We start from the raw sequence: 57,671 nt of genomic DNA on the forward strand, positions 1-57,671 counted from the left end.
TAGCCACCGATGCCGGCTCCTTGCCTGAACGGGATTGCGTCACCCAGCAGTTGCCCCCCGTCGATCACCACGGTCTCGCCGGTGATCCAGCTCGCGGCGTCCGAGACGAGGAAGGCGACCGCGGAGGCGATGTCGGCAGGCTCCCCGATGCGGCCCAGCGCCACCGCGGCGGACACCGCCTGCTCGTGCTCCTTCCAGAGAGCCTCGGCCAGCTTCGTGCGCACCACACCCGGTGCCACCGCGTTGACGCGGACCTTCGGCGAGAGCTCCAGGGCCAGTTGCCTGGTGAGATGGATCAATGCGGCCTTCGACGCGTTGTACAACCCGATGTTCGCCTCGGAGGCCATGCCTCCCACCGACGCGGTGTTGACGACCGCACCGCCGTGCTCCCCCATCCAGGCGCGGGTGGCCAGCCCCGTCCACAGGACGGGCGCCCACAGGTTCACGTCGAAGGTCTTCGCGAACCGACCGTGGTCCTGGTCGATGACCGGCCCGAAGGCCGGGTTGGTGCCCGCGTTGTTGACGAGGATGTCCAGGCTGCCGAAGCGCTCCAGCGTCAGATCCACACAGCGCTGGGCCGCCTCTTCGTCGACCGCGTGCGCACCGACGCCGAACGCTGTGCCCTTGACCTGGGCCGCGGCGGCGTCGGCCGCCTCCTGGGACCGCGACGTGAGGACGACGTTCGCGCCGGCCACGGCGAGGGCCTGGGCGATCGCCAGCCCGATACCGCGCGAGGCCCCGGTGACGACGGCGGTGCGACCGGTGAGATCGAGTCCCGCCATCTCAGCTCACCGCCGTCGTCGCCGCGTCGCGGTACTGCCGCAGTTCCTGCTTGGCGATGGCCCGCTTGTGGACCTCGTCGGGGCCGTCCGCCAGCCGCAACGTCCGCAGAGCCGCGTACATCATCGCCAAGGGGAAGTCATCGGTCACGCCCGCTCCCCCGTGGACCTGGATCGCGCGGTCGACGATCTTCAGCGCGATGTTGGGGGCGGCCACCTTGATGGCCGCGATCTCGGTGCGCGCTTGCTTGTTCCCGACCGTGTCCATGAGGTACGCGGCTTTGAGGGTGAGCAGGCGGATCATCTCTATGTCGATCCGCGCCTCCGCGATCCAGTCCTGGATGTTGGACCGTTCGGCAACCGGACTGCCGAAGGTCACCCGCGACTGCGCGCGCCGGCACATCAGCTCCAGCGCACGCTCGGCCGCGCCGATGGCCCTCATGCAGTGGTGGATACGACCGGGCCCGAGCCGGGCCTGGCTGATCGCGAAACCCTCGCCCTCGCCCTTGAGCAGGTCCTTGGCCGGCACCCGGACGTTCTCGAAGATGATCTCCGCGTGGCCCTCGCGATCCGCGTACCCGAACACCGGGAGGTTGCGGACCACGGTGACCCCGGGGGCGTCGATCGGGACGACCATCATCGACTGCTGGCGATGTGGGGCCGCCGTGGGGTCGGTCTTGCCCATCACGATGAGCACCTTGCAGTTCTTGTGCATCGCGTTGGAGGCGAACCACTTGCGGCCGTTGAGCACGTACGCGTCGCCGTCGCGCTCCATCCGCAGCTCGATGTTGGTGGCGTCGGAGCTGGCGACACGCGGCTCGGTCATCGCGAAGGCCGAGGCCATCGTTCCGTCGAGGAGGGGCTTGAGGTACTTCTCCTTGTGCTCGTCGCTGCCGAACAGCGTGAGCACTTCCATGTTGCCGGTGTCGGGCGCGTTGCAGTTGCACGCCTCGGATGCGATGTGGCTGCGGCCCATGATCTCCGCCAGCGGCGCGTACTCGAGATTCGTCAGGCCCGGGCCCCACTCCGGGTGCGGGTGGAACAGGTTCCACAGTCCACGCCTGCGCGCCTCCGCCTTGAGTTCCTCGAGAACCGGCGGGTGGAAGTGCGGGTCACCCGACGCGTGCATCTGCTCGTGGTACAGCGCCTCGGCGGGGTAGACGTGCGCATCCATGAACTCGAGCAGATCCGCACGGTATTTCTCGGCGCGGTCCGACATCTCAAACAGGGACATCCGAACTCCTGACGGGTAGAGAGGGAAAGGCGGGCGGGCGCTTGTCCAGGTGGCTGGCCACGCCTTCGACGACGTCCGACCCGCGGAAGGCCTGGAGCATGAGGTCTTCCGCCCGGGTCACGGAATCGGCGTAGGTGCCGTCCGCGTCGTTGTTCAGTTGGCTCTTGATGGTGGCCATGGATGCCGGGGAGCAGCGCCTGGCCAGATCGGCGGCGTAGTCGACAGCGGCATCCACCACACTGCCGGTGGGGACCAGGTGGTCGAGGAGTCCGACACGGAATGCCTCTTCGGCGTCCACCATGCGGCTCGACAGCAACAGGTCCGCTGCCCGGCTGTGCCCCACCAGCCGGGGCAACAGCCAGGAGATCCCGTACTCGGCGATCAGCCCGCGTTGCGCGAATGCCGTGGTGAACCGGGCCGAGGGCGAGCCGAGGCGAACGTCGCAGTAGAGCGCCTCGACCATGCCCAGGCCGGCGGCCACCCCGTTGATCGCTCCGATCAGGGGTTTGCGCAGGGTTCGCGGAACGTCCCGCGGACGGCGCAGGGCTCGGTCCGCGTCGGCGACCTCGCCGACCGCCCGCAGCCGTTGCAGGTCGGCTCCGGCGCAGAACCCGCGTCCCGCGCCGGTGACGACGACGGCGCGTACGTCCGGGTCGCCCTCGGCGGCGTCGAGCAGTGCGACGTAGCGGTCCTCGAGTTCGTCCGTCCAGGCGTTCAGCTTGGCGGGCCGGTTGAACGTGAGCACCAGCACCGGCCCCCGGTGTTCGGCGAGGACGAGCTCGCCCGGCGCGCCGGTCATGCCTGAGCCGTCAGGGAACCCTGGTACCGGCGCATTCCGCGCAGCCACCGGTCGTAGTCCGAGCCCTTGTGCCGGTACATCTCAAGAACGTCTTCGTGGGGCAGGACAAGGAAGCGCTCGTCCTCGATCGCGGTCAGGACGACGTCGGCGACTTCGGCCGGCTCCAGGACGTCACCGGCGGAGGTGACGGCCCGCGTCGCCGCTCTTCCCAGCGCGTCCCCGGAGTTTTCCCCGGAGAACAGCAGCTTGGTGTTCACCCCCATAGGGCACAGGCAGCTGACGCGCACCCCGCGATCGCCGTAGGTGACACTCAGCCATTCGGCGAAGGCGACGGCCGCGTGCTTGGTGACGGCGTACGTGGCGGAGCCGATCTGGGTGAGGAGTCCGGCCGCGGAGGCCGTGCTGACGAAGTAGCCCTCACCGCGCTCGAGCCAGCGCGGTACCAGCAGCCTTGCCGCACGGATGTGGGCTCGCAGATTGACGTCGATCGAGCGGTCCCAGTCCTGCTCGCTCGCGTCGAGGCCGGGCGCCCCGACGATGCCCGCGTTCGCGAAGTAGAGATCGACCGGTCCGAAGGTGCTTTCCGCCAGGTCGACCAGTTGCTGGATCTGCTCGGTGTCCGACACGTCCGCGCCGGCGCTGACGGTGCTCCCCGGATGGTCGGCGTTGACTCTCTCCGACGCCGCCCGGGCGCTGTCCGCGTCGAGGTCCGCGACGACGACCCGGGCGCCCTCTTGCGCGAGCCGTGCGACCAGCGCGCTGCCGATGCCTGCGCCGCCCCCGGTGACGACGGCAACTCTTTGTGCAACGTTCACAGCGAACCCTCTCGGTGGTGGCGGGTGGGCGAGGCGGGGGCGTGGCCCCGAGATCGCGGAACCGTGTTCTGGCGATCTGTATAGTTGAATCCGACGTCAACTTCAATAGGTGGGTGTGTGGCACCCCGCCGAGGAACGGCCTCCGACCGGCCCTGCAAAGGAGGTGGGAAAAAGAAGAGCACCCGGCGGCACCGGGTGCTGTGGAGTGGGCGGTCCGGCCGCTGGGTCAGCGGGGGCCGGGGAAGCGGAGGGCGTTCGCCCAGAGCCGGGTGACCGTGGACACGAGCTCCTCGAAGTCCACCGGTACCTCGTCGTCTTGCCGTTCACCGAGCACGAAGGCGTTGTAGGCCATGACGCTGACCATGCCCGACAGCGCACGGGAAGCCATCATCGGATCGACCTCGCGGTCTGCGACCCCGCGCGCCTGCAGATCGGCGATGCCGCGGGCATTGCGGCGGATGAACGCGTCGGCGCGCCGGCGCCGGAACTCACGGAATTCCGGCTCCACTTGGGCGACCTGTTCGAGCAGTCCCATCAGCTTGGCGTTGCGTTTGTACGCCTCGAGATACGCGCGATTGCTCGCCTCGAGTACCGCATAGGGATCATCGGTGCCCTGCACCCGGCCCATGCCGGGATGCATCATGTCCTCCTGCGCCTCCAGGAGGACGGCGGCAAGCACCTCTTCCTTGTTGGCGAAGTAGGTGTAGAAGGATCCCGCCGCGCACTGAGCCTCTTTGGTGATGTCGGTCAGGCGGGTGTCGAGGTAGCCGTCCCGTTCGAACACCTTACGCGCGGCCTTCACCAGAGCGGCCCGGGTCCGAGCTCCGCGCTTCGTCGCGGGCGGCTCGCGAAGGTGCGAGAGGGGCGCCATGGGCGGTGCGTGCTCGCCGTCGATCTCCTCGGGCGCAGTTGTCTCCATCCTCGGGACCTTACTTGAATCCGACACCACAATCACAAACCGGTCCACGCGTGGGGCACGGACTCACTGGTGGCGGGCGGCAACGTCGGCGGGCGCCGTGCCGTCGGTCGCCCGTACGGTCGATGGCCCGCTTGAGGATCTTCCCGGTCGGCCCCTTGGGCAGCGCGTCGACGAACCGGACGATGCGCGGGGTTCTCGGCTCGCCGAGAACGTACTCGACTCGGCCCGGGTGGACATCGTGTTGACCGGCACCACGACACAGCCCGCGGCCTGGATCCCGAGGTAGGCCTCCAGGCCCGGCATCGGCACCAAGTCCGCCGGCGGTATGACCGGATGACCGGATAACCGACCTCACCGCGCCCGGTCGCTGGATCGTCGGGTGGTGAGCCCGAAGCGTTCGGCGAGTTGGCGGCGGGTGTCGGCGGCGCTGGTATGCAGTACGCCCCCGATTCCGATCCGTGCCGCTCCATCGAGGTTCTGCCGCAGATCGTCGATCATGACGGCTTCCTCGGGGGCGATACCGAGGCGTTCGCATGCGATCGCGTAGATCCGCCGGGAGGGCTTGCGGATCCCGACCTCACCGGAGATGACGACCACATCGGCGACAGCGGCGAGGTCGACGCCGTCATAGGTTCCGGTACCGAACGAATTGGACACCAGCGCCACGGGACGGCCGGCGGCTCGGAGATCACCGAGCAGCGCGAGCATCTCCTGGTCGATCGACATTCCGGCCTGCATCCGGGCCGTGAGCCCCTCGGCCGCCACGTCGGCACCATGGGCACGGAGCCGTTCGGCGAAGCCCCGCTCGAAGGCCTCGGCGTCGATACGGCCGCACTCGTGGTCGGCCAGGAGAGTGCGTGATACCTCGTCCCGGCCGAGGAGGTCCAGCGGCAGGCGCGGGTCGCCGCCGAGCGAGGCGCCGAAGTCGGTGAATGCCCGCAACACACTGGAGGTGATGACCCCGCCGAAGTCCACGAGGACCGCGGTTCGCGCCTTGTCCGTCACGCTCGGCACCTCAGGCGACCTCGAACAGTCCGGCCGCGCCCATTCCGCCGCCGACGCACATCGAGATCACGACATACCGCACGCCCCGGCGCTTGCCCTCGACAAGGGCATGCCCCACCAGCCGGGCACCGGTCATTCCGTACGGATGGCCGACCGAGATGGCGCCGCCGTTGACGTTGAACCGCTCCGGGTCGATACGCAGTTCGTCCCGGCAGTACAGCGCCTGGGAGGCGAACGCCTCGTTGAGTTCCCACAGGCCGATGTCGTCGAGGGTGAGGTTGTGCTGCTTCAGCAGCTTCGGAATGGCGAACACCGGGCCGATGCCCATCTCGTCCGGCCCGCAGCCGGCGACGGCCATCCCCCGGTAGACGCCCAGCGGTTCCAGTCCGCGGCGCTCGGCCTCCTTCGACTCCATCAGCACCGACGCCGAGGCCCCGTCCGACAACTGCGAGGAGTTGCCGGCCGTGACACTGGAATGCGCAGTCACCTGACCGTGCGGCAGCACCGGAGCCAATCCGGCCAGGCCTTCGAGCGTCGTCGACGCGCGGTTGCCCTCGTCCCGGGTCAGGGTCACGGCCTCGTCCCGTACCTCTCCGGACTGCTTGTCCAGGACCTTCTTGACGCTGTCGAGCGCGACGATCTCCTGGTCGAACCGGCCGGCCTGCTGCGCGGCCGCGGTGCGCTGCTGTGACAGCAGCGCGAACTCGTCCTGGCGTTCCCGGCTCACACCGTAGCGTTCGGCGACGATCTCCGCCGTGTGCAGCATGGGCATGTAGAGGCCCGGCGCATGCTCGACCAGCCAGGGATCCGTCATGCGATGGGTGTTCATGTGGTCGTTCTGCACCAGCGAGATCGATTCGACACCACCGCCGACGGCGACCTGCATGCCGTCCGCGACGATCTGCTTGGCGGCCGTCGCAATGGCCATCAGACCCGATGAGCACTGCCGGTCGATCGTCATCCCCGACACGATGTCCGGAAGTCCGGCACGCAGAGCGGCCTGACGGGCGACATTGAAACCCGAGGACCCCTGCTGCACGGCGCAGCCGAAGATCACGTCCTCGATCTCGCCCCCCTCGAGCCCGGCGCGCCGCACCGCGTGCGAGAGAGCATGGGCGGCGAGTTCCTGCGCCTGGGTGTCGTTGAACGCGCCGCGGTAGGCCTTCCCGATCGGCGTCCGCGCCGTCGAAACGATGACTGCTTCCCTCATGTCGCCTCGCTGCTTCCTGTGGTCCGGTAGGTCCGGGGCTTCAGGGCCTGTACCGATGACCTCTCTTGGTCGCAGCGGTGACAGGGGTCAGCCTCGCGACCGGTATATTTGAATTCGGCGTCAAGTTCAACCGACGGCAGGTCTTGACAGCCCGCCCCCTCCCCTGGAAGGTACCGACCAGTCGGTACAAGAAGGTGAGTCGTGACTCGGCTGAGCATCTCCACCGCTGCGGGTGTGTTCGACGCGATCGCGGCGGGTCCGCCCGAGGGCCGCCCGGTGCTGCTGCTGCACGGCTTCCCGCAGACGGGGCTGGTGTGGCAACGGCAGATCGAGGCGTTGGCCGCGGACGGCCACAGGGTGGTGGCACCCGACCAGCGGGGGTACTCCCCCGGCGCCCGCCCCCCACGGCCCGGGGACTATCGCATCAGCCATCTCGTCGACGACGTGGTGGCGATCGGCAAGGAACTGGGCTGGGCGGCGTTCGACCTCGTCGGTCATGACTGGGGAGGCGCGGTGGCCTGGTGGACCGCGCACGCCCACCCCGGCCTCGTGCGTACCCTGACGGTTGTCTCGACCCCGCACCCCGGAGCTCTGGCCACCGCCCTGCGCACCGACCAGGATCAACGCAAACGCTCCCACTACATGATCGACTGGCGCGAAACACCCGCTACCGAAGAACGCATGCTCGCCCGCGATGCCCAAGAGCTTCGCGATGTCTACGCCGGCAGGGTCCCGCAGGACAGTGCGGACGCCTACGTACGCCACCTGTCCCGGCCGGGCGCCCTCACCGCGGCACTGAACTGGTACCGGGCCGGACGCCCCGACGGCGCGATCGGGGTCATCGACGTGCCCACGCTGTACGTCTGGAGCACGGAGGACAGCGCGTTCGGCAGGGCAGCCGCGCAGGAGACCGAGCGATGGGTCAGCGGGCCGTACCGGTTCGAGACGCTCCGGGGCGTCAGCCACTGGATCCCCGAGGAGGCGCCCGAAACCCTGAGCAGCCTGCTGCTCGAACACCTGCGAGCGCACGGCGAGTACTGAACCCGCAGCGCACGTCCCGTTCGTCGACTCTCCGAAGAGGTGACCCGATGCAGACTGCACGCGCGGCCTGGCGCCGTCTCGAGCCCGTCCACGCCATGATCTACTTCGTGCCCGAGGCAAGGCGGCGGTACGCGGACCTCGGCCTGAGCCGTCGCGCCGGGTACTTCACCTCTCGGAGCGCCGCGTTCGGCCGGGCGTCCGCCGAACTGGTCATCTCGACCTTCTACAACTTCAACCCGGAGGTCGTACGGCAAGCGGTCGACGGGGCGTGGGACGCGACGACGCCGCAGCAGGTGTTGGACGCGCGGTACGCCGCGGCGGGCGAAGCCCTGCGGCGGGCGAGAATCCACGAGTTGCCCCACTTTGACGAGGTGCGGGCCCTGACCCACCGGGCCGCCGAGGCGGCCTGCGAACACGCGCAGGGCCGCCCGCTGTTCGCCGCCCATGCCGCGCTGCCTTGGCCGGAGGAGCCGGTACTGCACCTGTGGCATGCACAGACACTGCTCCGTGAGTTCCGTGGCGACGGCCATGTCGCGTGCCTGTTGAGCGAAGGCGTCGGGGGCTTGGAAGCCCTGGTTCTGCACGCCGCGACCGGTGAGGTTCCCGTCGACTTCCTCAAGGCGAGCCGCGCTTGGCCCGAGGAGGAGTGGACCGGCACCCAGGAGCGCCTGCGCGAGCGAGGTCTCCTCGACGGCGACTCCCTCAGCCCGGAAGGCGTACTCCTGCGCCGGCACATCGAGGACCGCACCGACCGCCTGGCCCTGCCCGCCTACGCGGCCCTGGGTGACGCCGACTGTGAACGTCTCGCCGAACTCGCGAGCCCCTTCGGCCGCGCCGTCCTGGAAGCCGGCCTTCTCAGTCTCGGCCGAACGGGTCCTCATCCCTTCGCCGCGCGGCCGTCGTCAGCCACCTCGCCTTCGACGGCAGCCTGATCCGGACCGGCATTGGCTCTTATCGCCCGGCCCTGACGGCGCGCCGCCGGGTTGAGCCTCCGAGGTTCACTGCTGGGGGAGGCCAGACCCGCTCGGCACCGGCCGTTCTCTGTCCGAGCGTGAGCATCGCCTCGGTGACCGCCGCATCGGGGATCGCGGTGGCTGCCTCATCGAGGACGAGCAGCCGTGCCCCGGGGATCTCGCGCGCGATCGCCTCGCCGTTGCCGACGGGGAAGAACCGGTCGCGGCGGCCGTGGACGACGAGCGTGGGGACGTCGATCTCGGGCAGGCGCTCGCGCCAGCGGGGTGTGCAGTCGAGCCTGGAAAACACCATGCCCATCTGGTTGGCCATCTGGACCGGGGGCGCGGTGCCGGGCGTGCGGTCCCAGATGCGCGCGGCGATTGCGCGCGCGGCGACGGGGTCGTCGCCGAGGATCTCCGCGCCGGCGGCGGCGAACGCCGCAACCGCCTCGCGGTCGGTCCAGTCGGGCATCGGACGCGTGAACAGCCGGCTCATCGTCGCCCGGTCGTGGTCGGGGAGGTCGTCGTCGGGCGGGCCAGGGGCGACCGCGCGGGTACCGACCAGGGTGAGCGCCGAGAACGCGTCCGGATGGTCGAGCACGGCCACCTGGGCGACCATCCCGCCGACGCCGATCCCCGCGAGGTGCGCAGGCCCCCCGCCGAGCGCGTCGACGAGGGCCGCCGCGTCGGCGGCGAGGTCGCGCAGGGTGTAGGCGGGCGCCTCCGGATCCGTCGTGGTCGACTCCCCGCTGTCGCGCAGGTCGTAGCGCACCACACGGCGCCCGCCGGCGGCGAGGCCCTCGCAGAGCGCGTCGGGCCAGGAGAGCATGGTCGTCCCGCCCGCGAGCAGGACGAGTGGCGCGTCGTCGTCACCGAACGACTCGATGCCCAGGGCGATCTCATGGGCGTTGGCGGTGGTCATCGGATCACCCCAAGGACGTCGTAGGTCAGGTGCGTCGCGGTCGATGTCGGGATCACGCTCCGCTGCACCAGCGTGCGCGGCGCTGTGCGGGTGAACAGTGGTGTCCCGGCGCCCAGCACGACGGGCGCGAGGTGCAGGGTCAGCGCGTCGACCAGCCCGGCCTCCAGTGCCGAGCGGATCGTGGCGGCGCCCCCCATGAGGACGACGTCGATGTCCTTGCCGCTGTCCGACGACGCCGTCTCGGCGCGTGCGCGCGCGGCGGTGACGGCGTCGGGCAGACCGGTGGTGACGAACGTCCAGTCGAGGTTGGTTGTCCGCACCGACTCCGGCGGCGAGCTGGTCACGACGACGAACGCGGGGTTGCCGACCTCGCCGGCGCCGTAGCCGACGTTGTCGTCCCAGCCGTTCGGCCCGTCGACCACGTCGAAGAGGTGCCGGCCGAGGACGACGGCGCCCGAGCGGGCGGTCCCCTCGCGCAGGACCCGGAGGTCGTCGGGGTCGTCGGAAAACGCCCACGTGTGCAGCGCCTCGCCGCCGGTGCCCAGACCGTTGTCCGGGCCGGGGTCGGGCCCGGTGACGAAGCCGTCGAGAGAGACCGAGATGTCAGCGATGATTCGAGTCATGTCAGGGCAGACCCGATCCGCCGCCCAGACTCATCGCTCAGGCATGAAACGTGTGGCAGGTGCGACCTCGAAGGCACGGCGCCGCGCGAGGCGCCACGCCGGCCGTACAGAGGACGATCACCCCCGAGCACCCAGGGCATACGCGCAGGTCAAGGGGTTTGGTCTCCTGGGTGCGTGCACGGGCCGGCTGAAGAGTTGAGCCGCGCGTCCGTGAGGGCGCTGGAGCCTGCTGGTCCTGGCAGCCGGCTTGTCGGAGAAGTACAGGTCAGGCGACGGTTTGGAGGTCACGGGCCGGTGCGGCTGGAGGCCGAAGGCTCGCCAGATCCGTGCCACCGACGACTGCGACGGCCCCTTCTCCTTCGTCATCGACCGAGTCGACCAGTGTGTTGTGCTCTTCGGTGTGGACTGGTCGTCGTAAGTGCCCGTTTTCCTCCGGGAGACCGCTGGCGGCCGGTCGCTGCAGGGGCGGACGCCTGTGCGAAGATCACGGCGTGAACGACCTACGCTTCCGTCTCGCTGAGGACGCCGACCTTGCCGCTGTCGTGGCCCTGCGCGATGACGCTGCCCGCTGGATGCTCGCCCAGGGCGTCACTGGTCAGTGGCGGCCCGGTGAGCTGGGCGGGGACCACTTCCGCCGGATCATGGAGAACGGGGAGGTATGGCTCGCGGAGGCTGCCGATCGTGTGGTCGGGGCCTGGGAGCTCTGGTGGGAGGACGAGGACGCCTGGGGGCTACAGCCGCCGACGGCCGGCTATGTGCACCGGCTGATGGTGGACCACAGCAGGGTCCCGCCCGGGACGGGGCGGCGGCTTCTGCGAGTCGCGGAGCGGCGCGTGGCCGGGACGGGCCGACCGTTGGTACGTCTGGACTGCCTGGCCGGCAACGCCCGCCTGAATGCGTACTACCTCAACGCCGGCTATCAGGTTGTCGGACGCAAGGAGGGCAAGCCGCAGCCGGGCGGTACATCCAAGTCGTTCACACTCTTCGAAAAGTCCATACGGAACGCAGGGGAATAGGAGTCGCCTGCCCTCGTCGTGGTCGGCGTCGTCCAGCAGTCCTTGGTCCTCGTGACGGTCCTGAGGGTCGGCGCCGTCGGCTGCGAGGCCGACGATCCGGCCGGGCTGTAGGGCCGAGAACAGCCTGGTGGCAGGTCGAACGACGGCGCGGAGTGAAGTCCGCGGCTGGCTGGCGGTGAAGGACGAGGCGCTGCTGGACGCCGTGTCGGCTCGCTGCCCGGCGGTCCTGGGTCAGGGCGGCTTCGGAGGTGTCGACGCCCTCGGCGTGCAGGTGCGGGCGCGTCGCCAGGGCGCCCAGCAACCATTCCGCTGTGCCGCATCCGAGGTCGAGCGCCCGCCCGTCGCATCGTGGAAGGCCGCGTTCGAGCAGCCGGCTGACCGAGTCGTCGTCGAGCGGAGACCTGAGGGGGTGGTCCGCGTGGGCGATCCTGGGCATCTTCGCGGTTCATCGGCGCTGCGTGCCCCCGTCGAGGAGCAGCTTCGCGGCCACCTTCGTCCCATCGGTACGGATCGTGTCGGCGACGGCCTTCGCCCGTGCTGCCGTCTCGGGGGTCAGGGTCGTTTCGAGCGCGGCTGACAGGGACTCGAAGGTCGGGTGGGGACCGTTGTGTGCCGCGCCGATGCCCAGCTCGGCCACGCGGGCGGCCCAGTGCGGCTGGTCCACGAACTGGGGTACCACCACCTGGGGCGCTCCGGCTCGGGCGGCCGTGGTCGTGGTGCCTGCGCCGCCGTGGTGGACGACGGCCGCGACGCGGCCGAACAGGGCCTGGTGGTTGACGTCGCCGACGGCGAAGCAGTCGTCCGAGTCGTCGATCAGTCCCAGGTCTGCCCAGCCGCGGGAGACGAGTACGCGGCGGCCCTGCGTGCGGACCGCTTCGACGGTGGTCCGGGCGACGTCCGTCGCCGTGCGCATGGGCATGCTGCCGAACCCCACGTACACCGGTGGTGTCCCGGCGTCCAGGAACGCCTCCAGATCGGCCGGCAGCGGGCGTTCGTCGGGCAGGATCCACGCGCCGGTCTGCAGGAGGTCGAGGTCCGTCAGGTCCTGCCACGGTGCGAGGACCGGGTCCGCCGCCAGCCACGGCCGGTCGGCGAAGACGTGGTCGCGGACGTTGTCCACCGGGGGCAGGCCGATGGCCGCCCGGTGGGCGTTGAGCGGCGTCAGGTACAGCGCGTTCACCTTGTGGATGTCCAGGTCCCACAGGGCACGATTGTCGGTCGGGTCGATCACGTCGGTCGACAGCAGCGGGCCCGGCCGCGGCGACGGAAGGTAGTGCGTGGACGGCATCTCGAACGGGTGGAAGCAGGCGTACACGTAGCGGATTCCCAGCTTCTCGGCCACCGACCGTGCGCCGGCGGGCATCAGGCCGCTGGCCACCAGCACGTCGCATCCCTCGGCCGCCTGGGCGACCGTGTCGAAGTGCTCTGCGACCAGCTCGGCCGCGAACTCGGTCGCGAAGCCGGGCGACGGCGGCGTCCCGGTCACCAGCGGGCGTACCGCCCGGCCGAACGGCACGTGCTGCACGCCGATGCCGGCCAGCATCTCCGCGAACTCTTCGTCCGGAGGTGCGCACACCCGTACGTCCGCGCCGAGCTCCCGCAGCTGTGCCGCGAGTGCGGCCGGGGGCATGATGTCGCCGCGTGACCCGTAGGCCATGATCAGCACACGCATCTGTCATTCTCGTTTCTGTGGATGCCGGCCTCGGCCGGCGATGGGTGCGGCAGGGCCGGGTCTTCCGAGTCCTGGCGCACGCCCCTTGGGGCGGGTCCGTGTATGGCGGTGTTGGTCAGCGGGCCCAGGGCAGTTCGCGGGTGTCGTGGGTGCCGGGAACGGAGGCGACTCCGTCGGAGTGCATCGAGACGTGGGCCTCTGCCCGCTCCGGGGCATGGATCCGGCGGACGAGACCTGACGGCAGGATCAAGGTCTGGCCGGCCACGACCTTCTCGGTACGGCCGTCACATGTCACCTCCAGGGAGCCCGCGGTGACCGTCCAGACCTGCTCACGGCTGACGGAATGCTCGGGGCCGGTCTTGCCGGCCTCCATCGCGACGGCCCAGGTGCTGAGTTCGGTGCTTCCGCGGCTGGGGGCCGCCAGGCCGGTCATGGTGGCGTTCGGGGAGACGGTGACGTGGTCGGGCGAGGGAGTGATCACGGATACGGGAGTGTTCTCACCCGCGGCCGTGGGCAGGTCGGCAGCGGCCCATTCGACGAGCTGGACGACGACGCCGTTGGGGTCGGTCATCTGGAACAGCCGCTCTCCCCACGGCTCTTCCCGGAGGGGCATCGTGATGGGGGCTCCCGCCGCGCGCAGGCGCGCCTCCTCCGCGGCGAGGTCGCGGGCCGTGAGCGCGACGATCAGCCCGCCCGCCTCCCGGTCCCGCTGCTCGGCCGGCAGGACGTCGGTCCCCTTGCGGAGCAGGACGATGTCGACGGCGGCGTCCTCTCGGGTCAGCGAGCAGAAGCCGTCGTCGGCCATGGCCACTTCGTAGCCGAGGTGAGTGCGGAAGAAGTCACGGGAGGCGTCGACGTCGGCGACGGTCAGGGAAACGGTGGAAGCGGACACGTGCATGGAAGCTCCTTGGAAGGTGCGCGCTGTCGTGAGTGGGTGCGGGGGCATCGGCAGGCTGCTCAGGTCTCGCCGTCCGTCGAGGGCAGCGCCTTCGAGAAGGTGGAGATGGTGAGGCCGGAGTCGAAGGTCCGCGTGGCGGTCAGGGCGAAGTTCATCGGGGTGAAGGGGCCGTCGAACAGCGGAATGCCGGATCCGATGACGATGGGGTTCCGCTTGATGATCAGTTCGTCGATCTCATCGCGCAGGACGGCCGCCAGCTTGCCGCCGCCGCACAGCCAGATCCCCATGCCGTCCTGGTTCTTGAGCTCGCGGACCAGCACGACGGGGTCCTCGACGACGGTCACCGCCGGGTCGGGGCTGGTGAGCGTGCGGGAGACGACGTACTGCGTGAGGTGGGCGTACAGGCTGGTCAGCCCGATCTTCAGGCCCGGCTCGTAGATCCCGCGGCCCATGATGACCGTGTCGAACCGCTGGGCGGCCCAGTCGGCGACGCCGAACGGCTCACGCGCCGGGGTGGGCCTGGTCTCGGGGAAGCCCGCCAGGATCGCGGTGGCTTCCTCACCCTCGAAGGGGAGGAAGTCGTATGCGCCGTTGGGCCCGGCGATATAACCGTCCGGCGTGGCGGCGACATAATAGGTCAGCTTACGCATGGGCCTCCCGCTTCTTCGGTACGGATATGAGTGCGGGTACGGGGGATCAGGTCGCGGGCACGTCGAGCTGGAACTCTCGCGTGCGCCGGTAGGAGCGGAACCCCAACCGGTGGTTGACGGCCAACATGTGGACGTTGTCCTCGGCGTTGTCCGTCTCGATCTCGACGACGCCGGGGTACTCGCCGCGCAGTCGCCGCACCATGGCGGCCTTGACCCACACCCCGAGGCCGTGGCCGCGGTGCGAGGGCACGACGGCCGTGTCGTACTGCTGGGCACGCGGCGCCGTCCCCTGGGGGAGCAGGATCTCGGTGTAGCCGGCCATGGTGCCGTCGTCGTGGACGGCGGCGACGGTCAGGAGGGTGTCTCCGCGATCGGCGATCACCTTGGCCATGGCGCGGACGCGATGGGCGTCCCACGCCACGTCGCCGTAGTCCAGGTCTCCGACGGGCATGTCGTTCATCGCGTTCTTGGCGACGGCGAAGGCGTCGGCGAGGTCGTCGGGAACCGTTCCGGTCCAGCCGGCCAGCCGGTAGCCGGGGTGCTCGGCATCGGCGATCCGAAGCAGGTCGGCCTCGTTCATCCGGTCGACTCGCAGCAGGAGGTGAACCAGCGTCAGTGCCCGACGGCAACCCTTCCGTTCGCTGAACGCTTCGCCCGGGCTGTCGGCGGCGGCTGCGCCGATCAGGCTGCGCCGGTTCTCTGCTCGGCAGGCCGACACGACCGCCGACAGCAGGAGGGAGCCGGTTCCCCGGCGCCGGTGCGCGGGATCGACGTGGAGTTCCAACTCGGACAGGTGCTCCTGGCCCGGGGAGGTGAACAACCGCAGGCCGGCCACCCCGACCGGGACGCCGTCCGCTCCAGCGGCCAGCCAGGTCAGCCGGTGGCTGCCCAGGGCGGGCTTGGTGAGCTGCGCGTGGATCTGCCGGGGTTCGGGCGGCGGTATGCCAGGCAGGTCGTGGGCCATCGAGGCGGCGACGACCTGATGCCAGGCGGCCGCCTCGGTGACCGAGACGTGCTGGAGCGGACTGACGTGGACGTGCTCGGACAAGGTGATGACTTTCGTGGTAGAGGTGGGGTCGTACTTCGGGATGCCGCGAAGGCGTGCTTTCGTCAGCCGAAGAGTCGTAATAGGGGCGGTCGTGAGGCTGCGTCAGGCCGTTGTGTCCGGACTCCAGCGGTTCGAGAGCGGCGTAGGCGCGGTTCGATCACCGCTGGGTTATCGATGGGGGCCGGGGGCCGGTGGAGCTGCGAGACATCGAGATCTTTCTGGTGCTGGCACTCCTCGGTAAAGCCCTGCGAGACGGGTCCCATTACACCGTGGTCCTCACGCACGCTCAGTCGATCCGCCTCCTCCGCAGTCTCGAGACCGGAATCGCATCGAACCTATAGCTGCATAAGGGTGTTGAGCCCCTCGTGGCCAACGCCGGGCTCGCTGAGAGCGAGCCAGCCACAGCCGCGCATTCGGGTGGAGTCACCGATCTCGCTGGGATCAACCGACAACTGACCACACGCCTCAGCTACACCCGCCATGCCCGCATTCGGCTCGGCGTCGTCCGACTTCGGATCGAAGACGTTGTCGTTGACCCGCAGTTCCTCCCATGGAAGCGGGTCGCCGATCCACTCAGGGCTGCTCTCCGCCGCGTAACGCCGACGGATCCGGCCCTTCTCGGCGACCACCCAGATGTCCGCGCCCCCCGCCGAATCCTCGTAGAACATCTGCGCGACCCCGCAGGAGGCGCTCAGCCGTTCCACCGCGCCCATCCAGTCGTCCCAGTCGATGCCTATCAGATCAACGAGGTTGCCGAAGATCAGGCGCCAGCCGTCCAGTTCGGGCGTGACGAAGGTGGGCAGCGCACCTCGACGCCACGGCAGCTCCTCCACTTCGGAGCCTTCTTCGAGTGAAACGGGGAACCGGTCATGCAGGCCGAGCGCGTCGAAGAGACCTTCGTACGTCTCGCCAGGGACCGCGTACCACCAGCCGCGAGGATCCAGCGGAAAGGGGTTCTCGTTACTGGACTTGATGCACGCTCGGCGCTCCAGCAGCATCCTGTCACGCGCGTCGAGGCGGTCTGTCAAACCCGTGGCGATCAAGTCGCCCAGCCTGCTGTAGGTCACGCCGGTGATTCTATGCAAGCAGGTGAACAAGCCAGTACCCCGAGCTGTGACGAGTACTCAAGCCTGACTTCGCGATCTTGCGCCCGGACCGCGCCGCGGCGGCCAAGCGTGGTTGCGACAGTCATGTGCGGCCGCGGAGTAGCGGCCTGATGGTCCGGACGAGCTCCTCCGGGTGGTCGAACTGCGGTGTGTGCGAGCCGGGTGTCCGTACCACGTCGAACCCCGCCCGCCCGGCGAGCCACGCGGCGACCTCGTGGAAGAAGCTTGGTGAACTGTCGCTGACCAGGGCATGGGCGGGTGTGGTGATGGCGGCGAGCGCCGCATCGTCAGGGTGGTAGGCCTCGAACGTGCCCAGCTCCATACCGACCAGCGTCTCGCCGTTCGATGTGATTCTGCCGCGCAGGTCCGTGGGCAGACGGTCCCAGACCGCATCGCCGACCGCCAGGCGGAAGAAGCGGTCGACACCTCCCGGAGGCCCGCCCTGTGCCATCCCCTCCTGAATGGCCGCGGCCACGCCTGCCTGAGCCGCCGGGTCGTCCACCACCGAGATCATTGGAAGCTCGTGCAACACCGCGGCGCGGACAACGTCAGGCCGGCGGATCAACAGGTCGAGGGCAAAGATCGCCCCGTAGCTGTTGCCGTACACGGCGGCGGGAGCGAGCCCGAGCCCAGAGAGAAGCGCCGCCGCGTCGTCGGCCTGCTCCGCGACCGACGTCGTCTCCCAGCCGTCGGGACGGGCACTTCGCGAGTTGCCTCGCCGGTCGTAGGTGAGCACGGTGAACTCATCGGCGAGCAGGTCCGCGACGCGTTCGAAATGTCCGGCATCACCGGCCGCGCCGGAGATGAACATCACCGATGGGCCGGTGCCCCGGAGCTCGTAGTAGATGTCTGCCCCATTGACGGCGATCGACGACACAGCGACCTCCTCCACTCGGTACTCGGCCCACCCGGCACCGCAGGATGCTGCCAGTTCCCCCGGTACGGCGGACGGGGCGCGGCGAACGGTGTCACCTGGCGGTGGGCGCGTCGAGCGGCCGAACGGCAGTGGTTTCTGCTCCGTCCGCCCGCGCTTTCGTACGCGTGCATCTGTGGGTGCTGCCTTCTGGCGGGCGATGTTCGACCAGCCATGGCGCGCGATCGCGGGCGGGTTCAGCGCCGGGCCGACGTAGTCCCGCGGCGGCGCGCACATGCCGGTAGAGCGTTGAGGGCTGACGGGGTACCAGCTGTGCCGTGGACGTTTGTCTCCCGTACCGTCGCGAGGTCGACGTCGGCCCACCCTGAGTAGTTGTCCTGCCAGCATGCGCAGTGCGACGCGGATCACTCTTGGATTGTTCGCGATCCAGGCCGTTTCCGCGCCGCCTCTGCTTGGCTGGGAGCTCTGATGATCACAGGAGGTCGATACGCATGGCGCTCACGCACTGGGGATTCATCTACACGGCGGACGGCAGCGCGGCAGGTGGCGATGTCAGCGTCGTGGACACGGGTACATGCCGCAGTGTGTTCGTCGGTGTGGAGAAGCCCGAGGAGGGCATCGAGGTCGCGCGCCGCCTGGTGGGCGAGGGCGTACAACTGATCGAACTGTGCGGTGGGTTCGGTCCGGTATGGGCCGGGCGTGTCATCGAGGCGATCGACGGTGCGGTCCCGGTGGGCACGGTCGGCTATGGGCCCGAAGCGGTCGATCAGGTGCACGCGATCTTCTCGTGAGGTGTCGAGGAGGCGAAACCGCGGGCACAGGCGGCGGACGCCATGGAGCAGTCGCTGCCGCGAAGCCCCTGCCCCCTCCTGGACATCGCGTGCGGCACGGGCATCATGACCAGGACACTGCCGCGGGGGCTGCGCACGGGATTGGGCATCGACCGCTCGCCCGGGATGCCCGGCCCGGCCACCCAGCGGGTGCCGGGAGGTGCGATACGCGGCGATGCCGCGCGGCTTCCTGCCGTGTCAGGAGTGGGACGCCGTTGTGATCGTCCGGCTGCTGCATCTGCTGCCCTCCCGCGCTGAGGTACGGGCGGCGGCGGCCAGGGCGCCGCGGCCCGGCGGTGTGCTGATCACTACCGTCGACAAGGAAGACGCGCACTTCGCCGGGGACAGCGGCATTGCCCCGTCACTGAGCTGCGACGTCGGCACGCGCCTCGTGTGCCTCTTCGCTCCTCTTCGGTGATCGACGGGGCGGCCGAGCACGGTCTGTGGCGCTCATCGGCGAGGCCGTGCTCCGAGGCACTGGCCACGGCCGCAACCCGCGCCCGTGGTGGGAGGCGACCGAGGCAGGCCGGCTCGCCCGCCGGAGCCCGTGCAAAGGGCTCCGGCTGCGGGCGGGGAGTACGGACCTCGGTGGAGTCGACCGCGACGCCCCAGTCGAGGTCGTCCTCGCGGTCGGCCTGGGCGAGCACGGCGGTGCAGACCGTTTCCCAGGGTCTGTCGACGGCCCGGTTGCGCAGCCGGTTGTGGATGCCCTTCCACGAGCCGAAGTGCTCGGGCAGGTCCGTCCACGGGATCTCAGTGCGGTGATCGACGCGATCGCGTCGATCACCGACGGTGATCCGGCCGCCCCGCATCGAAGCCCGGTCAGGCGGCGACGGCTCGGTTTCTCGCCCCGCTCGGTCGAACGACCGGAACGCCAGTCAGGAGGCTGAAACTTGAGTCTGGCCTTGTCAAGTTTGTTCCGTCGAGCTATATAGCTAGTGGTTGCAGCGCACCAGCCATCCCGAGGAAAGGAGTGGTGACGATGCTGATGCGTACCGACCCCTTCCGTGAGCTGGACCGTCTGACCCAGCAGCTTCTGGGGACTGCCGCTCCCCCGGCGGCCATGCCCATGGACGCCTTCCGTGACGGCGACATCTTCGTCGTGGAACTGGATCTCCCGGGCGTCGACCCCGAATCGATCGACGTCGATGTCGAGCACAATGTGCTGAACGTCCGGGCCGAGCGCCGCGCCGGCGCGGGCGAGGATGCGGAAGTGGTGGTCTCCGAGCGGCCGACCGGCTCCTTCAGTCGGCAGTTGTTCCTCGGGGAGACCCTGGACACCGAGCGCATCGACGCCTCCCACGGCGCGGGGGTACTGCGGCTGACCATCCCGGTTGCCGAGCGGGCCAAGCCGCGCAAGATTGCCATCAGCGGCGACGGCGGCCACAGGCAGCTCACCGGCTGACCGGCGGCAAGCGGACGGGCCCGAGCCCCGCCCTCGCCCTCGTCGGCGGGACCGGAGGATTGCCATGCGCATGAAGTGGAACGCCTTCCTGGAGGCCGTCCAGGAACGAGGCGACTACCCCACACAAGAGGAAACCGAGCGGGCGGCCCGTGTCGTCCTGGGGCTGCTGGGTGCACACCTGGTGGGAGACGTACGGGCCGAGATCGCCGGACGGCTGCCCGAGTCGTTCGCGTTGGTGCTGCTCAACCCGCTCCAGGCCCGCGAACCACTGTCACCGAAGCGGTTCATCAGGGCCACCTCGGCCTGGATCGAAGGGGCCACCGAGCAGACGGCGACCTGGGACGTCAGCGCCGTGCTGAGCGTCGTTGCCGACATCGCCGGCGAAGAGCTGACCAGCCAAATCCTGCTGCAGCTGCCGCCGGGCTACGACCTTCTCTTCGGTCATCCGAAGCCAGTCCCCTGAGGGACGTGCAGAGGCGCGGCTGCGTATACGACGACAGCCGCCGAACTCACCCTGCGGTGGTCGGGTCGGTGCTCGCGCCGACCCGACCACGGCCATACTTCCCGAGCGCGTGGAAGGCAGCTTCGGCGTCGGGCGGCAGGCCCGGGGTACGCGGCGTGGGTGCGGCCGCCGTCGAGAACCTCGACGACGAGAGGGAAGTTTCGCCGCGGTAGCGGTCGCCATCGGTGTCCGAGTGCGAACTCCGTGACGGCGGCCGGCTTGCCGTGTGCGGTCAGGGAACTCCACACGCTCTCCGGCACGCGTTCGCGGAATCACGTACAGAGACGATGGCCACTGGCGTCGGGTCGGGTGAAAGGGTGACCGATACCGAGTTCCGTGCGTCGAGTCAGCCGGTGGGCGGGAGCGGCAGGCCACTTCTACGAATCTCACGCGGAAACGCCGACGAGCAGCGGTCGCGCACCGGTCGGGCACCGGAGGATGGACACCTCCGGGCATCACGCATACCCCGTCCCCGGCGCTGAGAACAGCAGGCCATGCGGTAAGGGCGCACTTACTGGATGTGATCAAGTTCGCGGCGCGAGGATGGATGCATCCGCCCCTCGTACGTGCGGAAGGAGCCCATTCTCATGAAAGGCGATTCCGAGGTTCTCGAATTCCTCAATGAGCAGCTGACCGCCGAATTGACCGCGATCAACCAGTACTTCCTGCACGCCAAGATGCAGGAGAGCTTCGGCTGGACGAAGCTCGCTGCTCACACGCGGCACGAGTCGTTCGACGAGATGAACCACGCAGAGATACTGACCGACCGGATCCTGATGCTGGACGGCCTGCCGAACTACCAGCGACTGTTCCATGTCCGCGTCGGGCAGACCGCCGGGGAGATGCTGCGGGCGGATCGGGAGGTCGAGGCGGAGGCCGTGGATCGCCTCCGGCGCGGCATCGAGACCATGCGGGGTAAGGGCGACGTCACATCGGCCAACATCTTCGAGTCCATCCTCAAGGACGAGGAGAACCACATCGACTATCTCGACACACAGTTGACGCTGCTCGACAAGCTCGGCGAGGCGCTGTACATCGCCCAGCTGGTGGAACAGCCGGACAGCTGAATCCGCCGCCCTCTCGCCGTGTCGCGGTGCACACCAGACATATCCGGATTAGCCTACAAAAGATGAGGTTAGGCTGGCCTAAGCCTGGATAGCGAAACTGGGAGCGAAGGCGTGCACACAGCTCAAGGCAGAGGGCGGACGGATGTCGCGAGACGCGTCACGACCGCGGCCGGCGGCGGTCTCCTGGCGCTGAGCGTCGCCGCCTGCGGCGGAGGCGCACCCGCGGGGGAACAACCGGCCGGAGGCGCCCCCGACGGGAGGATCGTCGTGTACAGCGGCCGGAGCGAGTCCCTCGTCGCGCCCGTACTGGCAGACTTTCGCAAGGCGAGCGGCGTGACCGTGGAGGTGCGCTACGGCGACACAGCGGCGATGGCCGCACAGCTGCAGGAAGAGGGCGACCGCAGCCCGGCCGATGTGTTCCTGTCCCAAGATGCCGGCGCCCTGGGGGCCGTGGCCGAGAAGAATCTCTTCGCCACACTGCCCGACGAGGTACTGGACAAGGTGCCGGACGCATACCGGTCCGGGGACGGCGCGTGGGTCGGGGTGACCGGCCGCGTGCGCACCATGGTCTACAACACCGACGACGTCCCCGCAGCCGGTCTCCCGAAGTCGGTGTTCGAGCTGACCCGTCCCGAGTGGAAGGGCAGGGTCGGCATCGCGCCGACCAACGGCTCCTTCCAGGCATTCATCACCGCAATGCGGGTGGAGCACGGGGATGAGCGCACCCAGGATTTCCTCAACGGACTGAAGGCCAACGACGCACAGATCAGGGAGGGAAACGCACCCATCGTCGCCGATGTGAACAGCGGCAGGATCGACTCCGGCCTGGTCAACCACTACTACGTATACGAACTGGCCAAGGAGGAAGGCACCACGATCGACGCCCTCAAGGCCAAGAACCATTTCTTCCCCGGCGGGGACATCGGCTCTCTGGTCAATGTCTCCGGCGTCGGCGTGCTGGACAAGGCCGCCGACGATCCGGACGTCCGCGCGTTCGTCGACTACCTGCTGGGCACCGAGGCGCAGACCTATTTCGCCAGAGAGACATACGAGTATCCGCTGGTGACGGGTGTCAGGAGCGCGCCCGGCCTGCCCGAACTCTCCTCGCTGAACGCCCCGGACGTCGACCTCGACGACCTGGCCGACCTCCGGACCACGGTCCGAATGATCAAAAAATCGGGGCTGGCCTGACCAGGTTGCCCGCCCGCGCCCTCCGCCGGGGCCGGCGTACGGTGCCGCGACCCGCCCTGGCGGCCGGTGCCGCGCTCGGCGTCGGCGTTGCCCTGATCCCCCTTGCCTACCTGGGCGTACGGGTGGCCGACGCGGGCTGGGCCCGGATCGCGGAGGAGGTGTTCACGCCGCGGACCAGGACCCTCGCCGCCCGGAGCGTCGCGCTGGCAGCAGTGGTCACCGGGGCGTGCACGGTACTCGGAGTGGCCTCGGCGCTGCTCGTCACGCGCACCGATGTGCCCGCGCGGCGGACGTTTGGCGTGCTGGCCGCGCTGCCACTCGCCGTGCCCAGCTATGTCGCGGCCTTCGCCTGGGTCTCCACCGTGCCCGACTCGGTGCGATTCGAGGGCTTCTGGGCAGCGGCGCTCGTGCTCACACTGGTGTCGTACCCCTACGTCCACCTCCCCGTCGCGGCCGCACTGAGCCGTGCGGATCCGGCGCAGGAGGAAGTGGCACGATCGCTCGGGCGCGGCCCGTGGCGTACGTTCCTCGGCGTGACATTGCGTCAAGTGCGGCCTGCGGTCGCGGCGGGCGCTCTGCTCGTGGCACTGTATGTGCTCTCCGACTTCGGTGCCGTCTCCATCCTGCGCGTGGACGTCCTCACCCGGGCCGTCTTCACGGCGATCAATCTCGGCTTCGACCGCACCAGCGCGCTGGTGCTTGCGACTGTGCTCATCGTGCTCACCACGCTCGTCCTCCTGGCCGAGCAGCTCACCCGGCGTCGCGGGGCCCGGTACGCCCGGCTCGCCGGCGGGGCGGGCCGGCCGCCCGCGCGGCAGCGCCTGGGGGGCGTGCGGTGGGCGGCCGCGGTGTGGCTCGCCGGCGTGGCGGCGCTGTCCCTCGGAGTTCCGGCGGCCGCCCTGGTGCGGTGGTTCGGCGAGGGCGTCTCACGGCCGGGGTCGCCGGCCGAGATGGCTGCGGCGGTGGGCCATTCACTGCTCGTGTCGCTGGCCGGCACGGCACTCACCCTGCTCCTCGCGCTGCCTCTTGGGCTGCTGGCGGCCAGGTCTCCGGGCCCCCTGACCGTCGCCCTCGATCGCCTCGCCTATCTGTCGCACGCACTGCCCGGCCTGGTCATCGGGCTGTCTCTGGTCTTCTTCGGCATCCATGTGGTGTATCCGCTGTACCAGACCGTCTGGCTGCTCGCCCTGTCGTACGCCGCCCTGTTCCTGCCCCTCGCGGTCGCCGCCGTCAGCGCCGCCGCGGTGCAGGCTCCACCGGAACTCGAGGAGGTGGCCCGCTCCCTCGGGCGCCGGCGGCCGTACGTGGTGCGCACGGTGACCGTGCCACTGGCCGCGCCCGGCATCGGCGCCGGGGCCGCACTCGTCTGCCTCACCTGTATGAAGGAGCTGCCCGCGACGCTTCTGCTGCGCCCCACCGGGATGGACACCCTCGCCACAGAGCTGTGGACGCGGACGGCCGTTGCCGCGTACGCGGCCGCGGCGCCCTACGCGGCGCTGCTGCTGCTCATCGCCGCCGTACCGACCTGGTGGCTCTCCGCGCGCACCGTCGTCCCCGCCCGAGGAAGCGGCTGACATGGCCGAGCTGCGTGTCGCCGGACTGAGCAAGGCATTCGGCCCCGTGCGGGCCCTGGGTGGCGTGGACCTGGTCGTACGGTCGGGGTCGCTGACGGCGGTGCTCGGCCCCTCCGGTTGCGGCAAGACCACGCTGCTGCGCTGCGTCGCCGGGTTCGAAGCCGTGGACGCCGGTGAAATCCGGGTCGACGGCCGGAGGGTCGCCGCCCCAGGTGCAGCGGTGCCCCCCGAACGGCGACGGATCGCGGTGGTGCCCCAGGAGGGCGCGCTCTTCCCGCACCTGTCGGTGCGCGGGAACGTGGCCTACGGTCTCGACAGACCGGCGCGGCGGGCCGGACGCGTCGCCTCCGTCCTGAGGCTCGTTGGCCTGTCGGGGTTCGAGGACCGGATGCCGTACCACCTCTCCGGCGGCCAGCAGCAACGCGTCGCGGTCGCCCGGGCCCTCGCGCCCCATCCCCCGGTCGTCCTGCTCGACGAGCCGTTCAGCGCCCTGGACGCGGGCTTGCGCTCCGAAGTACGCCACGATGTACGGGAGGCGCTGCGCGCGGACGGCGCGACGGCCGTCCTCGTGACGCACGACCAGGCCGAAGCGCTGTCCATCGCGGATGAGGTCGCCGTCATGCGGGACGGCCGGATCGTCCAGAGCGGCCCACCGGACCTCGTCTACAGCGCACCCGCAGACCCATGGGTGGCCGGCTTCGTGGGCGAGGCGGTATGGCTCCTCGCCGATGTGGACCGTGGCCTCGCCCGCACCCCACTGGGCACGGTCCCGGTCGTCCACGGCGGCCACGAGAACCGCGTCGGAGCGGATTCGCCCGCGAGGACGCATGTGTTGCTGCGGCCCGAGCAGATCGAGGTGGCACCGGTCGGGGCATCGAGGACTGCCGCGGCCACCGTCGTACGGCGCGACTTCCAGGGCCACGACGCCCTGCTGGCGCTGCGTCTCATGGACGGGACGCAGGTGACCGCCCGCATCTTCGACCCGACCGCGCTTCCTTACGCCCTCGGCGACGAAGTGGGCCTGCGCGTACGGGGCAGCGCGCGCGTCTTCTGAATCCACTCGGCGAAGGTGACGCGGTCGGTGTGCGGCCGACGATCGCAGTCGCCGCCTTCGTTGGCGACCACCGCAGCAGACACTTGGCGCCGCTCTCCGCGCAGCGTGCGAGTGCACAGCTTCCGGGAGGAGCGAAACGGTGAACCCGCTCGCCAAAGCGCCGTCGAAGGCGGTACGAGAGCGGGTTCGGGGTGCCGCGGTCGGGGGCGGGTGGAACGTCTTCGAGAGCGCGTCCACTACTTCGTGCCACCGGAGCGTGCACGTCACCTGGGGGGCGGCTGGAGCCCCGGTGGGTGGTACGGGCCACCGGGGCGGCCAGGGGTGGACATGCGGAGGATCACGGCCCGTAGTGCAGGACGCCATTGCCGAGCCATCGGGGATGGCGTCCTGCCCACGCCGTCGGGAAGCGCGGCCTGCCCACCCGCTGCCGTCAGCGGTGATTTCACCGTCCGCTCGCGCTGATGGCCACCAGACCTTTCGCCGACATGCCGTAGACCCGGCCTCCCCCCGCCCAGAGCGTCGGCTGGGGGGTGAACGTCAGCGTGGGATTGAGCTCGTACGTCCACCGGGCTTTCCCGTCCCGTGCGTCGAGGCCCCACAGACGGCCGGCCGTTGAGAGGTAGACGGTGTCGTCCGCGCTCTGCAGCGCCGGCAGGCCGCTCTCCGACTCCTGGAGGAAGCCCGCCCAGCGAATGGTGCCGGTGCGGGCGTCGAGCGCGTAGACGACGAGGTCGAGGCCGGTACGTCCCGCGGCGTAGACCGTTCTCCCGTCCGGGCTCGCCACCACAGCCTTGAAGGGCACCTTGGGGGAGCGCCAGACGACCTGTCCGTTGGCCGGGTCGATGGCGTAGAGGAGGTCGGAGACATGAAGGAACCAGCCGCCGGCCGACGAGTGCGGTCCGTCCCGCCAGGGGCCGAAGGCGCCTTTCAGGTGCTGGTCGAGGAGGCTTCCCCCCGCGCCCGGGGCGGGCTGCTCCCAGGCCGCTTTTCCCCGGCCCCGGACGTCGATGCCCGCGATCATCGGGGCGCTGCCGTCGCTGTTGTTGCTCGCGTAGAACAGGCGCGTACCGGACGACGGTACGAACAGCGTCCCGCGGCTGTACTGGGTGTCCGGATCTGTGATGACCGATCCCCAGGCGTACGTGCGGGTGGCGGTGTCCACTGCCCAGACGAATGTGCCGCCCCGGGACCGCTGGGGCTTGGTGATGTCGAACGTCGATGCTTCCCCGGTGATGTAGACGTGGCCGTCGAGCATGCCGGGCACCGTCGGCTGTGCCGCGATCCGCCGCGGCAGGGACGCGGTCCAGGCGACGCGGCCGGTGTCGAGGCGGATGGCCCGCAGGCTCTGGTAGAGGCTGGGAGTGCCGCTGCGTACGAGGGCGTATGCCATGCCGTCGGCGACCACGGCACGGAGGCCCCCGATGGCCGCGCCCGCCGAGTCGGAGACATTGGCCAGCGGACCCCACCTACGGCGGCCCGAGCGGTCGTAGGCCCAGATGTTCTTGGCGCTGAACGCGACGACGGTGTCCCGGTCGGCCGCGATCTGCACCACGGGCTCGGCCACGGGAACCGTCCACAGCGGGGTGGCGGAGACTTTCGTTCCGAGGGGACGTTTCGGGTCGGTCAGGGCGGTGGCGGGCCGCTTCCCGGTGGCCGATGGCGTCGGGCGGGCGTCGCGTCCGAGCCACAGCCCGAGCGCCACGCCGCCGCCGGTCAGTGCCACGGCGCCCCCCGCCATCCCGAGCAGCAGGCCACGGCGGCCGTGCGCCCGGGCGGGTGGGGCCGCCTGGGGTGGGTGCGGGGGCGGGGGTGGCAGCAGGAGGGTGCCGTTCGCGGGGGGCGGCTGGGCGGTCGTGACGGTCGGCGGAGGCAGCACAGTGGTGGTGCCTGTCGGGGGTCCGCCGGACACCACTGGGCCGGCGGGAGGGGAAGGCGTCGGGGTCACCGAGGGCGCCATCACCGCCGCGGCCTCCTCTATCGCGGCGATCAGCGGGGGCGGGAGCCACGCCCCCGCCTGCCGTGGCGCGGCCCCGCGAGTGACGGACTCGACGACCTGGCGCGGCGTGGGGCGGTCGGCCGGGTTCTTCGCCAGACACGCGGCGACCAGCAGCCGCAGCCCGTCCGGAACCGCCGTGAGGTCCGGCTCCTCGCGGACCACCCGCTTGATGACATCCACGGGTCGCCCGCCGTCGAACGGTCCTTCTCCACGTGTGGCGAACACGAGTGTCGAGCCCAGTGAGAACACGTCGCCCGCGGGGCCGACGGGCAGGTCCGCGGCTTGTTCCGGCGACATGTACGAAGGGGTGCCGAGGACAGTGCCGGTGGTCGTCAGGGCCGTGCCGTCGACGGCACGGGCGATGCCGAAGTCGATGACGTGGGGCCCGTCGAGCGCCAGGAGGACGTTGCCGGGCTTGAGGTCCCGGTGCGTCACGCCCGCCGCATGGATCGCCTCCAGCGACTCCGCGATGCCGGCCGCCAGAGCGCGCAGCGCCGACTCGGGCAGCGGTCCGCCGAGGCGCACCGCACGTGAGAGCGAGACACCCGGCACGAACGCCGTCGCCATCCACGGCACCGGGCCGTCGGGTTCCGCGTCGACGACCGGTGCGGTGAAGGCGCCGGACACCGCGCGGGCCGCCGTCACCTCCGCGCGGAACCGCGCGCGGAACGCCGCGTCCTCGGCCAGTTCCCGGCGTACGAGCTTCACGGCGACCGTACGCCCGCCGGCCGATCGACCGAGGTACACCGCTCCCATGCCGCCGGTGCCCAGGCGGCCCAGCAGGAGGTAGGGGCCGATCCGGGACGGGTCAGAGGGCTGCAACGGCTCCATGCTCAGGCTCCGTTCGCTTGCAGGGCGGCGACCGTCGTCTGAGCGGGGTTCGAGACGCACAGCCGGTTGTCCCCGGCGCTCCAGGCGAGATTCACGGGATTGGTCCCCTTCCAGCCGGTGTGCTTCCAGCGGGGCTTGCCGTTCGACGCGTCGAAGGCCCACAGCACGCAGTCGGCTCCCATGCGGTACACGTTGCTGTCGGCGTACAGCAGTCGGGATCCGAAGTACGCGGAGTCCTTGGCGTCCGCCGGCACCGGCGTCCGCCATCGGATCTCGCCGGTCCCGCCGTCCAGGGCGGCGAGCGAGAAGCCGTCGTCCCGGTCGCGCACCAGGGCGTACAGCACGGTGCCCTTCTCGTCGCTCGCGATGCCACCGCCCCTGAGGGAGGCGCCCACGACGCCCGTCGCCTTCCACACCTGCTTGCCGGTGGCCGGTTCCAGGGCGGACAGGGTGCCCGTGGAGTCCACCACGAGGAAGTACCGCCCGGCGGCGGCGACCGTGTAGGGCGTGAACGCCTTCGACCAGGCGACGGCGCCCTTCGCGTCGAGCGCGACCAGCTCCTTGGAACTGGCGTACAGCAGACCGCCGCCGGTGTGCGGCAGGGCACAGAAGACGGGCGTCGCCTCTGCCTTCTGGAGCCAGGCGGTACGCCGGGAGGCGAGGTCCAGCGCCCACGCGCCGTAGCCGGTGACGGAGCCGAACCCCTGGCTCGTCAGGGAGAACAGGTGAGCACGGCCGTCGCGCACGCCGCAGAGAAGCTGCACCCCCAGGCTTTCCGACCTGTCGAGGGTGACCAGTGCCGGGGCCTTGCCGTCGGCCATGCGCATGCCGAGTACGACCGCTCTTCCGACGGTCTTGAAGCCCGTCGTGGTCGTGCCCGTCGTGGTGTGCCTCACGCCGCCCACGTACAGACGGCCGGCGTCCACCGCGGCGACAGTCCTCGGATTGGGGCCCGTCACGGCGAAGGCCATGTCATGGTCGGTGGCGTCCACCGTCCATTTCGTGGTGCCCCGACCGTCGATCCCCCAGATCCGCTGCAGGGACACACAGGCGACGATGCCTTCCGCCGGGAGCACCTGTGTACAGGGGGCGGACTGGCGCACCTGCCAGGCCAATTGGGCCTCGGGAACGGACTCGGCGGAAGGTCGGGGGATGTTCGGACTCCCGCTCTTCTTGGACGAGCCCCGGTTCAGGGTCCACGCGGCCCCGGTTCCTGCGACCGCGAGCGCCCCGCCGCCCAGGCCTAGAAGCAGTTTGCGGCGGCTCGGACCCGGCGGGCGGTCGGACACCCCACCGGCGTCCAGATGGGGCAGCGCCTCGGTGGGACCCGTCAGCGGCATCGTCGGGTCCGGTTCGGGCAGCGACGTCAGCACGGACCGCAGGGCGAGGACGTCCGCCGCGACCGACTCGGGCAGCCACCCCGCCGCGGACCGGGGACGATCGTCCCGCTCGACGAACGCGATCACCTCGCGCGGGGAGGGGCGGCCGGCCGGGTCCTTCGCGAGGCACCGATCGATCAGGGGCCGCAGACGCGGCGGCACCGCCGAGAGGTCCGGTTCCGTATGGACGACACGGAACATGACCGCCGCTCCGGCCCCGTCCCCGAACGGGCTCACGCCGCCCGCCGCGAAAGTGACCGTCGCCCCGAGCGAAAACACGTCGCTCGCCGGGGTCAGTGGACGGCCCATCGCCTGCTCCGGCGACATGTACGGCGCCGAGCCCATGATCGCCCCGGTCGACGTCACCGCCGTACCGTCGGCGGCCCGCGCGATGCCGAAGTCGATGACGTGCGGCCCGTCCAGGGCGAGCAGCACGTTGGCCGGTTTGAGGTCCCGGTGGATGACCCCGGCGGCGTGCACCCCGGTGAGCGCCTCCGCGAGACCGGCAGTCAGCATCCCTAACGCGTCCTCGGGCAGGGGACCTCTCCTGGTGACCGCCTGGTGCAGTGAGACCCCGATGACGAACGCGGTCGCCATCCACGGGACTTCGGCATCCGGATCGGCGTCCACGACCGGGGCGGTGAACGCGCCCGACACCCTGCGCGCCGCCGCGACCTCGCGCCGGAAGCGGTCGCGGAACCCGTCCTCGCTCGCCAGATCCGGCCGTACGACCTTCACCGCGACCGTACGGCCGCCGGCCGACCGCCCGAGATACACCGCCCCCATCCCGCCGGCACCGAGACGGCCCAGAAGCGCGTAGGGCCCGACGTGGCGCGGGTCGGCGGCATCGAGTCGCTTCATCAGTGGATTCCCCTTCCCCCAAACGGGCTCCACACGTTACTGGCGGCCCCTCCCCCGAGGGATCGGTTCCAGGTACGTGGAGGGGACGGTACATGCCGGGAGTGACAGTCGCGACGGGGCAACGTCAGCCGCACGGGCGAGGCGCCGGACATGGGCGGGCACCTCGGTCACGTCGGGCATGTAGAAGGGCGGCTCTGGCGCGCCGCTCCGGAGCCGTTACTGGTGCGGGTGCGGGTGCGGCGGGTAAACGCGGGCGGACCCGGGGGCGGATGCCCGGACGGTCCACCTGCGGAGCCCACGCAATCCAGGAGAAATCCAGGAGACATTCACGTGGAATTCGCAGGCATTTCCTGTAGGGTCGGGGCGGAGGTCGCCATATGCCCAACGAGGAAGACGCACTGTTCGGTGCGGTCGACGCGCTGCTTGAGCAGGTCGCTCAGGACCCGCTGCCGCCGCCCGCGGAGCGCAAACGACTGCGAGAGGCCGCAGGGCTCAGCCAGTCGCAGATCGCGAGCGCGCTGCAGGCTCGGCGCGAGTCGGTGGGGAACTGGGAAGCCGGCCGCAGTGAGCCGCGGCCTCCGAAGCGCGCCGCCTACGCCCGGCTTCTCGAGGGGCTCGCGGCACGCTTCCCGGCGCCGCAGGCCCCGGCCTCCGAGACGACGGGCGCGACCTCCGCCACCCCTGCTGCCTCAGCCACCGCCGCCACCTCCGCCGCCCCCGCTGCCTCCGCGAACATCAGCAGCAACGTGACGGCGCCGGCGCCTGAGGCGTTCTCCGGCGGTGCGGCTCCCGATGCGCGACCTCTGCCCCCTCTGCCCGAAGGTCTGCCGGCGGGCCTGCCCGCGGGTCCCTCCCCGGACACCGTGGCCATGACGACCGAGCAGGTCCCCTCCAGGGCATCCTCTTTCGGCGCCTCCCGTCCGGCGAACGCGGCGAGGACGGCGTCGACGCCGCGCCGCCCGGCCGTGAAGAAGGAGACAGCGAAGCCGACCGACGCGACGAGGGCGGCCGTCGACCCGCGCTTCGCCCACGGCCCCCTGGCCGTCATCGACTTCGCCGACGGCCAGGTGTCCGCGTACTGCCTGCACGGTCTGGTCCTGGACGTTCCCGCCAAGTCGCTCCCGGCCCTGGTGGAGTGGACCCTGGCCGAGGCGCGGCTCGGTGCGCCACGGCTGCACCGCTCCGGCCAGGACAGCGACCCCGTCCTCGTGCTCACCGACGCCGCGGCGGAGCGCTACGGACTCCCGGTGCGCCTCAACGATGAGGAGCGCCGGGAAGGCAGGCTGCCCGAGGGGCACAAGGTGCTGCGGCAGTTGGAGAAGGCGAACTGGCGGCTCACCCGGCGCGGCTTCGGACCGTGGGCTCGTATCTACCGCCCGGCCCAAGGCGGCAGGCGCTTCTGCGTCCAGCTGTGCATCCTCGGCTGGGACGCGCTCGACGCCCGCTCCTGGGGGCGGGCGGCGCAGCTGCCGCCTGCCGACCTCGCGAACCTGCTGGGTGCTTACGCGACCCGCGTTCTGACGCCGCGCGGCTCCACCGCAGTCACCGGGTTGGAGCTGATGACCGCCCTGCACCCGCCGACCCGCGCCGGCGCGCCGGACGGTCAGGGTCGACGTCGCAGTGAGCACAATCCCGGATCGCTCGGCAGCGATCCCGTCGAGTGCGCGCCGCCGGAGGCGCCCGACGGGCACCCGCTGCTCGCCCACCTGCCCCGCTTCCACGAGCGCACCCCGGACGAGGTTCTGGTGGAGGAGGCCTACGACTGGGCACGCCCGCTCACCGATGACGAGTGCGGCAAACGGTTCGTGGTCGGCATCGACGTGAACATGGCCTTCGCGGCGGCCGCCAACGGCACCACCGTCGGACTCGGTGCCCCGGTCCATGTGAAGCACCCGGCGTTCGACCCGAAGATGCCCGGCAGCTGGCTGGTCGACCTCTCCCGCGTCGACCTGGATCCGCGTCTGCCCAGTCCGTTCACGCCGACCGGCGAACGTCCCGAGGGACCGGCCTGGTACGCGACGCCGACGGTCGCGTACGCGGTGGAGCTCGGCCACGACGTGGCTCCGGCGGAGGCGTACATCCGCCCGGACAACGGCCGTTACCTGGACGGCTGGTACGGCCGGCTGCGCGACGCGTACGTCGCCACGATGGCCGATCTCGGTGTGACCACCGGCATGGAGCCGGAGGAGTTCCTGAAGGCGATGGCCGTCCACAAGGAGACCGACCCTCAGATGGCGATCGTGCTGGCCGCGATCAAGGCCACGGTCAAGGGAGGTATCGGCAAGCTCCGCGAGCGCCCCCGTGGCGGCGGCTGGCGGCCCGGCAAGCCCTGGCCCGCCCTGAACCGGCCCACCTGGCGCCCGGACATCCGTGCGGCCGTCATCTCCCAAGCCCGCGTCAACATGCATCGCAAGATGCTCAAGACCGCCACCGCGACAGGCCAGTACCCGGTCGCGGTCCTGTCGGACTGCGCCGTCTACGCCTCCGAGGGCCCGTCGCCGCTCGACTTCCTGCCGTACAAGGAGGGCAGGCCGCTGCCGGGCGGCTTCCGCCTCGGCGTCTCGCCCGGCATGGTCAAGCACGAGGGCACCCAGACCACGCTCTGGGCGGAAGGTGTCCGCGAGGAGCACGGCCAGGGCCTCAATCTCGCCCGGTACATCAAGGACGGCAACGTCACCGCCCAGGACACCGGAGAGTAGGCCGCCATGGGCAAGATCGCAGACGGCCTCGACAAAGCGGTCCAGGGCGCCTTCACCCGCCCCATCCCGAAATCCGCCGGCGCTCGGATGCGCTACCTCGTCAAGCAGTTCAAGGGCAGCACCCGGGCCACCGCCGACGCACTCAGAATCTCCCAGCGCACCGTCGAACGCTACGTGAAGGACCAGCTCAAACACCCCCGCAGAGAGCTCGACGCCCGCTTGGAACGCGAGGTGAGGAAGCGCTGGCAGCCCCAGGTCCGAGCCCGCGCCAAGCAGGCTGCGGCCACCACCCACGGCATCGTCATCGACACCCGCGCACGCTTCGGCTACACCGCAGCCCCCGGCTCGACCGACGACGCCCGCCTGCGCCACCTCACCCAAGCCCTTCCACCCGACTACGCGGCCCGCCTCTTCGCCGCCCAGGACCAGGGCGCCCCCGAAGCCGAGCTGCAACAGATCGCCGCCGAAGGGCTCCAGGAGATCTACTTCAAAGACGGCGGCCGCCGCGCCCAGGGACTGCTCGTGGAGTTCACCGACATCGACTACGTGGAGTTCGACCTGTAAGACGAGTCCGCCGAGGGACGCACGCGAGCTGCCCAACCGTTCCGGTAGAGCTGCCCTTTGTTGAGCTCCGGCCTCAGGCCCGTGATCGAGACGGCCGAAGGACGGCAGATCAAGCCACGACCATGATGGTCCGCGGTCAGTTCGACGGCCCGGGCAGAAGTTGGATCACGCCAACTGACGTGTCCTCACTCGGCGAGGCATGGACGGCGCGGACCAACCAGCTGCCCGGGCAGATCGGGACGGGGGCTTGCTCCGGCAGGCCTCCGCCGTTCGGGAGCTCGACGCCCAGCTCGGCCCCGCCCATCACGGAGTCCATGAGCACCGCCGGGCCGTCCGTCTCCCAGACGCCGCAGTCCTCCCACGCGGTGGTGGGGTCGGCAATGACGACCCGGGCCGCGGCGATCAGGTCGGGTTCGGAGTTGGCGCCCAGCCAGCGGACGAAGGCTCGGTGTTCCGGCAGATAGCAGCTGCTGGCAGGCTCATCCGCCAGGACGAGTCCGGAGGCGCCTTCCACTCCGACAGCAATCACCCCGGCCAGCCCTTCCACCTGGCAGGCGCGGTCGTAGTCGTCCAGAACGTCCCCGTCGCCGATGACCATCCCCGCCTCTGTGCAACCATGCCATTGGACCAACGCGGAAACCGGAACCGCTATGAGCGGGCCACCCATGGACTCGACCCAGACGGGGGAAGGCTCACATGTGCCGGCGGTGATGGAGGAGAACGTCTTCACCACGCCAGTATCCTCGCGGCCACTGACAACGAGCTCTCCGCCTGATCACATCGCCATCGGAGACAGAGCTTCACTCGGGCTGATCCGGCGCCGCCCGAGCCTCCCGCAAGCCGACCGCGTCCTTTGCCGAGCGGCAGCATCGCCAGGGCCTCAAGGGCGAGAAGCGCAGGACGCCCGAGCCCGGAATCCCCATCCGCACCGTGCCTCTGCATCGGGCCGGACGTACCCGGGCACATGGCTTGGTGGGCGAGAGCTCCCGCTCGCGGTCTCACCGGACGGCTGCAGGGCCGTGGTCGTGGAGGGCGGAGGGCTGCATCCGTGGGAGCTCGAACGGGGGCACGGCACCCCTCGCCCCTCATGGCCTCATGCCTCGCGTCCGGACACGGTGATACGCCTCCTTCTGCCTCGACTGCCCGCTCCTGACCTGCACGATCCTGTATCTGCGTGGGCGGCAGGATACGGGGAGGCGATCCCGGACACCCGAGCATATGATCTCGGTGTCCGACGCATCCTTCTGCGTACGGGGGTGCGGTGGCAACCGGGAAGGCCGGGGCGACCGCAGGTGACTCGATCGTAAGAGGATTGCCCATGACCACCACTCCGGCTCAGCAACTGCCGCAGAAGACCGCCACAGAGTCACCGGGACGGCCTCTCGTCCCCCGACCCCGCTATGAGGGAATCTTCCTGGAGCCGATCACCACCATTGAGGTCGACTACCTCGATGAGGCCGACGACGCGGCCGACGAGACGCCGGCCACCACGCGGTCACGGTCCCGTCGATAGATCCGACGCCTACAAAAGCAGCAGCTGGACAGCTGCTGGAACTTCGGCGAGCAACGTCCGGCCGGCGGCGACTGGACCACGATCGTCCGAGCCCTCGGCGCAGCCACCGCTGACCACCAGGACCCCCTCCGCAGGTCGTGATCCTGCCGGCCAGAGCGGCTGAGAGATGTATGAGCAAGCGGCTGGCGAACTCCCTTCTGGAGGGCAGGCGCTGGTGATTGTGTACCGTCGGGCGGCTGGTGGTGGGCTGAGACGGAATGAAAGGTCTCCGGCCGCTCCCGTTCTCGGGGCGACCGGAGACGAACTCGTCGCTCCTTACCGGAAGGCGTCGGCGTTGCGGTAGGCCCACTCGGCGAAGGGGCGGGGTGCCCGGCCGAGTACCCGTTCGACATCCGGGCTGAGCCGCAGCTCTGCGGCGGAGGGCTCGCCGAGGACAGTGAGCGTGGTCTCGACGACCGGCTCAGGCATGAACGTGGCCATCCGTGCGTGTGCCTCGGCCCGGGTCAGCTCCACGAAGCGGACCGGCTCGCCGAGGGCGGCGCCGATCGCCTCTGTCTGCTGGCGGGGCGTGACAGCGGCCGGACCATTCAACTCGTAGACGTTCCCCGTGTGTTCATCATTGAGCAGGGCAACAGCCGCGACTTCCGCGATGTCCCCCGGATCGATCACCGGGATCCCGACGTCACCGAACGGCGCGGCGACGGTCCGCTCGGCGCGTACCGAATCCGCCCAGGCAAAGGCGTTGGACGCGAAGCCGCCGGGTCGCAGGATCGTCCAGGCCAGGCCTGACTCGCGCACCGCCTCCTCGATCGCCCGCATGACACCTCCGTGCGAGGGTGACTCCGGCCTGGTAGCGACCCCCTGCGAGGAGAGCAGCACTACCCGCCGGACACCTGCGGCCTTGGCCACATCGAGGATCGCTCGCGGGTCGATCCCGCGGCCGCCCGCACCTCCGTCATGCAGGAACAAGGCATCGGCACCGTCGAGCGCGTGCTGCAGGGTCTGCGGCGCGGTCAAGTCGGCCCGCACGTGTCTGACTCCCCTCGGCAGGTCCACCGGGGCCACCCCCCTCGACACCGCCGTCACCTGCTCCCCGACCTCCGTCATCGCCTGCACCAGCAACCGCCCGACGTTCCCGGTGGCACCCGTCACCACTATCACGATCAACTCCCATGCCATTCACGTGGTTTGTGTCGATGACGGCGACGCTAACAGCCTCGGTATAGTAGGTACCTAGAGGAAAGTAACTACCTCAGAGGAGCGGGAACCCCCTCCTGTCCGATGCCGGCGAGACCGGCGCCGTACGCGAGCGGCACAGCGTCTTCCACAGCGACTTGGCCCTGCGCGCCGCGCCGCTGCTGCGCGGGCCCGAGCGGTAGCGGTGGCCGGAGGCGGCGAACGACCTGGGCGATTCTCACGCGCGTGCCCACACTCCGGAGGGTCTGGCCGGTGCCTCGGCCCTGGCCGGTCGCCACCGCGAGGCGGCACTGCTGCTGGGCGCGGCCGAGGCCGCCCACACGTCCGTCGGTGCTCCGCCGCTTCCGCGGAACGCGGCGACGTGGGCCGCGCCATGACTGTTGCCCGCACGGCACTCGGGCTTCAGGCATACGCTGCCGCGCACGCCGAGGGCGCGACGCTGGACCGGGAGGGCGTCCATGCCGTGGCGTAAGCGGATGCCACGGTGCTCCCTCGATTGCCTCACCAGCAACAGCGGCGCCTCTCCCCCGTTGAGTCGGGCCGCCCATGACGCTCCGCGGATACGGCGCTCAGTCACAACACTCCCGGGGCACCGCTCGCCGAGCCGCTTTCAGGACCCCTGTACGAACGGTGTACAGCCTGATGGCCACGAGGAACTGAGGGGGGCGGGGGCCGTAGGTGTCTTGATTGGCGTGGCTGTCGTAGTGGCTGGTCTGCTCACCGTACTCGTCCGGCGCGACCGGAGGGCCGCGTACGGACAACGTGGATGGCCAACTTGTCAAGCGGGAAGCCTGCTTGCGATTCCAGCGGCACCGCGGCGAGGCGCGCATCGCCGACGGCGGGGAACTCCACGCGATTCTGGAGCAGCGCAGGACGAGGAACCAACGCTGAGCGGCCTTGGGAACCACCGCACCGCGGTGGTCGAGTTCGCTTCCGGGCGGCCGATGCGACGGGAGGCGCCTGGGGCAGGAAGCGCGGGCTGACGGAGGACCGCACGGACGGCGCGCGGGAGGCCCGGCGCGGGGAGCAGTTCGCTGAACAGACGTACTCACTCGAGATCAGAGATCATCCCTGCGGGCGCCCCAAGCGGACTTTGTGCGCGACGAGCAGGCATCCCTCATGGGACCCATCCCTGCCGGCACGGGCAGCAAAGCCCGTTGTCCGTGCGACGGCTCTGCGGGTGGATGCGCCTCCGCTGCCGGCGCGTACCTGCGTCAGCCCGACCCGTAGCGGGGCGCGTTGACCTGCGGCATGTGGCCAACTGGTCTCGGGCGAACCGCCCGAGACGCTGCTCGTAGCGTGTGCCGACAGACACGGCCTCCGCTCGGCTCAGCCAACGCCCGCGGCTTGTGCGGCGGCAAGCTCCCCGGCCCTGCTGCGGTACGCCTCGACGAGGCTGCCGCCGTCCGACCCGGGATGCCCTTCCGGGCTGAGCCCCGCCGACCGCAGGACCGCGTCGGCGCGGGCCTGGAGGTCCGCCAATTCGCGGGCGAGGTGCGGGTACAGCAGCCTGAGCCCGCGCCGGTCGCCGTCCGACAGGTTCTGCCCGTCACCGCTCGGTGCGCAGCTGCTCGGGTTGGACTTGTAGAAGAACGACGGGAACCGGTACAGCATCACGGATCGTGAGTCGAAGGGGCCTGCCACGACATCCGGGTCGTCCTCGGTGCGAAGGTTGTGATCCACCTTCGCGCGCGGCCAATTGTTCGGCTCACCCGCGAGGTACGTGTAAATGCCCGGGCGCCGTCCCTGAGCGTCCGCCACGAACACACCGTCGGCATCCTGTGTGGGAACATACCCGGCTTCGTCATCCCAGCGGAATTCGCCCTCGCAGGTGCCGCGCATGTTCTGGTGGGAGTGGTGGAATCCCAGTGCGTGCAGGAACTCGTGACGCACCGTACCCTCCCACTTGTCGGGTCTGTCGACCGCGTAGCGCCCGAGGTTGAGGCTGCGCTGACCGGGGTTGCCCCCGACCGGGCCACCGCCCGCGCCGATGGTTCGATCCGTGCTGTCAGTGCCGACCAGGGAGAAGTAACCGTCCAGGTCGAAGCTGACGCGGATCTCGGCGGCGAAGGCCGTATCGGCCGTGGTCCATCGCCGGAACGTCCCGGTCGCTTCGTCGTGGCCGAAGTCGAGTCCGATGTTGCAACTGTCAGTGATCTGCGCCGTCGCTCCCGCGATGTCCGCGTGCAGTTGGTCGTCCCCGTCGAGGAACGCGACCCTTATAGCCGCACCGGGTCTCCACCGCGCGATGTCGGTGACAAGGAACTCCAGGCCGCCGCCGGCCAGTGAACGCCTCCACCGATCCCGCACTTCGATCGCCGCGACGACGCCATCAGGGAGAGACTCGAGTTTCATGATGCATCCTTTCGCATCGTTTCGAAACAGTCCCCCGACCGCGCTGATGACGGACGACCGGCCCGGCTCGATGCGCGAGCATGCCGCGCTGCCGGCCCACAACCCAGCTTGTCACGAATAGTCCGCTACCGCACACCCACTTCACATGGTTCAGAATTCATCGGCTCCGCCGACCTGGAACGGGACGAGCTGTGTACCGGCCTTGATGCCCTCGCCGCGCCAACGCGGCTTCCCACCTGCTCGGTTGCCATTCGCGCTTGGCACGGGGGGTGCGGGGCTGATCGTTCCGGATGGATTGCGGAATTCGCCCATTCTGGAGGTCCCCTTTCGCCGCCTCGGCGGCGTGCTGGTGGGCCCGGCAGACGGTGGAGTCGATGTGCACGTCCCAGGTGATCAGGCCGGCACTCACCAGTCCGCGCAGGACGACGCTCATGGACTGGCGGGTGACGAACGGGCCGCAGGCTGGTTCGGCCTCGGACAGCCCGGGTTGGCAGCGGTGAGGAGTGCGGAACAGCCTCGGCTGCGCCACCGTGCGTGCTGGGGGAGATCAAGGGCGGGTACGACCGTGCCACGATCTCCCCCAGCATGTGCTCCGTGGCTGCAGCGTCCTCAGTCCGGGCAGGAGCAGCGGACCACGCCTTGCCCGGCTGCTTCACCTCCCATCAGATGCGCATACGCGCACCGCAGTCGCTGTCAGGGGCAGTTGACCATCGAGTCGCCGATGTCGCGGTTGCAGGAGTCGAAAGCGAGACCGCCGTCGAGGCTGTCGTTGGCGTTGACGCCGTCAGTGGCGTTGAGCGTGTCATTGCCCTCGTCGCCGTTGAGGGTGTCGTTGCCGCTTCCTCCGGCCAGGGTGTCGTTTCCGGTGTTCCCATTGACGCTGTCGTTGCCTTCGTTGCCGTTGAGGGTGTCGTTTCCGGCGTTGCCGTTAATGGTGTCGTTCCCTCCCAACCCTGAGAGAGTGTCGTTTCCGGGCCCACCGTTGATGGTGTCGTTGCCCGGAGTCGCTGCCGTGGCGCCGAAGGCCCCGGTCGGGTCGTCGCCGACGAGATGGTCCGCGCGGGGGCCACCGTTGAGCAGGTCCTTGCCGCCACCCCCGTAGAGAGTGGCGGGAGCGTCCAGATTCGGGGAGACCGTGATGTCGTCGTCGGCGTCCTGGCCGTTGACCTGAACGGCTGTGGGGAGCGGACACACCGCGGTGTTCTCCGACCGTGTCTCGCACGGGGCGACGGCGCGTACCGCGTCCGCGGTGTCCGACACGAGTACGGAGCTGCCTTGACGGCGGATGGTGATGTCATTGGCCACCCCCTGATCGGCCGTGACCAGCAGGGTGCCGGCGGCCATCTCGACCACCGTGGCGCCGGCGAGGTCCCGGGACTCGGCGGCCAGCGGGGTCGCCGAGGCCGAGGTGCCGGCCAGCCCAGCGCAGAGGAGCGCTCCGGCCGAAAGGATCACGCAGATACGTCGCGCTGTCATGGTTGTGCGTCTCCTTCGTTGTGTCCCTGCCGCGCTGTCGGGCCTGCCCGCCCGCCTTTCCCGCTTGCTGGTCACGGGCATTCCGTGACGCTGTCGCCGAGGTCGGCCGTGCAGCTGTCGGCCTCCGTGCCCCCCTGCACGTAGTCGTTGCCGCCGACATCGTCGACGGCGTTGATGCTGTCCCGACCCGGGCCGCCTTCGGTGAAGTCGTTGCCGGTTCCGGCGGCCACCTGGTCGTTGCCGGTCCCGGCGCTCACCACGTCGTTCCCGGCCCCTGCGTTGATGACGTCGGAGCCTGCCCGGCCTTCGATCGAGTCATTGCCGGCGCCGCCGAAGATCCGGTCCGTGCCGCTGGCACCGGTGAGCGTGTCGTTGCCGCCTCCACCTGAGAGGAAGTCGGAGCCTTCATCCCCTTCCAGGGTGTCGTTCGCGCCGCCGCCCTGGAGGCTGTCGTCGCCGGCACCCCCGACGAGTGTCACCCCCGGACTCGCCAAGGAGGACGTGACGCTGTCGGCCTGGTCACCGGCGTTGACGACGAGTTCGGTGAGGCTGCCTGCCCCCGGACAGACGGCCTCTGTGGTGCTGACGGCGGTACACCCGCCGAAGGCCACGATGGTGTCACCGGTGTCCCTCACCCGGATCGTGTCGCCGACCTGCCACACGGAGATGGTGTTGCCCAGGCCGACCGAGGCCGTGACGGTAACGGAAGTGCCGTTCTTGCTCACCAGCGTGCCGGCCATGGCGGAGCCGGGCGGCTGGGCACCGGGGGTCGCACTCGCCGGGCCGGGGAGGCACAGCGTGAAGCCGAACACCGTTGTCAGGAGCGCAACGGTGCGATGAAGTGCCTTGTCCATGACCTGCCTCCTGGGAAGCGTGCGGGATCGTCACTCGGCTCGTACTGCTTTCGTGGAGCGGTGGTGACTGGCACGGCGGCACGCCGCCTGATGCCTGGAGCGGCGTTTGCCGCTTGGGGGCGCCGGGCGGTTTCGCGGGCCCGCGAACCGTTGCGCGTGTTCGCCCTCCGGCGTTCATAACGGAAGTGCGGCAGTCCGTGGTGGCTCACAGCACAACCGGGCGGGCCCTGCCGGGAGCGCTGTTCCACATCGGACGGCGCCCATCACCCCCTGGCTGCCGGACCCAAGCATGCCGTGTGGAGAACTTGTGGAGGAGGGGGGTTAACGCCATTGAAGGGAGTCCTCCGGAGGCGCGATTTCCTCCATACTCCGCGCCCGCTGATGCACAGTTGTTCGCACCCTTCTCGTCGGGTTTTCCGGTGAGCGCACTGGCCAGGCCGCCTGGCGAGGGGGCTTGGGGTGGCCGGTCCCGGTGACGCCGGCCTTCCTTTCGTCGATCCAGGCGTTGCATTTCGACCTCTCCCGCCCAGCCGAGGCTGGCCGATTGCAGAGCCGCTCACGGCACCGCCCAGGGGAGGGTCTTTCCGGTGATCGGATCGTTGGTCTGGTGTGTCGCCGACTGCTGCAGCGGGCACGGATCGAGCCGTTGCTGCTGGATCGGACATCGAAGCGGGGAGGGCGGTGGCGTGATCACCGGCAGGTGATCGACGTGATCGCGTTCAAATACCGCACGAGGCCCGTGAAGGGACCTGCCCGAGCACTTCGCGTCAGGGAAGGGTGCCGCCCAAACCCGGCTGTGGAAGTGAAGCGCCGACGGCAGCTTGCTACCGGCTACGGGCGTCGGCGGGAGGGCTGCCCCAAGACGACGCCGGACGTGGTCCTGGGGCGGCCGAAAAGGCCTTCTCGTCCCGGGTGATCCGTCGGCAGCGCATCGGCGCGGGTTCCGGGTGGTGATCCCGCAGCCGGCCGAGCAGGCCGCCAACCGCAAGCGGCTCGGCCACCTCGACGGCCGCCCACCGGTCTTCGACCGCGAGGCGTACGAACAGCGCAACATCGCCGAACGCCGCATCAACGAGCCCAAGCAGTGGCGCGGCCCGACCACCCGCCACGACACGACCGCCGGCGCCCTGCTGCCGGACTCACCTCACCGTCATCTTCGTCTGGCCAGCGCCATGGCCCGAGGGAAACAACCGAGGCGGTCACGTCGGCCGGGCATCGACGCCCAGCACCGGCCATTCGAGGATCACCCCCAAGGACCTACTCGTACGCCGTGCAGCGGGATGCTTTCGCAGCGAGGTCACGGCGTTCGGCACGTCGCGGCGCGTTTTGCCGGTTTTCATACTAATCTCCCGTAATCGTACGAAGTCGATCTATCACAGATCGCACAGACCTCACTCCGCCGGAGATGACATGCACAAGATTCGCAAGACTGCCGTCCTGGTCGCCGCCCTCGCCAGCGTCGGACTCATGAGTGCCGGCACCGCCCATGCCGACGGCCATGGGCACGGCCACGGCAAGGGTGGCGACCACTTCAACATCAAGCAGAGCTCCAAGTGCACGTCGCACGACCTGAACGTCGACGTCCTCGGTGAGGTCGGCATCCTCAACGGCCTGGGCGGCAACCTGCTGAACGGCGAGGGCCACCCGGGCGCACAGAGCACCCACGTCGGTTCGACCATGGGCTGCAGCAACAGCGCCCTGTAAGCCGTGTCCGGCGGATCATCAAGGATCGCTCACCAGCACCGGACGGACATTCCGCGCCGGCTGCCATGATCCGCCGGACACTCCCCTGCCTGTCGGCTTCTCCGGATTGGCGTGTCGAACGCTCCTGGCCCGCAGGCACTCACGGCAGCGGCTGGACCATCCGATGGGCCGGGGAAGCCCACCGACGGGGCTGGGCTCGCGCCGCCCCCGCGGCAACCTGGTTCCCGATCGGCGGCCGCGGCGTGGGCGGCACACCCCTGCTCGGGCCCTGCAGCAGGTCACTCTGTAGGCGGCGGTACTCCTCGGTGGCCACCCCCGTCGCCGACGCCCCAGCCCTCCGGCTGCATGCAGAGGGGTACGGATCACGCCCGGGGCGACGAGGTCGACACGGATCTTGTCGGCCGCGGGTGCGGCGGCCGGGCTGATCCGGGGGTGGGACGTCGGCCTGGCTGACGACGGACGGGAAGCGGGGAAGCCGACGACAGCGTGGTCCACCAGAACGGCGCCGATAGCGACGATGCTGCCGCCCCGGCCCTGCGTGCCGAGCGCACCTTCGCGTCACCGGAGCGGTCCAGGCGCAGCGGCGGCACCGACTCTCGCTCCCCCGTCCCGGCCCAAGGACATGCGGGTCCGCGCCCATGCGCACCGCGGGCACAGGGCGTTCCCGTTCACCGCTCCCCAGCTCGCGCACGTAGCGCACGACCCCAGCCGCCGGAGCGCCCTGGTCGTCGTTCGGCCCGTGTCCGTTCGGCGGCGCCCCTGCCTGGTGGGGGCTCGGACGTGCGGGCCCACGCCGACGGCGCCCTGCTCAGTCCTCGGGCGTCTGCCGGGCGCCCTTACAGGCTCGGCTTCCCTTGCGACACGTAGCGAACCCGCACGCGCTCCCTTATGGCAAGGGCTGCCACGGGGCCTACGGGCGGCCGGCGGAGCTGCTGGATCTTTCCCCCCTGCGGCTGGAGCGACCGGCATACGTCCCAGGCAGCCCAGCACCTGCCGTGCATCCGCCGAAAGCCCGCAACCGCACTGAGGCACGGGAACGGCCGACGTCCGCGAGCCGCCGGACCGCGGAAGGTGAGGAAACGCAGAGCCATCTGACGGCGCAACAAGCCTCGGCCCACCACAAAAGCGTCCACGGACTGGCCGCCGTGGCTCAGGACGGCGGTACGCGTCGTCTTCGGCGCGTGCGGACGCCCCGGAGTTCCGCCTCGATCATCCTGCTGCGCCGCTTCACCCGACGCGCCCGTGCTCGGCGGCAACGGCCGCTGGTGCCTTCGGGATCGAGGGCACCGTTCAAAGGGTGCGGCCGTGGATCTCGGTGAGGATGGTGCGGGCCCAGTCGGCCGGTGTGGGGGTGTCGAGGCAGGCGGCCAGGTGGGCAGTGTGGATGCGGCGTTCGCTGGGTGTCATCGTCAGAGCCCGATGAAGGGTGTCGACCAGGTCCTGGGAGGATTCTGGGTCGGTGAGGAGGGCGGCGGTGCCGAGGTGTTCCGCGGCACCGGCGTACCGGGACAGCACGAGCACTCCGGTGCGTTCGGTCGCGGCCAGGCAGGCGATGTACTCCTGTGCAGTGAGGTTCATTCCGTCGGCGAGCGAGGTTACCCAGTACACGTCGGCTGCCAGATAGTGGTCGACGATCTGCGGGAAGGGCAGGGGCCTGGGGATGTAGTCGACAGGCTGCCAGTCCGGTGTTCCCCAGCAGGCGTTGAGGGTGGTGATCGCCTCTTCGAGCTCCGTGCGCGTCGTGTCGTATGCGCGGATGCCGGGTTCGGGGGGCGGACAGATCAACCGGAACCGCACCCGGCCGCGCAGCTCCGGTGCCTGGTCGAGGAGGGTACCGAGGGTTCGCACTTTGTGGACGGGTGCCTTCGCGTAGTCCAGGCGCTCGACGGACAGTACGAGCATGTCGTCGTGTTCGCGGTGGCGCCTGGGACGGGTGCGGGCGTGGTGCTCGACCGCGGCACGGTCGATGCCCAGGGGGTGGACGCCGGTGCGTGGGGTGTGCGGGGCCCCGGCCAGGAGGTGCCGGAAGTTGGCGGCGTGGGTGGCGGTGTGGAATCCGGCCCAGTCGAGGTGCGTCAGCGAGGCGCACAGGTGCTCGGCGGCCGGGAGCCGCCGGAAGGTGTCAGGTGGGGGGAAGGGGGTGTGGTGGAAGAGACCGATGTGCAGGTCGGGGCGGCGTGGCTTGAGGAGGCCGGGGACGAGCCACATGTTGTAGTCGTGCAGCCAGACTGTTCCTCCGACGGCGGCGTGGGTGTCGAGGTGGTCGGCGAAGGCCGCGTTGAAGGCCTCGAAGGCTGCCCAGTGGCGGGCGTCGTGCCTGATGAGTTCCGGTCTGGACATCAGGGCGGGCCACAGCGTCTCCTTGCACGCACCGTGGAAGTAGTCCGCCCACGTCTTCGATGTCACGGGCAGTAGGGCCATGGGCAGGGCGGTGGGCATCGGAGGCGGTCCGGAGCGCGCGGCTGGGGCAGGGTGGTCGCTGCCCGGGGTTGGGGGCCGGTTCGTGACGAGGGCGGCCGCCCACACGGCGTCCGGCCCGCCGGAGCGCGGTTCCAGGGCGGAGCTGAGCGTGGGCAGGATGCCGTTGGGGCTGGCCGGGGGCCGCCACCGGCCCTCGGCGTAGTGCAGGGGAGGCCGGTGATAGCCGACGATCACCGGTGCGGGCCTGGGGATCCAGCCCAGATGCTCCATCGCCCACAAGATCGCCGCCGCGCCGGTCAGAGGAGGGCGGTACACACGCGCGCCGACCGGGACCGCGGCCCGCAGGGCAGGCTCGGCGTTCTGGGGAATCACCCCGTGGCTGCCGAGGTCGAAGAGCGACAGGTCATTGAGGGAATCACCGGCGACCAGCAGCGCGGAGGGCCGCCAGCCGTGCATCCGGGCAAGATTCCCTACGGCTGGCCCCTTGCCCGCGCGTTCGGGCAGAACGTCGAAGTAACGGCCTGCCGAATACGTCCAGGAGCACCCGAGGTCCTGGACAGCGGCCTGCAGTCTCGCCGTGAGGTGCTCCGCGCGGAGGGTGAAAGAGCAGCGGCCCTCTTGAACAACCCCCTCCTGATAGGCCAGCTGAGGGAATCGTCGCAACGCCGACCGCACCTGAGCAGCGCCGGGCCAACCGGCGCGAAGCCACCCTTCCACGTCCTCGAGATGGTGCATGTCGGTGGCGTCGATGACACTCGACCCGACATCCGCGACGATCCAGCGTGGCGAAGGGACCAGTGGGTCCTCGGCAAGGATCGTGCGGACTGACGCCAGGGAGCGCCCGGTGGCGAACACAAGGGTGATAGCGGGGTGCTGCTCGAGAACGCGGCGCAGCCGCCGACGGGCCCCTTCGTCGCCGCCGAGCAGAGTACCGTCGAGGTCGGTGACCAGTACACGCTCACCCAACGCGGAAAGCGCAGGAGGCGCAGGGCGTGCAGGCCGAGGACAGTAAGCGGTGGCTGGAACGTGATGGGCCATCGATCTCCCTGACAACAGCGACGCGACCGAGAACTCGCCTTGGCCGGCAGGCCACGCCGACCGAGGCCCTGTTCCTTGGTGTATGCCGCGACTCGCGGGGACCACCGCGGCTGACCACTCCAATGGATGACTCGTTTCCTTGGTCGGCGGAACGGTGGCAGAGCCGTCCGTGCGGTGCGCTCACCCGAAACCGTCACGCGGTGACGGTTTCGGGTGTGGTCGGCATGTGCCAAGCAGCCCGGCTGTGGCCGTGTCAGGAATGCCGCTCTTACCTGGAAGTCGCCTCCGTCCCGTTAACCATGGGGATCGAACGGCAAGGCATGGGGAAGCAACCTCCTCAAGGGCCCCGCTCAAGCCCTGCCCCTTGGGCGACGATCCTCGAGCAACCCGTCAGATGTCCGCAAGCCCCCGCCACCACCGCCTCGGAGAAGCTCATGTCGCACCCGAACCGGGCAATCGACGACATCATGGCCGCCGCGCGGGCCGCACCGGAAGAACTGATCACTCAACTGCTGGCAAGCGACGACCTGCGCGTGGTCCGGCTCGGCAAGGCCCTCCAGGACCTGCGGAGCCGCCGACCGCCGGCGTCCGACACCGGCCCCTGCGAGGGGACCGTCGTCATCGAGCCCATCACCCACGACCCGGCCTGGTGAATCTCCCCCGCCGCCGGCGCAGAAGCAAACCTCCTGATCCGGTCGGCGTCCCGGTGGCGGCCTCGTCTCAGAAGCAGTTCGTCATTCGCCCCGATCCCCACTCCCTGACCGCCCCGTCCGGCGCGTGTCTGTCTGTACGCATATCCGTGCGCGTGTCGCGGCCCGCGCAGGCGGCGACGGTCGGCAGCCCGCATCACCCGCCCGACCGATACGGCGCCACGCCCGCTGCCGCCCGCCCGATCTTCCGCAGGGCGACCCGGTGACCGACACGAGTGGGTCGGCAGGCCTCCTGGCACCAGCCCCCGTACGCTCATGTTGAGTTCGCCTCGCCGGCGGGCCGCCGCCGAAGTGCCGGGCCGACTTGGCTTCCTGGGCCAGGCGGCGGAGGGCCAGCAGGGCGGGTTCGAGGAGGTTCGAGACCAGAACGGCCCGTTCGGCCCGGGCCAGCAGGTCGCGCTCGCCGTGCATCTGGTGCACGTCCAGGTCGGCGATGCCGTCGGCGAGTCGGGCGTACGGCAGCAAGCCGCGCCAGTCTCAGCGCCCAGGTCGGCGAGTGCGGCCAGGACCTCTGCCAGGGTGTGGGCGGCCGGGTTGCCCGGTGACACTTCCCATCCCATTTCGACGATCAGCCGGCGAGCGTCGGCCACGCCCGCCGGCTCGGCCTCCGTCGAGGGCCGTTCCGTGCCGGCGTCCTCTTCCTTCATGGCCGGACGCACGCCCAGCACTATCCCGAAGACCTGGTGCAGATCGTCTTGTTCGGCGGTGATCGCGTCGAGGATCTCCTTCGTCGCGCCGGCCGAAAGGCCGCGCGTCGCGATCAGGGTGCGGATGAGCCGGAGCCGGCGCACATGGTCTTCACCGTAGTCGGCCTGGTTGGAGGCGGTGGGCCGCCCCGGAGGGAGCATCCCTTCACGCAAGTAGTACTTGATCAGCGGCACTTGTACGCCCGTTCGTCGACTGAGCTCGGAGACCTTCATCCACTCACTTCCTCAGCAACGGATAGCAGATAGCGCTATTATCCATTCTGCCGCGCCCATCCACTCGACCTCCCGAAAGGGCCCTTCGTCATGCCCACATCAGGCTGGACACCCCGAACCCCGCGCCGCCTCGGATCCGGGTACTCGTCACGGCATCCCGCTTCGAGCCATGGCCTCGCGAGGACGTCCCTCGCTTCCTGGCCCCGCCCATGTCCTCCCGGCATCAGATGAAAACCGCACCGGGCGCCTACGACTCCTCGCTGATCGCGCAACCCCTGCGGCGGTTCTTCTCTACCCCTCCGCCCGGCAGGACCGCGACACGCTCTCCGCATGCGCCGGCACCGCCCCCACGGCGACTCCGTGCACGCCATGCGCCTCGAGATGCGTCAATCGACCCTCGCCTTCCGGGAACCGACATCGAGCGCCCGCCGATCAACCGAGAGGAGTCCGCCAAACGCCGCCTCGCCGAGTAGACGCAGGACCACACCGCCGACCTGACTGCCGAGCCCGCCCGACGCCCGATACCGCGGCGGGCCACACCCTCTGAACCTCCGAGGGTCGGCGCGGCCGCGCCCGAACGCCCCTCCCGGGCTGACGTCACCGGAGTTCCGCTCGCGATCGGAAAGTCATCGCCGGCGCCGCACAACATCAGCCGGGGCCACCGGTCCCCACGCCCTGCAGGTCGTCGAGGACAGCGGCGCGGGCCCCAGCCGTCCCTGACGGCTTCTTCATGCCGCCCGCCGGACGTACGGCCCGAGCCCATTCTTCACCGCGGCCTGAACACGGCCGCCCCACCGAAAGGACTTTTCTCATGTTCGGCACCCTCATGCTCATCGCCGTTCCCACCGTGCTGTTCCGGCTGCTCGGCGCGTTCGGCGTCGGACGGTTCGCGACCTGGCGGGTGTCCGTCCTGCACGGCCTCGCTGTCATGCTGGTGTTCACGGCGAGCGCGCACTTCGTCCCGTCCACCCAAGGCCCCATGCCGGGCCACCACGACGTGGTCGCGATGGTCCCGCCGTTCGTGCCGTTCCCCCGCTTCGCGGTCTACGCGACGGGCGTCCTGGAACTTCTCGGCGCCGCCGGACTCGTCCGTGAGGCCACCCGGCCGATGGCCGGGCTCGGCCTCGCCGCACTCTTCGTCCTGATGCTCCCGGCCAATATTTTTGCGGCTGTCGAGCAGATCCCGTTCAACGGGGAGCCGGCGACGCCCCTGTGGTTCAGGATTCCCGAGCAGGTGATCTTCATCGGCGTCGCGCTGTGGGCCTACGCCCCGGCACGTGCCGCGGCCGACCGCCGGGCCGAAGGGGCGCCTGCGTAGAGTCGTAGCAGGTGGCCGACCGGCGCCATTCCTTGATTCGGTTGTTGATGCGGCGTTCGACCGTGTTGCGGTCGCGGTAAGGCGCGGTGTCGTGGGAGATGGGCCCGTCCACCCCGGCCGGCCCATCTTCTTGCGATCCACCGGCGTTCTCCGGCATCACTGCCCGGGTGCTGCGTCTGCACAGGTAGGCGTGGTCGGTGACGGCGGACCACTTTGTCCGCGGCCACGGCGGTCCGGGGCCGGCCGACCGGGGCCGGACGTCCGGACCGCGACCTCGACGCACTCCAGGCGGTGGGGAAGCGCGGGTGGCCAGTAACCTGGCCGGCGGGTCAGCACGAAGCACAGCGTGCGGCAGCGTCACCCGCCGCCAAGTGCGCCTCGGGGGTCGGACCGCGCCTGCCCAACAGCCAGCCGCGGCTCAATCACCCGCCCGCTCCTCGTCCGTCAGATCGCCCCGAATCATCCCGCCTGTCTACCGCCTTGGTCCCGCCGGGTCGGCGGAACTGCCGAACTCCTGATCCGAACGCGGCACACTCGCCGGCTTCAGAGCTGCGAGCGTGAAGTGCCGTACCTGAAGCGGCCCAACGAGGTACTCGTCCTCACCCGGCAGAACCACGGGCTGGTCACGCCAATGCTCGCCGGCATAGCCGACCAAGTCCTGCTCGCTGCGCCAGCGACTGACGTACAGCACCGAATCAGGCGGCGCGAGCAGTACCTCGTGGTCCACCAGCCCGGGGTAGCGGCTGGGAAACTCGCTCACCGCAGAGACGATCATCTCGCGGAATGCCTCGAAACGGCCAGGCCGTACACGTGCCTCACTCACCCTGATGATCACGTTCATCAGGGTGTCACGCACGGCGACGCGACGCCAGAGTCCTGCCGCGTGCTGCGAAAGCACTCCACCTCCGCGACCAGGAGACGCACCCGCACCACGCCGCCAGGCACCCCGTCATGCGCAGCGCCCCGAAAGCGGGATACACACGGCCGGGCCCACCGCCGGACAGTGTCTTCCTCAGTGATCCACTCGACGTGGTAACGCCCGCCTTCGCGGCCGGCTTTCCGCGCCAGGCCGCCCAGGCGCCCCTACTGTGCGTCGGCGGTGCGCGGCGGTATACCGAGCCTTGCGGCGACCTCTTCGTTCGCCGTCTTCCGCGGCCACGCCCGCCACCTGCCTTGCCCTCGGGGTCAGGGTGTAAGCGCTCCGGTGCCCGGGCTCCCGGGCCTGTGCCTCTGCCCCGCCGGCCCGCGCGGGTGAGCGGGGCTCCGCGGACCAGCACCTGCGATGGCGGTGCGCGTATACCCTGTCACGTTGGGTGGTGGTGCCCCTCGGGAGGGTTCGCGGCGGTGATCAGTACCCAACGCTCCGGCCAGGAATAGGGGGTGGACCCCAATTGAACCCCCATCCCTCGGCGCGGTCCTCTGGGAGTCAGGGAGGGCGGAAACCCAGAGCTTCACCCCAGATCCTGGAGAAACCATGACTCCTTACCTCGACTCAGGTGGCTTGGTCACCACAAAGGTGACTGCCCTGGTCGGCACCCCCGTGGGTGCCACGGCCGCCCGGAGCAGGTGGGCGCACCGTTCCGGCCGCCGGCACTGCGGGCTGCCCGCCCGGCAGCGGCCGAGTGAGTTCCGCAGCCTACGGCTCAAGCTGCCGGCGGCCACGCGTGTCGTGCCCGGTGCCCGCCGTCGGGTGCGGCGGACCGTGACCGAGTGGGGCTGGGGCGACCAGGCGGACACGGTGGAACTCCTCTTCTGCGAGCTGCTCTCCAATGCCGTCCAGCATGCGCCGGGCGGCACCCGACGGGTCGATGTCGAAATCAACCAGGGCCACGAGTCGCTCGTCGTGACAGTGCGTGACTCGGGGTGCGGCAGCCCCCAGGCGGCCGTTCCCGGCTTCCGTCCGCAGGAGCTGGCCGAGAGCGGCCGCGGCCTGGTGCTGGTGGAGGCGATGTCCTCGCAGTGGGGCAGTATCCGGTCACGGGAAGGAACGAAGACTTGGTTCGCGGTCGGCCACGACTGAAGGGTGCCGTACGACAACACCGCCCATTCGCGGGCCCCGTCCAACGCTCTCGCGTCTGTCGCTGGCCGGAGTTTGCCGCGGCCTTCAAGCCCACGATGCACGCCCCCTCCGAGACGTGGCGCGGGCCATGCGGCCGGCGCGAGATGCTCACAGCGGTCGGTCCGACAGGCGTACACACCTGCCGCCGCCCAGTCGGCGAAGCCTCGATGCCGGGGCGGCATCGCCTGTTCACCTGTGCTGCCCGGCCCGGCAGCCCTCCGCACCGGCTACAGGGCCAGGACGTAGGGCCGATCGCCGGTGCGGGTCGCACGGCGCCCGCGATCCCAACGAAAGGTAAATGTTGAGTAAAGTGCCGGGACGTTACTGCCCGAGCCCACTCGTTAGCGATGTCCAGGGCCGGGCTCGTCATGGGAGCCCGCGCCGGCCATTTCACCGATAGAGGCAATGCAGAAAGAGGGCTCGTATGGCAGTGCAGACGACCAATTCGCAGGTGTGGCGCTGACCCAGTACCTGAGGACACGACGGCGAACCCGGCAAGGCCGAACGGGTGCTAGCGCCGGTCGGCCGAAGCCCGGCACCGCGCCTGATTCGCAGTCCTGACTCGTGGCTCACACCACGCTCAGCCTTGTCGCGGGACGGGAGCCCGTGAGCCGGCCCGAACGTAGTCGCGATGGATGCCCTTGAGTGGGGAGGTGCTGTGCCGCTCGACGATCAGGAGGGCCTTGGAGCCCGCACCGACGCGGAACTGACAGCCGAGGTGCGGACGTCGCAGGCGGAAGCTGAGCTGGCCGAGCTGTACCGTCGGCACCACTCGGCCGTGCTGGCGTACGCGGGCACCTGTTGTCGCAACTCGCACACCGCCCAGGACCTCACCTCCGAGGCGTTCACCCGCACACTCCAGGCCGTGCGTGCAGGCCGGGGCCCGGAAAACGCCTGGCGGCCATATCTCCTTGCGGTAGTCCGTCGCACCGCAGCCGAGTGGGCCAACACCTCACGCCGAACCGACCTCTCACCCGATTTCGAGAAGTGGCTCACTCATCTGGACACTGCGGAACCCGAGGAGAGCGGCGAAGAACGAGTGCTGCGCATGGAGGACAACAACTTCGTGTTGCGCGCCTTCAACACACTCCCTGAACGCTGGCAGGCGGTCCTGTGGCACACCCTCGTCGAGGACGAGCCCGCGGCGAACGTAGGAGCGCTGCTGGGACTGAGCGCCAGTGGCGTCGGCTCCCTCGCCGCACGAGCCCGGGAAGGACTGCGCGAGGCATACTTGGCCGTGCACGCCCAGGACGGCGCCGGCAGCGAGGAGTGCCGACGGTACGGCGCCCTGCTCGCCGCCGCTGTCCGCGGCAACGGCCGTCGGACGAGCAACAGCCTGGCCCGGCACTTGAACGACTGCGCTCGCTGCTCCCGGGCACTTACGGACCTTACGGAGCTCAACCAGCGTGTGCCGTCCGTGCTGCCCGCCGGCCTGCTTGTGTGGGGCACGGCCGCCTACCTCGCTGCACAAGGGAGCAAAGCCAACGCCGCGACGGCACTGGGCACGGCACCCGCGAGCCTCCCGGCCGACGGCTCCACCGGCCTGTTGGCCAAGGTCCAGGCATCGTGGGTCTCCCTCGGCGCAACAGCGGCGACCCTGGCCCTCCTCGTCAGTATCGCCCCCCTGTTGTCGCCCCCCGGCGATCAGGATGGGGCGCCGACGCCATCGATCAGCCCGTCGCTGACCGGCTCACCGTCAGCCACCGATACAGCGCTTCCGCGGCCGAGGGCATCGAAAACCGCAAGACCGGCCTCGAGTGCGCGTTCCTCGCCCGGCGCGTCACCCACTCGTACGCGCAAGCAGCCCGTGCCTCCCCAGCCCGAGTCCGCACCGCCCGCGTCTACGTCTACGTCTACGGGCAACCTCCTTGCCAATGCCGGCGCCGAAACGGGTCCGTGCTCCGAACGCGGCGAGGACTCCATGGACATACCCGGGTGGCAGACCCTCTCAGGCGCTCCTGTTCCCCTGTGCTACGGCTTCCCCAACATGAACACCTCAGAAGGCCCTCAGGGCTCCGGACTGCCTGGGAAGGCCTACTTCGCCGGCGGACTCGAGAGCTCCTCGGCCATCACCCAGTCAATAGGCCTCCCCTCGACGCCCAGCGGGAAACCCGCGTCCTATACGTTGTCGGGCTGGCTGGGTGGCTGGGCTTACGAGGAGGAATACGCAGAGGTGACTGCGGACTTCGTCGCTGCTGACGAGCGTGTCCTGCACACTGCCGAGCTCGCGCCGGTCTCCGCCGAAAGCAGGGGATACGGGAACGGGTTCCGCTGGCAAACGGTCACGGGCGTGGTGCCGGTCGAGGCGGACAAGGTCACCATCACCCTCACGTTTACCGGGTCAGGCGACAACTTCAACGACGCGTACGCCGAAGGCCTCCACTTCAGTCTCGAGTGAAAGATGCAGCGCTTCACGCCGCCGCCCACCTTCCCGTACGAGGACCGGCTCATCGTCGCCCGTGCGAGACCCCGTACGACGCCGGTACGAACGCCTCTGACCGCCGATCGCAACCCGACCGGGGTTCTGCGGACCGCGCGCCGCGCCCATGAGGAACAGGTGGACCCGGCGGGGAGGCCGCGCATGTCCTCGCCGTCCTGTGGGCCGTGGTGATCTCGAGGTGTCATTCCTCGGGGTGGTCGCGGACCGGCGGCCGTCGCGGGGTACGCCCTGAGGTGTGAGCCCTCCGAGGGCCGCGTTTCCTCGTTGGTGCCTCCACCGGCCCCACGGCCCCGCGGTCCTGCGGCCGCTCCGGCCGGCCGGCGGTGCGCGGCTCCGGCGGTGTGAGGGTCGCCGGAGACGAGCTGCCCGCCGAAACCGGCGACTGCGACAGCGGTGTCAGCGGCCGTCGTGGAGTTCCTGATGCATCTGGGGCTGGTCGTCCTGGCCCTGGGTGAGTGCGGCCTTCTCCATGTCCCGGAAGGCGGTCGAGGCGATGCCGATGATGTCCTTGTAGGGATTGACGCCCGTGGTCTTCTCGGCGCCGCCGCCCAGCAGACCCCCGCCCAGCCCGCTGACGACCTTGTGTCCGGCTGCGACCGGCTTGCCCGCAGCGGACAGCAGCCCCTTGGGCAGGCCGGCCATGTCCGCGTACTTGTCGGTCAACGCGGTGCGGACCATGGCGATGAACGCGTCATGGGAAGGTCCGGGGAAGAACTTCTTGTAGTAGTTGACGGCCTGCTTGGTCATGAAGACCCCGTCGTCGGTCTTCTTCCACTCCTTGTCGCGCTCCTGGGTCCACAGGCGGTCGACCTCGTCGGCGTCCTTCGGCAGCACCCACTTCTCCGGGGTGCCGAGGAAGTGGTTGACGTAGTGCCACGCACACATGAACCCGTGCGCGTCGTCCTTGGAGACGTCCAGGCCGAGGTTGCGCATGGCCTGGAGAACCTGGACGGAGAAGACACAGGCAGCGCCGGTGGTGTACTTCTGCGAAACCGGCTCACCCCACTTGGCGTAGTCCCACTCGCCGGACTTCTTGTGGAGCTGGCGGACCGAGGCGTGCACCAGGCGGACCTTCGTGACGTTCGCCTTCAGCGTGCCGTCGGTCAGCGCGTTCTTCTTGTCCATGTCGACGAACAGGCGGGACGACTGCGACAGACGACGGCCCGGTCCCTCGACCCCGCCCAGCCGCCCGGTGGAGCGAAGGGTGAACGCGCCGGTCGGGGCCAGGTAGGTGCCGATCAGCCCGACCGTGCCCTGGAGCATGGCCACCTCGCCGCGGTGGCGGCTGAAGAACTTCTCCGCGGCCTTGACATCCGCGTCCGTCCAGCCCGGCGGGTCAGCCTCCGCGCTCTTGAGGAAGGCGCCCAGCTTGGGCGGCAGATGGGAGTGGTCCTGTCCGGGCTTGAGGGTGGCGATCGTACGAAACAGGGCGTTGACCCCGTCGATCTCCTTGTTGTCGATCAGTTCGGAGACCAGTTCGTCGGCTTCCGGATCACCGGCCTTGCTGGCGGCTTCGAGTTCCTGGGCGACGTTCTCGGCTGTCAGTGGCACAACGCAACCTTCCTCTTCTACGGGGGCCGCTCGCCGGACGGCAGTGCAGGAAGACCTCCGGGCAGTGATCGCGACCGGCGAGCACCGCCATGGTTTCGGCCCCCACCACCGGCCGCCACCGCAATCGGGCAACGGATCGTTTCCCCCTCACCCGGATGGAACAGTCCGCCACCGGCCGAGAGCTCGCCGCACCCGTCCTGCTCCCGCCGCCGGGCCCTGGAGCGGGTCACGAGCTTCCGTCAGACGTCGCCGGAGCGGAAATCTGCGGGCCGGTGCTGAGGGGCGACGACAGGTGCCACCGACGCACACGACCCACTGGAACCGTATGCCGTACACATCACGCACAACGCGGGCAAGTGTCCCTTCGTCAGCCCCGCTGTCGGGCCCAGCGGGGCGAGGGGTGACGTTTCTCCGGTGAACCCGCTCGCCCACCCGGTGAGGACCTCGAACACTCACCTCCACGGATCGTCGTGGCGTCGCTATCCGCGTGATGGCGGGAGAAGCACCCGCGGCGGGGGATCACGGACGCGGTCTTCTAGTCATACGGGCAGGGTGGCTTGGCGGCAACTCCCGAAGTGGCTACCCCGTGGCGGTCCGGCCCTCCGCCGTACGGCGCTGATGGGGAGTCGATGATGGCCACGGCGCTGGACACGACCTCGGCGTGGTGCTCGTATGTCTCGGCGTGGTGCTCGTATGTACTGCCTCGGCAGAGGACGAGTTGGCGCTTGAGAGGGTTCTCGCGCTCTGAAGCTGCCGCCCACGTCCGCCCCGCCCAAGGGTGGGGGGACGACCGACCACCCCTGAACTCCACCTCCAGATGCAGGCCCCCATGAGCAGCACCAAGCGCGACGTCGACCACACCCGCGCCCAGCCGGAGCCGCCGGCTCGCCGCTCTGGCACCGGGACGGCCGGCAGGCCCGGCCGCTCGCCCCCCAGCAGCTCCGCAACCGCGAGCTCCTGGACCCCCGCGCAGAAGCACCCCACCCCGCTCCCCTCACTCCAGCACCTTGGCGGAGGCTTCACCATGACGTCGTCGAGCGGCGCTGTTCCAGCGCTGGCGAGTGACAACCATCTGCGGCAGCACTCTGTCGTGATGGAGCGTAGGTGGACGCTTCCTGGGTCGACTGCGCCCATTCGGCACTGGGGTCAGCAAGAGCAAGGAGAAGAGGCCGGACGAGTCGTGATGACACAACGGCCCCACGGCCCAGCGGAGACGTAGAGCAGCAAAGAACGCCCCGCCGCAAGCTGCGAAGGCCGCGGCGGGGCGATGGGGTGGTGACCCGGCGGACCCGTCAGACGTCGTACAGGTTGATGGTGACCGACCCCTCGCGGGTGGAGATGGTGTAGCTGCCAGGGCCCTCGACCGGCACGCAGCCATCGGCGAGGACGTCGTCCGCGTTGATGCCGGTGTCGTCCTCGCCGACGAAGGCGCACACCACGGTGACGGGGTGGTCGACGTACCGCATCGTGTAGGGCCCGTCATCCGGGTAGCGCGGGAGGGTGGGGGTGTTGAGGTCTACGTCCGGGTGCTCCCACAGTGCGGTCTGCCGGCCCCAGGGCGCCTCCAGCCAGATCCTGCCGTAGGGCTCCGGCAGGTTGTTGTTGTCCTGTTCCTGAGGGTTGGAGAAGTCGATCGAGTACCGGACGGGTCCAGGTGCCGCCGCCTGTGCGGAGGTGGCCGCCCCGCCGAGCAGCATGAGTGCTGCCGAGGCAACGGCCGCCAGTCGGCCCACGGACTTGTACCGCATAAGCTTCCCCTTTCACTGAATGGAGTCACTCGATTACACAGAGAGACGATAGGGATGGGGCGGCGCCCCCTCTTCCGGGTCGATGACCAAACCACTCGACGGACTGACACTGGTGCTCACCCGGCTTGCCGCGGACCGCCCGCAGGCCGTGTGCGCCCGCTCGCTTTCACCGCGGGGGGTCTCCCGCCACTTCTCCTGCACGCTGCCATGCGCTCGTGAGCGCAGGGCCAGTGGTGCTCACCGCCGAGACGTCCAGGGACAGCGCCGGATCGCCGCCCCGGTCGGATCGGGCCCCTGCCCGGTGGGGCCCCTTGCTGGAGTAGCGCCGCAGGTGCCCCGTGCTCGGGCCCATTCGTCGTAGCGGACCCGGTCGGCTCGCCCAGAGGCCGCCCGTCTCCTGCCCCCTCCGACCGCCGCGGGCCAGTCACACCATGGCCCATGCCCGCGCGCCAGCGCCGAGAGAGTCGCAGAGGGAGAGCGCCGTGCCGTCCTTGCTCCAGGAGATGACGCCGGGGCGGCCGTTGAGGGTCGCCGCATGTCCTCGTGCCGCGCTGCCCGCCGCTCGCGCGCGGGTGGCGACTTCGGTGGCTCCGAGCGTGACGAACCGGCCGTTCGGGGTGTGGACGGTGAACTTCACTTCGGGGTGGAGAACCTTCAGCAACTTCTCGAACTGACCGTCGTGGGCTGCGCTCAGGAAGGCTTGCCACTTCGCGTTGTTGTCGTCCGGCGTTTGCCGGCTGCCGGGCGGCCTGTCCCTTCTCGCGGGCGCGGCTGGTGAACATCTCGGCCGCGTCGCCGGACTTGCCGAGGATGGTGCCGATCTCCGCGAAGGGCACGGGCGAATCCGCCG

Annotated in this window: 49 protein-coding genes and 1 pseudogene; 21 read left to right on the plus strand and 29 right to left on the minus strand. The window is 69.9% G+C overall.

Features of this window, described 5'->3' with window-relative positions:
* The 7 genes from ACY34K_RS27070 to ACY34K_RS27100 all read right to left on the minus strand — a co-directional run.
* Positions 1-782: SDR family oxidoreductase (locus ACY34K_RS27070; protein ID WP_462751612.1), on the minus strand; the 782-nt coding region annotated here is incomplete at its 3' end.
* Position 783: 1 nt separating this feature from the next.
* Positions 784-2,013, minus strand: a complete 1,230-nt coding sequence (locus tag ACY34K_RS27075; protein ID WP_462751614.1) for an acyl-CoA dehydrogenase family protein — start codon at positions 2,011-2,013, stop codon at positions 784-786.
* Positions 2,000-2,812 carry an enoyl-CoA hydratase-related protein gene (locus tag ACY34K_RS27080; protein WP_462751616.1) on the minus strand — a complete coding sequence of 271 codons (813 nt, stop codon included), beginning with the start codon at positions 2,810-2,812 and terminating at the stop codon, positions 2,000-2,002. The genes ACY34K_RS27075 and ACY34K_RS27080 overlap by 14 nt, the downstream gene beginning before the upstream one ends.
* Positions 2,809-3,627, minus strand: a complete 819-nt coding sequence (locus ACY34K_RS27085; RefSeq protein WP_462751618.1) for an SDR family oxidoreductase — start codon at positions 3,625-3,627, stop codon at positions 2,809-2,811. Before ACY34K_RS27085 ends, ACY34K_RS27080 begins: the two co-directional genes overlap by 4 nt.
* Before the next feature lie 226 nt (positions 3,628-3,853).
* Positions 3,854-4,546 (minus strand): TetR/AcrR family transcriptional regulator, encoded by a 693-nt coding sequence (locus ACY34K_RS27090; RefSeq protein WP_462751620.1) that lies wholly within the window; start codon positions 4,544-4,546, stop codon positions 3,854-3,856.
* Positions 4,547-4,897: 351 nt separating this feature from the next.
* The gene (locus ACY34K_RS27095) at positions 4,898-5,551 is read right to left on the minus strand and encodes an HAD family hydrolase (RefSeq protein ID WP_462751622.1); all 654 of its coding nucleotides are present in this window, start codon (positions 5,549-5,551) and stop codon (positions 4,898-4,900) included.
* 10 nt (positions 5,552-5,561) lie between these two features.
* The gene (locus tag ACY34K_RS27100) at positions 5,562-6,761 is read right to left on the minus strand and encodes an acetyl-CoA C-acyltransferase (RefSeq protein WP_462751624.1); all 1,200 of its coding nucleotides are present in this window, start codon (positions 6,759-6,761) and stop codon (positions 5,562-5,564) included.
* 210 nt (positions 6,762-6,971) lie between these two features.
* Between ACY34K_RS27100 and ACY34K_RS27105 the strand changes: the two genes are divergently transcribed.
* Both ACY34K_RS27105 and ACY34K_RS27110 read left to right on the plus strand, forming a co-directional pair.
* Complete coding sequence (locus ACY34K_RS27105) at positions 6,972-7,802, plus strand: alpha/beta fold hydrolase (protein WP_462751737.1); 831 nt, start codon at positions 6,972-6,974, stop codon at positions 7,800-7,802.
* Between the two features lie 47 nt (positions 7,803-7,849).
* Complete coding sequence (locus ACY34K_RS27110) at positions 7,850-8,734, plus strand: SCO6745 family protein (protein WP_462751626.1); 885 nt, start codon at positions 7,850-7,852, stop codon at positions 8,732-8,734.
* A 19-nt stretch (positions 8,735-8,753) separates the two neighbouring features.
* Here the strand turns inward: ACY34K_RS27110 and ACY34K_RS27115 are convergent, their stop codons facing one another.
* Together ACY34K_RS27115 and ACY34K_RS27120 are read right to left on the minus strand one after the other, a co-directional pair.
* Positions 8,754-9,677 carry an alpha/beta fold hydrolase gene (locus ACY34K_RS27115; RefSeq protein WP_462751628.1) on the minus strand — a complete coding sequence of 308 codons (924 nt, stop codon included), beginning with the start codon at positions 9,675-9,677 and terminating at the stop codon, positions 8,754-8,756.
* Positions 9,674-10,300: a dihydrofolate reductase family protein gene (locus ACY34K_RS27120; RefSeq protein ID WP_462751630.1), complete on the minus strand. Its 627-nt coding sequence runs from the start codon at positions 10,298-10,300 to the stop codon at positions 9,674-9,676. The genes ACY34K_RS27115 and ACY34K_RS27120 overlap by 4 nt, the downstream gene beginning before the upstream one ends.
* Positions 10,301-10,791: 491 nt before the next feature.
* Here ACY34K_RS27120 and ACY34K_RS27125 point away from each other — a divergent pair, with 491 nt between their 5' ends.
* Positions 10,792-11,316, plus strand: a complete 525-nt coding sequence (locus tag ACY34K_RS27125) for a GNAT family N-acetyltransferase (protein ID WP_462751632.1) — start codon at positions 10,792-10,794, stop codon at positions 11,314-11,316.
* Here ACY34K_RS27125 and ACY34K_RS27130 read toward each other — a convergent pair.
* The 7 genes from ACY34K_RS27130 to ACY34K_RS27160 all read right to left on the minus strand — a co-directional run bounded on the left by ACY34K_RS27130 (position 11,276) and on the right by ACY34K_RS27160 (position 17,567).
* On the minus strand, positions 11,276-11,752 hold the full coding sequence (locus ACY34K_RS27130) for an SAM-dependent methyltransferase (RefSeq protein WP_462751634.1): 477 nt from the start codon (positions 11,750-11,752) through the stop codon (positions 11,276-11,278). The two genes, ACY34K_RS27125 and ACY34K_RS27130, sit on opposite strands and share 41 nt — an antisense overlap.
* Before the next feature lie 9 nt (positions 11,753-11,761).
* Positions 11,762-12,988 carry a glycosyltransferase gene (locus ACY34K_RS27135; RefSeq protein WP_462751636.1) on the minus strand — a complete coding sequence of 409 codons (1,227 nt, stop codon included), beginning with the start codon at positions 12,986-12,988 and terminating at the stop codon, positions 11,762-11,764.
* 115 nt (positions 12,989-13,103) lie between these two features.
* On the minus strand, positions 13,104-13,886 hold the full coding sequence (locus ACY34K_RS27140) for a VOC family protein (protein WP_462751638.1): 783 nt from the start codon (positions 13,884-13,886) through the stop codon (positions 13,104-13,106).
* A 59-nt stretch (positions 13,887-13,945) separates the two neighbouring features.
* A complete protein-coding gene (locus ACY34K_RS27145; protein WP_462751640.1) occupies positions 13,946-14,536 on the minus strand; it encodes a dihydrofolate reductase family protein in 591 nt (196 codons plus the stop codon).
* Between the two features lie 46 nt (positions 14,537-14,582).
* Positions 14,583-15,584, minus strand: a complete 1,002-nt coding sequence (locus tag ACY34K_RS27150) for a GNAT family N-acetyltransferase (protein ID WP_462751642.1) — start codon at positions 15,582-15,584, stop codon at positions 14,583-14,585.
* Between the two features lie 335 nt (positions 15,585-15,919).
* Complete coding sequence (locus ACY34K_RS27155) at positions 15,920-16,651, minus strand: hypothetical protein (protein WP_462751644.1); 732 nt, start codon at positions 16,649-16,651, stop codon at positions 15,920-15,922.
* A 121-nt stretch (positions 16,652-16,772) separates the two neighbouring features.
* Entirely contained in the window at positions 16,773-17,567 is a 795-nt protein-coding gene (locus ACY34K_RS27160) for an alpha/beta fold hydrolase (RefSeq protein ID WP_462751646.1), read from the minus strand.
* A gap of 488 nt (positions 17,568-18,055) precedes the next feature.
* Here ACY34K_RS27160 and ACY34K_RS27165 point away from each other — a divergent pair, with 488 nt between their 5' ends.
* The 9 genes from ACY34K_RS27165 to ACY34K_RS27205 all read left to right on the plus strand — a co-directional run bounded on the left by ACY34K_RS27165 (position 18,056) and on the right by ACY34K_RS27205 (position 25,187).
* Positions 18,056-18,355, plus strand: coding sequence for a DUF6506 family protein (locus tag ACY34K_RS27165; RefSeq protein ID WP_462751648.1), 300 nt, complete (start codon positions 18,056-18,058; stop codon positions 18,353-18,355).
* 42 nt (positions 18,356-18,397) lie between these two features.
* Entirely contained in the window at positions 18,398-18,652 is a 255-nt protein-coding gene (locus ACY34K_RS27170; RefSeq protein ID WP_462751650.1) for a methyltransferase domain-containing protein, read from the plus strand.
* Complete coding sequence (locus tag ACY34K_RS27175) at positions 18,555-18,812, plus strand: hypothetical protein (protein WP_462751745.1); 258 nt, start codon at positions 18,555-18,557, stop codon at positions 18,810-18,812. The genes ACY34K_RS27170 and ACY34K_RS27175 overlap by 98 nt, the downstream gene beginning before the upstream one ends.
* A 564-nt stretch (positions 18,813-19,376) precedes the next feature.
* Positions 19,377-19,799, plus strand: coding sequence for an Hsp20/alpha crystallin family protein (locus ACY34K_RS27180; protein ID WP_462751652.1), 423 nt, complete (start codon positions 19,377-19,379; stop codon positions 19,797-19,799).
* Positions 19,800-19,863: 64 nt separating this feature from the next.
* The gene (locus tag ACY34K_RS27185; protein WP_462751653.1) at positions 19,864-20,262 is read left to right on the plus strand and encodes a DUF2267 domain-containing protein; all 399 of its coding nucleotides are present in this window, start codon (positions 19,864-19,866) and stop codon (positions 20,260-20,262) included.
* A 626-nt stretch (positions 20,263-20,888) separates the two neighbouring features.
* Positions 20,889-21,368 (plus strand): bacterioferritin, encoded by a 480-nt coding sequence (gene bfr / locus ACY34K_RS27190; RefSeq protein WP_462751655.1) that lies wholly within the window; start codon positions 20,889-20,891, stop codon positions 21,366-21,368.
* 111 nt (positions 21,369-21,479) lie between these two features.
* Positions 21,480-22,559 (plus strand): iron ABC transporter substrate-binding protein, encoded by a 1,080-nt coding sequence (locus ACY34K_RS27195; RefSeq protein ID WP_462751657.1) that lies wholly within the window; start codon positions 21,480-21,482, stop codon positions 22,557-22,559.
* A gap of 41 nt (positions 22,560-22,600) precedes the next feature.
* Positions 22,601-24,133, plus strand: a complete 1,533-nt coding sequence (locus ACY34K_RS27200) for an ABC transporter permease (RefSeq protein WP_462751659.1) — start codon at positions 22,601-22,603, stop codon at positions 24,131-24,133.
* Between the two features lies 1 nt (position 24,134).
* Positions 24,135-25,187, plus strand: a complete 1,053-nt coding sequence (locus ACY34K_RS27205; protein WP_462751661.1) for an ABC transporter ATP-binding protein — start codon at positions 24,135-24,137, stop codon at positions 25,185-25,187.
* 442 nt (positions 25,188-25,629) lie between these two features.
* Here the strand turns inward: ACY34K_RS27205 and ACY34K_RS27210 are convergent, their stop codons facing one another.
* On the minus strand, positions 25,630-28,014 hold the full coding sequence (locus ACY34K_RS27210; protein WP_462751663.1) for a protein kinase domain-containing protein: 2,385 nt from the start codon (positions 28,012-28,014) through the stop codon (positions 25,630-25,632).
* A 2-nt stretch (positions 28,015-28,016) separates the two neighbouring features.
* Complete coding sequence (locus ACY34K_RS27215) at positions 28,017-30,254, minus strand: protein kinase domain-containing protein (protein ID WP_462751665.1); 2,238 nt, start codon at positions 30,252-30,254, stop codon at positions 28,017-28,019.
* 377 nt (positions 30,255-30,631) lie between these two features.
* Between ACY34K_RS27215 and tap the strand changes: the two genes are divergently transcribed.
* Positions 30,632-32,953: a telomere-associated protein Tap gene (gene tap / locus ACY34K_RS27220; protein WP_462751667.1), complete on the plus strand. Its 2,322-nt coding sequence runs from the start codon at positions 30,632-30,634 to the stop codon at positions 32,951-32,953.
* Positions 32,954-32,959: 6 nt separating this feature from the next.
* A complete protein-coding gene (tpg, locus tag ACY34K_RS27225; RefSeq protein ID WP_462751669.1) occupies positions 32,960-33,517 on the plus strand; it encodes a telomere-protecting terminal protein Tpg in 558 nt (185 codons plus the stop codon).
* 136 nt (positions 33,518-33,653) lie between these two features.
* On the opposite strand, the gene ACY34K_RS27230 is transcribed toward tpg, so the two are convergent.
* Positions 33,654-34,184, minus strand: coding sequence for an Imm21 family immunity protein (locus tag ACY34K_RS27230; protein ID WP_462751739.1), 531 nt, complete (start codon positions 34,182-34,184; stop codon positions 33,654-33,656).
* Between the two features lie 651 nt (positions 34,185-34,835).
* On the opposite strand from ACY34K_RS27230, the gene ACY34K_RS27235 reads away from it, so the two are divergent.
* Entirely contained in the window at positions 34,836-35,030 is a 195-nt protein-coding gene (locus ACY34K_RS27235; RefSeq protein ID WP_462751671.1) for a hypothetical protein, read from the plus strand.
* A 315-nt stretch (positions 35,031-35,345) separates the two neighbouring features.
* Here the strand turns inward: ACY34K_RS27235 and ACY34K_RS27240 are convergent, their stop codons facing one another.
* The 4 genes from ACY34K_RS27240 to ACY34K_RS27255 form a co-directional block, all read right to left on the minus strand.
* Complete coding sequence (locus tag ACY34K_RS27240) at positions 35,346-36,191, minus strand: NAD(P)H-binding protein (protein WP_462751741.1); 846 nt, start codon at positions 36,189-36,191, stop codon at positions 35,346-35,348.
* Between the two features lie 1,365 nt (positions 36,192-37,556).
* Positions 37,557-38,684: a zinc metalloprotease gene (locus tag ACY34K_RS27245; protein ID WP_462751673.1), complete on the minus strand. Its 1,128-nt coding sequence runs from the start codon at positions 38,682-38,684 to the stop codon at positions 37,557-37,559.
* Between the two features lie 591 nt (positions 38,685-39,275).
* Positions 39,276-40,058, minus strand: coding sequence for a calcium-binding protein (locus tag ACY34K_RS27250; protein WP_462751675.1), 783 nt, complete (start codon positions 40,056-40,058; stop codon positions 39,276-39,278).
* 71 nt (positions 40,059-40,129) lie between these two features.
* Positions 40,130-40,912 (minus strand): calcium-binding protein, encoded by a 783-nt coding sequence (locus ACY34K_RS27255; RefSeq protein ID WP_462751677.1) that lies wholly within the window; start codon positions 40,910-40,912, stop codon positions 40,130-40,132.
* Between the two features lie 950 nt (positions 40,913-41,862).
* On the opposite strand from ACY34K_RS27255, the gene ACY34K_RS27260 reads away from it, so the two are divergent.
* Positions 41,863-42,267, plus strand: coding sequence for a hypothetical protein (locus ACY34K_RS27260; RefSeq protein WP_462751679.1), 405 nt, complete (start codon positions 41,863-41,865; stop codon positions 42,265-42,267).
* A 55-nt stretch (positions 42,268-42,322) separates the two neighbouring features.
* Positions 42,323-42,616, plus strand: a complete 294-nt coding sequence (locus ACY34K_RS27265) for a hypothetical protein (RefSeq protein WP_462751681.1) — start codon at positions 42,323-42,325, stop codon at positions 42,614-42,616.
* 1,290 nt (positions 42,617-43,906) lie between these two features.
* Here the strand turns inward: ACY34K_RS27265 and ACY34K_RS27270 are convergent.
* Positions 43,907-46,075, minus strand: a complete 2,169-nt coding sequence (locus tag ACY34K_RS27270; RefSeq protein WP_462751683.1) for a trehalose-6-phosphate synthase — start codon at positions 46,073-46,075, stop codon at positions 43,907-43,909.
* Between the two features lie 434 nt (positions 46,076-46,509).
* Here ACY34K_RS27270 and ACY34K_RS27275 point away from each other — a divergent pair, with 434 nt between their 5' ends.
* Complete coding sequence (locus ACY34K_RS27275; protein ID WP_462751747.1) at positions 46,510-46,728, plus strand: hypothetical protein; 219 nt, start codon at positions 46,510-46,512, stop codon at positions 46,726-46,728.
* An 827-nt stretch (positions 46,729-47,555) separates the two neighbouring features.
* On the opposite strand, the pseudogene ACY34K_RS27280 reads toward ACY34K_RS27275, so the two are convergent.
* Positions 47,556-47,705, minus strand: a pseudogene (locus ACY34K_RS27280) (MerR family transcriptional regulator); the annotation flags it as partial.
* Positions 47,706-48,516: 811 nt separating this feature from the next.
* On the opposite strand from ACY34K_RS27280, the gene ACY34K_RS27285 reads away from it, so the two are divergent.
* Positions 48,517-49,023 carry a DoxX family protein gene (locus ACY34K_RS27285; RefSeq protein WP_462751685.1) on the plus strand — a complete coding sequence of 169 codons (507 nt, stop codon included), beginning with the start codon at positions 48,517-48,519 and terminating at the stop codon, positions 49,021-49,023.
* Positions 49,024-49,495: 472 nt separating this feature from the next.
* Here ACY34K_RS27285 and ACY34K_RS27290 read toward each other — a convergent pair whose 3' ends face one another.
* The gene (locus ACY34K_RS27290) at positions 49,496-49,921 is read right to left on the minus strand and encodes an antibiotic biosynthesis monooxygenase (protein ID WP_462751687.1); all 426 of its coding nucleotides are present in this window, start codon (positions 49,919-49,921) and stop codon (positions 49,496-49,498) included.
* A 603-nt stretch (positions 49,922-50,524) separates the two neighbouring features.
* On the opposite strand from ACY34K_RS27290, the gene ACY34K_RS27295 reads away from it, so the two are divergent.
* On the plus strand, positions 50,525-51,043 hold the full coding sequence (locus ACY34K_RS27295) for an ATP-binding protein (RefSeq protein ID WP_462751689.1): 519 nt from the start codon (positions 50,525-50,527) through the stop codon (positions 51,041-51,043).
* A 697-nt stretch (positions 51,044-51,740) separates the two neighbouring features.
* Positions 51,741-53,480, plus strand: a complete 1,740-nt coding sequence (locus ACY34K_RS27300; protein ID WP_462751691.1) for an RNA polymerase sigma factor — start codon at positions 51,741-51,743, stop codon at positions 53,478-53,480.
* A gap of 438 nt (positions 53,481-53,918) precedes the next feature.
* Here ACY34K_RS27300 and ACY34K_RS27305 read toward each other — a convergent pair whose 3' ends face one another.
* The 3 genes from ACY34K_RS27305 to ACY34K_RS27315 form a co-directional block, all read right to left on the minus strand.
* Positions 53,919-55,073: an oxygenase MpaB family protein gene (locus ACY34K_RS27305; protein ID WP_462751693.1), complete on the minus strand. Its 1,155-nt coding sequence runs from the start codon at positions 55,071-55,073 to the stop codon at positions 53,919-53,921.
* Positions 55,074-56,365: 1,292 nt separating this feature from the next.
* Entirely contained in the window at positions 56,366-56,821 is a 456-nt protein-coding gene (locus ACY34K_RS27310) for a hypothetical protein (RefSeq protein WP_462751695.1), read from the minus strand.
* A gap of 424 nt (positions 56,822-57,245) precedes the next feature.
* Positions 57,246-57,482: a hypothetical protein gene (locus ACY34K_RS27315; RefSeq protein WP_462751697.1), complete on the minus strand. Its 237-nt coding sequence runs from the start codon at positions 57,480-57,482 to the stop codon at positions 57,246-57,248.
* Between the last annotated feature and the right edge of the window lie 189 nt (positions 57,483-57,671).

It is taken from the genome of Streptomyces sp. STAM6 (assembly GCF_054963715.1).

Excerpts from the sequence above, each read along its gene's own strand:
- ACY34K_RS27310 (WP_462751695.1), bottom strand. The coding sequence starts at position 56,821 with ATGCGGTACAAGTCCGTGGGCCGACTGGCGGCCGTTGCCTCGGCAGCA.
- ACY34K_RS27285 (WP_462751685.1), top strand. The coding sequence starts at position 48,517 with ATGTTCGGCACCCTCATGCTCATCGCCGTTCCCACCGTGCTGTTCCGG.
- ACY34K_RS27180 (WP_462751652.1), top strand. The coding sequence starts at position 19,377 with ATGCTGATGCGTACCGACCCCTTCCGTGAGCTGGACCGTCTGACCCAG.
- tap (WP_462751667.1), top strand. The coding sequence starts at position 30,632 with ATGCCCAACGAGGAAGACGCACTGTTCGGTGCGGTCGACGCGCTGCTT.
- ACY34K_RS27165 (WP_462751648.1), top strand. The coding sequence starts at position 18,056 with ATGGCGCTCACGCACTGGGGATTCATCTACACGGCGGACGGCAGCGCG.
- ACY34K_RS27115 (WP_462751628.1), bottom strand. The coding sequence starts at position 9,677 with ATGACCACCGCCAACGCCCATGAGATCGCCCTGGGCATCGAGTCGTTC.
- ACY34K_RS27270 (WP_462751683.1), bottom strand. The coding sequence starts at position 46,075 with ATGGCCCATCACGTTCCAGCCACCGCTTACTGTCCTCGGCCTGCACGC.
- ACY34K_RS27120 (WP_462751630.1), bottom strand. The coding sequence starts at position 10,300 with ATGACTCGAATCATCGCTGACATCTCGGTCTCTCTCGACGGCTTCGTC.
- ACY34K_RS27110 (WP_462751626.1), top strand. The coding sequence starts at position 7,850 with ATGCAGACTGCACGCGCGGCCTGGCGCCGTCTCGAGCCCGTCCACGCC.
- ACY34K_RS27185 (WP_462751653.1), top strand. The coding sequence starts at position 19,864 with ATGCGCATGAAGTGGAACGCCTTCCTGGAGGCCGTCCAGGAACGAGGC.
- ACY34K_RS27170 (WP_462751650.1), top strand. The coding sequence starts at position 18,398 with ATGGAGCAGTCGCTGCCGCGAAGCCCCTGCCCCCTCCTGGACATCGCG.
- ACY34K_RS27210 (WP_462751663.1), bottom strand. The coding sequence starts at position 28,014 with ATGGAGCCGTTGCAGCCCTCTGACCCGTCCCGGATCGGCCCCTACCTC.
- ACY34K_RS27205 (WP_462751661.1), top strand. The coding sequence starts at position 24,135 with ATGGCCGAGCTGCGTGTCGCCGGACTGAGCAAGGCATTCGGCCCCGTG.
- ACY34K_RS27275 (WP_462751747.1), top strand. The coding sequence starts at position 46,510 with ATGTCGCACCCGAACCGGGCAATCGACGACATCATGGCCGCCGCGCGG.
- ACY34K_RS27215 (WP_462751665.1), bottom strand. The coding sequence starts at position 30,254 with ATGAAGCGACTCGATGCCGCCGACCCGCGCCACGTCGGGCCCTACGCG.
- ACY34K_RS27140 (WP_462751638.1), bottom strand. The coding sequence starts at position 13,886 with ATGCACGTGTCCGCTTCCACCGTTTCCCTGACCGTCGCCGACGTCGAC.
- ACY34K_RS27100 (WP_462751624.1), bottom strand. The coding sequence starts at position 6,761 with ATGAGGGAAGCAGTCATCGTTTCGACGGCGCGGACGCCGATCGGGAAG.
- ACY34K_RS27255 (WP_462751677.1), bottom strand. The coding sequence starts at position 40,912 with ATGGACAAGGCACTTCATCGCACCGTTGCGCTCCTGACAACGGTGTTC.
- ACY34K_RS27135 (WP_462751636.1), bottom strand. The coding sequence starts at position 12,988 with ATGCGTGTGCTGATCATGGCCTACGGGTCACGCGGCGACATCATGCCC.
- ACY34K_RS27090 (WP_462751620.1), bottom strand. The coding sequence starts at position 4,546 with ATGGAGACAACTGCGCCCGAGGAGATCGACGGCGAGCACGCACCGCCC.
- ACY34K_RS27265 (WP_462751681.1), top strand. The coding sequence starts at position 42,323 with ATGCACAAGATTCGCAAGACTGCCGTCCTGGTCGCCGCCCTCGCCAGC.
- ACY34K_RS27145 (WP_462751640.1), bottom strand. The coding sequence starts at position 14,536 with ATGCGTAAGCTGACCTATTATGTCGCCGCCACGCCGGACGGTTATATC.
- ACY34K_RS27075 (WP_462751614.1), bottom strand. The coding sequence starts at position 2,013 with ATGTCCCTGTTTGAGATGTCGGACCGCGCCGAGAAATACCGTGCGGAT.
- ACY34K_RS27235 (WP_462751671.1), top strand. The coding sequence starts at position 34,836 with ATGACCACCACTCCGGCTCAGCAACTGCCGCAGAAGACCGCCACAGAG.
- ACY34K_RS27130 (WP_462751634.1), bottom strand. The coding sequence starts at position 11,752 with ATGCCCAGGATCGCCCACGCGGACCACCCCCTCAGGTCTCCGCTCGAC.
- bfr (WP_462751655.1), top strand. The coding sequence starts at position 20,889 with ATGAAAGGCGATTCCGAGGTTCTCGAATTCCTCAATGAGCAGCTGACC.
- tpg (WP_462751669.1), top strand. The coding sequence starts at position 32,960 with ATGGGCAAGATCGCAGACGGCCTCGACAAAGCGGTCCAGGGCGCCTTC.
- ACY34K_RS27080 (WP_462751616.1), bottom strand. The coding sequence starts at position 2,812 with ATGACCGGCGCGCCGGGCGAGCTCGTCCTCGCCGAACACCGGGGGCCG.
- ACY34K_RS27250 (WP_462751675.1), bottom strand. The coding sequence starts at position 40,058 with ATGACAGCGCGACGTATCTGCGTGATCCTTTCGGCCGGAGCGCTCCTC.
- ACY34K_RS27230 (WP_462751739.1), bottom strand. The coding sequence starts at position 34,184 with ATGGGTGGCCCGCTCATAGCGGTTCCGGTTTCCGCGTTGGTCCAATGG.